At 52.8% G+C, this 55,446-nt stretch carries 50 protein-coding genes; 27 read left to right on the plus strand and 23 right to left on the minus strand.

All coding sequences use genetic code 11. From position 1 onward, the window contains the following. Positions 1-194: 194 nt before the first annotated feature. Complete coding sequence (locus TRICHSKD4_RS24330) at positions 195-821, plus strand: AAA family ATPase (protein WP_009759903.1); 627 nt, start codon at positions 195-197, stop codon at positions 819-821. Here TRICHSKD4_RS24330 and TRICHSKD4_RS24335 read toward each other — a convergent pair whose 3' ends face one another. Then, entirely contained in the window at positions 822-1,538 is a 717-nt protein-coding gene (locus tag TRICHSKD4_RS24335) for an LrgB family protein (RefSeq protein WP_009759904.1), read from the minus strand. Positions 1,539-1,540: 2 nt separating this feature from the next. Further along, positions 1,541-1,903: a CidA/LrgA family protein gene (locus TRICHSKD4_RS24340; protein ID WP_009759905.1), complete on the minus strand. Its 363-nt coding sequence runs from the start codon at positions 1,901-1,903 to the stop codon at positions 1,541-1,543. 260 nt (positions 1,904-2,163) lie between these two features. Between TRICHSKD4_RS24340 and aspS the strand changes: the two genes are divergently transcribed. Further along, the gene (gene aspS / locus TRICHSKD4_RS24345; RefSeq protein ID WP_040617544.1) at positions 2,164-3,948 is read left to right on the plus strand and encodes an aspartate--tRNA ligase; all 1,785 of its coding nucleotides are present in this window, start codon (positions 2,164-2,166) and stop codon (positions 3,946-3,948) included. An 84-nt stretch (positions 3,949-4,032) separates the two neighbouring features. Continuing rightward, positions 4,033-5,823, plus strand: coding sequence for an ABC transporter ATP-binding protein (locus tag TRICHSKD4_RS24350; protein ID WP_009759907.1), 1,791 nt, complete (start codon positions 4,033-4,035; stop codon positions 5,821-5,823). 20 nt (positions 5,824-5,843) lie between these two features. On the opposite strand, the gene TRICHSKD4_RS24355 is transcribed toward TRICHSKD4_RS24350, so the two are convergent. The 4 genes from TRICHSKD4_RS24355 to TRICHSKD4_RS24370 form a co-directional block, all read right to left on the minus strand. Further along, entirely contained in the window at positions 5,844-6,494 is a 651-nt protein-coding gene (locus TRICHSKD4_RS24355; protein ID WP_168157072.1) for a GGDEF domain-containing protein, read from the minus strand. A gap of 261 nt (positions 6,495-6,755) precedes the next feature. Then, on the minus strand, positions 6,756-7,196 hold the full coding sequence (locus tag TRICHSKD4_RS24360) for a hypothetical protein (RefSeq protein ID WP_040617392.1): 441 nt from the start codon (positions 7,194-7,196) through the stop codon (positions 6,756-6,758). Positions 7,197-7,535: 339 nt separating this feature from the next. Then, positions 7,536-8,696 carry a hypothetical protein gene (locus tag TRICHSKD4_RS24365; RefSeq protein ID WP_009759911.1) on the minus strand — a complete coding sequence of 387 codons (1,161 nt, stop codon included), beginning with the start codon at positions 8,694-8,696 and terminating at the stop codon, positions 7,536-7,538. Between the two features lie 96 nt (positions 8,697-8,792). Further along, a complete protein-coding gene (locus TRICHSKD4_RS24370; RefSeq protein WP_009759912.1) occupies positions 8,793-9,701 on the minus strand; it encodes a sugar kinase in 909 nt (302 codons plus the stop codon). A 226-nt stretch (positions 9,702-9,927) separates the two neighbouring features. Between TRICHSKD4_RS24370 and TRICHSKD4_RS24375 the strand changes: the two genes are divergently transcribed. Next, positions 9,928-11,493 carry an EAL domain-containing protein gene (locus tag TRICHSKD4_RS24375; RefSeq protein WP_009759913.1) on the plus strand — a complete coding sequence of 522 codons (1,566 nt, stop codon included), beginning with the start codon at positions 9,928-9,930 and terminating at the stop codon, positions 11,491-11,493. Positions 11,494-11,508: 15 nt separating this feature from the next. Here TRICHSKD4_RS24375 and TRICHSKD4_RS24380 read toward each other — a convergent pair whose 3' ends face one another. The 3 genes from TRICHSKD4_RS24380 to TRICHSKD4_RS24390 form a co-directional block, all read right to left on the minus strand. Continuing rightward, entirely contained in the window at positions 11,509-12,006 is a 498-nt protein-coding gene (locus TRICHSKD4_RS24380) for an ureidoglycolate lyase (RefSeq protein ID WP_009759914.1), read from the minus strand. A gap of 3 nt (positions 12,007-12,009) precedes the next feature. Further along, the gene (locus TRICHSKD4_RS24385) at positions 12,010-12,831 is read right to left on the minus strand and encodes a bifunctional allantoicase/(S)-ureidoglycine aminohydrolase (protein WP_009759915.1); all 822 of its coding nucleotides are present in this window, start codon (positions 12,829-12,831) and stop codon (positions 12,010-12,012) included. A 509-nt stretch (positions 12,832-13,340) separates the two neighbouring features. Beyond that, entirely contained in the window at positions 13,341-13,538 is a 198-nt protein-coding gene (locus TRICHSKD4_RS24390) for a YdcH family protein (RefSeq protein ID WP_009759917.1), read from the minus strand. Between the two features lie 103 nt (positions 13,539-13,641). On the opposite strand from TRICHSKD4_RS24390, the gene TRICHSKD4_RS24395 reads away from it, so the two are divergent. Next, positions 13,642-14,583, plus strand: coding sequence for a hydrogen peroxide-inducible genes activator (locus TRICHSKD4_RS24395; protein ID WP_009759918.1), 942 nt, complete (start codon positions 13,642-13,644; stop codon positions 14,581-14,583). Positions 14,584-14,640: 57 nt separating this feature from the next. Here TRICHSKD4_RS24395 and TRICHSKD4_RS24400 read toward each other — a convergent pair whose 3' ends face one another. The 6 genes from TRICHSKD4_RS24400 to msrB form a co-directional block, all read right to left on the minus strand. Further along, positions 14,641-15,105 (minus strand): carboxymuconolactone decarboxylase family protein, encoded by a 465-nt coding sequence (locus tag TRICHSKD4_RS24400; RefSeq protein ID WP_009759919.1) that lies wholly within the window; start codon positions 15,103-15,105, stop codon positions 14,641-14,643. A gap of 2 nt (positions 15,106-15,107) precedes the next feature. Continuing rightward, positions 15,108-15,659 carry an N-acetyltransferase gene (locus tag TRICHSKD4_RS28625; protein WP_009759920.1) on the minus strand — a complete coding sequence of 184 codons (552 nt, stop codon included), beginning with the start codon at positions 15,657-15,659 and terminating at the stop codon, positions 15,108-15,110. Further along, the gene (locus tag TRICHSKD4_RS24410) at positions 15,656-17,137 is read right to left on the minus strand and encodes a YdiU family protein (protein ID WP_009759921.1); all 1,482 of its coding nucleotides are present in this window, start codon (positions 17,135-17,137) and stop codon (positions 15,656-15,658) included. Before TRICHSKD4_RS24410 ends, TRICHSKD4_RS28625 begins: the two co-directional genes overlap by 4 nt. A gap of 87 nt (positions 17,138-17,224) precedes the next feature. Then, entirely contained in the window at positions 17,225-17,725 is a 501-nt protein-coding gene (locus tag TRICHSKD4_RS24415; RefSeq protein ID WP_009759922.1) for a peroxiredoxin, read from the minus strand. 236 nt (positions 17,726-17,961) lie between these two features. Then, positions 17,962-18,468, minus strand: a complete 507-nt coding sequence (msrA, locus tag TRICHSKD4_RS24420; RefSeq protein ID WP_009759924.1) for a peptide-methionine (S)-S-oxide reductase MsrA — start codon at positions 18,466-18,468, stop codon at positions 17,962-17,964. Next, entirely contained in the window at positions 18,468-18,911 is a 444-nt protein-coding gene (msrB, locus tag TRICHSKD4_RS24425; RefSeq protein WP_009759925.1) for a peptide-methionine (R)-S-oxide reductase MsrB, read from the minus strand. Before msrB ends, msrA begins: the two co-directional genes overlap by 1 nt. A gap of 478 nt (positions 18,912-19,389) precedes the next feature. Here msrB and TRICHSKD4_RS24430 point away from each other — a divergent pair, with 478 nt between their 5' ends. Beyond that, a complete protein-coding gene (locus TRICHSKD4_RS24430) occupies positions 19,390-21,003 on the plus strand; it encodes a GGDEF domain-containing protein (protein ID WP_009759928.1) in 1,614 nt (537 codons plus the stop codon). A gap of 34 nt (positions 21,004-21,037) precedes the next feature. Here the strand turns inward: TRICHSKD4_RS24430 and TRICHSKD4_RS24435 are convergent, their stop codons facing one another. Together TRICHSKD4_RS24435 and TRICHSKD4_RS24440 are read right to left on the minus strand one after the other, a co-directional pair. Next, positions 21,038-21,559, minus strand: coding sequence for a CoA-binding protein (locus TRICHSKD4_RS24435; RefSeq protein ID WP_009759929.1), 522 nt, complete (start codon positions 21,557-21,559; stop codon positions 21,038-21,040). Positions 21,560-21,581: 22 nt separating this feature from the next. Beyond that, entirely contained in the window at positions 21,582-22,415 is an 834-nt protein-coding gene (locus tag TRICHSKD4_RS24440; RefSeq protein ID WP_009759930.1) for an enoyl-CoA hydratase, read from the minus strand. Positions 22,416-22,560: 145 nt separating this feature from the next. On the opposite strand from TRICHSKD4_RS24440, the gene TRICHSKD4_RS24445 reads away from it, so the two are divergent. The 6 genes from TRICHSKD4_RS24445 (at position 22,561) to TRICHSKD4_RS29740 (ending at position 27,666) form a co-directional block, all read left to right on the plus strand. After that, positions 22,561-22,986 (plus strand): PaaI family thioesterase, encoded by a 426-nt coding sequence (locus tag TRICHSKD4_RS24445; RefSeq protein ID WP_009759931.1) that lies wholly within the window; start codon positions 22,561-22,563, stop codon positions 22,984-22,986. Positions 22,987-23,043: 57 nt separating this feature from the next. Next, on the plus strand, positions 23,044-23,829 hold the full coding sequence (locus TRICHSKD4_RS24450; RefSeq protein ID WP_208993172.1) for a hypothetical protein: 786 nt from the start codon (positions 23,044-23,046) through the stop codon (positions 23,827-23,829). A 142-nt stretch (positions 23,830-23,971) separates the two neighbouring features. Beyond that, positions 23,972-25,231, plus strand: a complete 1,260-nt coding sequence (locus TRICHSKD4_RS24455; RefSeq protein ID WP_009759934.1) for a helix-turn-helix domain-containing protein — start codon at positions 23,972-23,974, stop codon at positions 25,229-25,231. Between the two features lie 193 nt (positions 25,232-25,424). Beyond that, positions 25,425-25,895 (plus strand): 50S ribosomal protein L13, encoded by a 471-nt coding sequence (gene rplM / locus TRICHSKD4_RS24460; protein ID WP_009759935.1) that lies wholly within the window; start codon positions 25,425-25,427, stop codon positions 25,893-25,895. Next, positions 25,895-26,371, plus strand: a complete 477-nt coding sequence (gene rpsI, locus TRICHSKD4_RS24465) for a 30S ribosomal protein S9 (RefSeq protein WP_009759936.1) — start codon at positions 25,895-25,897, stop codon at positions 26,369-26,371. Before rplM ends, rpsI begins: the two co-directional genes overlap by 1 nt. 234 nt (positions 26,372-26,605) lie before the next feature. Then, positions 26,606-27,666, plus strand: a protein-coding gene (locus TRICHSKD4_RS29740) for an IS630 family transposase (protein ID WP_085979595.1) whose coding sequence is annotated in 2 segments (ribosomal slippage) — positions 26,606-27,098 and positions 27,098-27,666 — 1,062 coding nt in all. Because the reading frame shifts where the segments join, the coding sequence is not laid out codon by codon here. On the opposite strand, the gene TRICHSKD4_RS24480 is transcribed toward TRICHSKD4_RS29740, so the two are convergent. After that, positions 27,604-29,058 carry a hypothetical protein gene (locus TRICHSKD4_RS24480; protein WP_009759937.1) on the minus strand — a complete coding sequence of 485 codons (1,455 nt, stop codon included), beginning with the start codon at positions 29,056-29,058 and terminating at the stop codon, positions 27,604-27,606. The genes TRICHSKD4_RS29740 and TRICHSKD4_RS24480 overlap by 63 nt on opposite strands. Positions 29,059-29,425: 367 nt before the next feature. Here TRICHSKD4_RS24480 and TRICHSKD4_RS28630 point away from each other — a divergent pair, with 367 nt between their 5' ends. Both TRICHSKD4_RS28630 and TRICHSKD4_RS24490 read left to right on the plus strand, forming a co-directional pair. Next, on the plus strand, positions 29,426-31,552 hold the full coding sequence (locus TRICHSKD4_RS28630) for an acyltransferase family protein (RefSeq protein WP_009759939.1): 2,127 nt from the start codon (positions 29,426-29,428) through the stop codon (positions 31,550-31,552). Then, positions 31,549-33,594, plus strand: coding sequence for an acyltransferase family protein (locus tag TRICHSKD4_RS24490; RefSeq protein ID WP_009759940.1), 2,046 nt, complete (start codon positions 31,549-31,551; stop codon positions 33,592-33,594). Before TRICHSKD4_RS28630 ends, TRICHSKD4_RS24490 begins: the two co-directional genes overlap by 4 nt. 36 nt (positions 33,595-33,630) lie before the next feature. Here the strand turns inward: TRICHSKD4_RS24490 and TRICHSKD4_RS24495 are convergent, their stop codons facing one another. Continuing rightward, positions 33,631-34,056, minus strand: a complete 426-nt coding sequence (locus tag TRICHSKD4_RS24495) for a helix-turn-helix domain-containing protein (RefSeq protein ID WP_009759941.1) — start codon at positions 34,054-34,056, stop codon at positions 33,631-33,633. Between the two features lie 72 nt (positions 34,057-34,128). On the opposite strand from TRICHSKD4_RS24495, the gene TRICHSKD4_RS24500 reads away from it, so the two are divergent. Beyond that, positions 34,129-35,346, plus strand: coding sequence for an MFS transporter (locus tag TRICHSKD4_RS24500; RefSeq protein ID WP_009759942.1), 1,218 nt, complete (start codon positions 34,129-34,131; stop codon positions 35,344-35,346). A 27-nt stretch (positions 35,347-35,373) separates the two neighbouring features. Here the strand turns inward: TRICHSKD4_RS24500 and guaD are convergent, their stop codons facing one another. Then, positions 35,374-36,684, minus strand: a complete 1,311-nt coding sequence (gene guaD, locus TRICHSKD4_RS24505) for a guanine deaminase (protein ID WP_009759943.1) — start codon at positions 36,682-36,684, stop codon at positions 35,374-35,376. Positions 36,685-36,895: 211 nt separating this feature from the next. Between guaD and speB the strand changes: the two genes are divergently transcribed. Next, positions 36,896-37,861, plus strand: coding sequence for an agmatinase (speB, locus tag TRICHSKD4_RS24510; protein ID WP_009759945.1), 966 nt, complete (start codon positions 36,896-36,898; stop codon positions 37,859-37,861). A 15-nt stretch (positions 37,862-37,876) separates the two neighbouring features. On the opposite strand, the gene TRICHSKD4_RS24515 is transcribed toward speB, so the two are convergent. Further along, positions 37,877-38,479 (minus strand): DUF6653 family protein, encoded by a 603-nt coding sequence (locus tag TRICHSKD4_RS24515; RefSeq protein ID WP_009759946.1) that lies wholly within the window; start codon positions 38,477-38,479, stop codon positions 37,877-37,879. A gap of 242 nt (positions 38,480-38,721) precedes the next feature. Here TRICHSKD4_RS24515 and TRICHSKD4_RS24520 point away from each other — a divergent pair, with 242 nt between their 5' ends. After that, positions 38,722-41,055 carry an EAL domain-containing protein gene (locus TRICHSKD4_RS24520; protein ID WP_009759947.1) on the plus strand — a complete coding sequence of 778 codons (2,334 nt, stop codon included), beginning with the start codon at positions 38,722-38,724 and terminating at the stop codon, positions 41,053-41,055. 72 nt (positions 41,056-41,127) lie between these two features. On the opposite strand, the gene TRICHSKD4_RS24525 is transcribed toward TRICHSKD4_RS24520, so the two are convergent. Beyond that, entirely contained in the window at positions 41,128-42,930 is a 1,803-nt protein-coding gene (locus TRICHSKD4_RS24525; protein ID WP_009759948.1) for an alpha/beta hydrolase, read from the minus strand. 263 nt (positions 42,931-43,193) lie between these two features. Here TRICHSKD4_RS24525 and TRICHSKD4_RS24530 point away from each other — a divergent pair, with 263 nt between their 5' ends. The 10 genes from TRICHSKD4_RS24530 (at position 43,194) to TRICHSKD4_RS24575 (ending at position 54,625) form a co-directional block, all read left to right on the plus strand. After that, positions 43,194-43,544: a hypothetical protein gene (locus TRICHSKD4_RS24530; RefSeq protein ID WP_009759949.1), complete on the plus strand. Its 351-nt coding sequence runs from the start codon at positions 43,194-43,196 to the stop codon at positions 43,542-43,544. A gap of 166 nt (positions 43,545-43,710) precedes the next feature. After that, positions 43,711-44,928: an LL-diaminopimelate aminotransferase gene (locus TRICHSKD4_RS24535; RefSeq protein WP_009759950.1), complete on the plus strand. Its 1,218-nt coding sequence runs from the start codon at positions 43,711-43,713 to the stop codon at positions 44,926-44,928. Between the two features lie 69 nt (positions 44,929-44,997). Next, complete coding sequence (locus TRICHSKD4_RS24540; protein ID WP_009759951.1) at positions 44,998-46,311, plus strand: homoserine dehydrogenase; 1,314 nt, start codon at positions 44,998-45,000, stop codon at positions 46,309-46,311. A 57-nt stretch (positions 46,312-46,368) separates the two neighbouring features. Continuing rightward, positions 46,369-47,364 carry a class II fructose-bisphosphatase gene (gene glpX, locus TRICHSKD4_RS24545; protein ID WP_009759952.1) on the plus strand — a complete coding sequence of 332 codons (996 nt, stop codon included), beginning with the start codon at positions 46,369-46,371 and terminating at the stop codon, positions 47,362-47,364. A 47-nt stretch (positions 47,365-47,411) separates the two neighbouring features. Next, a complete protein-coding gene (gene recJ / locus TRICHSKD4_RS24550) occupies positions 47,412-49,232 on the plus strand; it encodes a single-stranded-DNA-specific exonuclease RecJ (protein ID WP_009759953.1) in 1,821 nt (606 codons plus the stop codon). 83 nt (positions 49,233-49,315) lie between these two features. Beyond that, positions 49,316-49,504, plus strand: coding sequence for a hypothetical protein (locus TRICHSKD4_RS24555; RefSeq protein ID WP_009759954.1), 189 nt, complete (start codon positions 49,316-49,318; stop codon positions 49,502-49,504). 264 nt (positions 49,505-49,768) lie between these two features. After that, on the plus strand, positions 49,769-50,659 hold the full coding sequence (locus TRICHSKD4_RS24560) for a nitrilase-related carbon-nitrogen hydrolase (RefSeq protein WP_009759956.1): 891 nt from the start codon (positions 49,769-49,771) through the stop codon (positions 50,657-50,659). 125 nt (positions 50,660-50,784) lie between these two features. Then, positions 50,785-51,288, plus strand: coding sequence for an NUDIX hydrolase (locus TRICHSKD4_RS24565; RefSeq protein ID WP_009759957.1), 504 nt, complete (start codon positions 50,785-50,787; stop codon positions 51,286-51,288). A gap of 73 nt (positions 51,289-51,361) precedes the next feature. Continuing rightward, positions 51,362-52,912, plus strand: a complete 1,551-nt coding sequence (locus TRICHSKD4_RS24570; RefSeq protein ID WP_247642844.1) for an inorganic phosphate transporter — start codon at positions 51,362-51,364, stop codon at positions 52,910-52,912. A gap of 219 nt (positions 52,913-53,131) precedes the next feature. Further along, positions 53,132-54,625 (plus strand): inorganic phosphate transporter, encoded by a 1,494-nt coding sequence (locus TRICHSKD4_RS24575; protein WP_009759960.1) that lies wholly within the window; start codon positions 53,132-53,134, stop codon positions 54,623-54,625. Positions 54,626-54,666: 41 nt separating this feature from the next. Here TRICHSKD4_RS24575 and TRICHSKD4_RS24580 read toward each other — a convergent pair whose 3' ends face one another. Continuing rightward, positions 54,667-55,443 (minus strand): extracellular solute-binding protein, encoded by a 777-nt coding sequence (locus TRICHSKD4_RS24580; protein ID WP_083782891.1) that lies wholly within the window; start codon positions 55,441-55,443, stop codon positions 54,667-54,669. Between the last annotated feature and the right edge of the window lie 3 nt (positions 55,444-55,446).

Consider the following 55,446-nt stretch of genomic DNA (forward strand, 5'->3'; position numbering starts at 1 on the left):
CAGGCCTCTGCGAGATCGGAGGTCTTGGTAATCACATTCATGGTGATCAGGAGCTATACCCTAATAAGAATCCAATGTCGCCACGAAATGGCGAAAATAGTCAGTGTGCGATCTTGAAGGGGCGCAATTTGTGCGCCTAAGGTGTAGGTAATTGGACTAAGGTCATTACTCTCGTCGATCAACGGAGCTACCAGATGCGTAAAATCCTTGTTGTCAATTCCAAGGGCGGATGCGGAAAAACAACGATTGCGACGAATCTGGCTGCGGCGCTTGCAGCTCGTGGAGATGCGGTTGCCCTTGCCGATGCAGACCGGCAGAAATCCAGTCTGGGATGGCTCAAGCGCCGTTCCAAGAAAATGAGCTCGATCGAAACGCTTGATTGGACGAAAGAAGGCAAGATTGGCGACAAGGAAAAAGGACTGGATGCCATCGTGATCGATGGCCCCAGCGGACTTCGATCTGAACTTGCAAAAACCCTGATTGCAGAAGCAGACGATATTATCGTGCCCGTTCTTCCGTCCGCATTTGACTGGGGTGCATCTCTCAAGTTTTTGGACGGCATTTCCGAGATCAAGAAGGTGCGCAAGGGCAAGGCTGATATACATCTGGTCGCCAACCGGGTGAACCGCAGTTCCACCCAGGTTGCTGAGTTGGAAAAACGCCTCGCCAAAAAGGGCTATCCAATTCTTTGCCGGATATCTGACCGCGTGATCTACGCCCGCCACGCAGCAGCCGGTACAGGCATCTTTGATTACAACGATGCGCGCTCCAGCGATGTGCGCGGCCAGTGGCACCCGCTTTTGCAGGCGGTGGACAGCTGATCAGAACATCAACTGCCAAAGGATCGGTAGCAGGATTGCAGTTGCCAGCGCATTGAGGCCCATGGCAAGGCCAGAAAAGGCTCCAGCCACTTCATTCACCTGGAGGGCGCGTGCGGTTCCAATGCCGTGACTTGCTGTACCCAGCGCCAGCCCGCGAGCTTGCCAGTTCTTAAGCCTGAAAATATTGAGAACAATCGGACCAAGCATGGCACCGGTAATACCGGTGAGGATAACCAGAACGGCTGTCAAAGAGGGCAGGCCGCCCAGTTGTTCCGTTATGCCCATGGCGACAGGTGCCGTCACTGATTTCGGAGCAAGCGCAATCAGCGTGTCTCTTGATGCCCCCAACGCGTAGCCGATACCAAGTGCCGCTGCCATCGCCGTGATGGAGCCAGTGATGATGCTGGCCAGAATTGCAAAGGCAGACCGGCGAACCTTGTCGAATTGCCTGTATAGCGGAATGGCGAGAGACACGGTGGCAGGCCCCAGAAGAAAATGGACAAACTGGGCCCCATCAAAATAGTCCTGATAGGGTGTTCCGGTGATCAGGAGAATTCCTACGATGGTAAGAACTGCAATCAATACAGGATTAAAGAGCGGGTTTCGGCCACTCCGATCATAGATACAGCTGCCTGCTTGAAAGGCGACAAGGGTCAGTGTGAGGTGCAGGAGCGGTGATGCGCTGAGATAAACCCAGACGTCGCGAAGATCATCCATACCTATTCCTCGGTCTGATTTGATGCGGAGGAGCCGCGCGTGAGATAGGTCATCAATGCGGCGGTGACGATGATGGTCAAAACCGTGCTGGCAACAAGCGCGATGGATATCGCTATCCAATCGCTACCCAAAAGCTTGAAGTGCAGCATGACACCGACGCCGGCTGGCACAAACAGAAGCGACAAATGGTTCAGAAGACCGCCGGTGACGGAGCTGAGCTGTTCGGGAATGCCGCCCTTGAAGACAAGAAAGAAAAACAGCAGCACCATGCCGAGAACCGGGCCGGGGATCGGTAGGTCAAGCGCAACGCGGGCAAGTTCACCTGCAAGCTGGCAGCTGAAAATCAGCGTGAGATAATTGAGCATGGTGTTCGCACTCCGGGAGGGGGAGCCCCAGAAAATCTGTAGAGTGGGTCAAGGTCAAGCTGGAGTGGACCGGAAGGAGTTCTCGCTGCTTCGAAACAGTGGATGGTTCCTGCTTTGGCCAAACATCCCCATATCAGACAGGCTCAACTGCCGCATTCCCTTGACTTTCTGCCCCCGGCATGGCTTGTGCCCACGGCGCGGCTTGTGATTGATGAGCGGCGACAGGATTCTATATGCATTCAAGGACCATCGAGGACATCATGCACCTTTACCGGAGCCATTCTTGCGGCGATCTGCGCGCAGATCACGTTGGCGAAACCATCCGTCTTTCTGGCTGGGTTCACCGGGTTCGCGATCATGGTGGCGTGCTGTTCATCGACCTGCGCGACCACTATGGCATGACCCAGTGTGTAGTTGATCCGGATTCCGATGCATTCGGCCTGGCGGAAACGGTGCGCTCCGAATGGTGTATCCGCATTGATGGAACCGTGAAGAAGCGGACTGAAGAGACCATCAACTCCGAATTGCCAACCGGTGAAATCGAAGTTTTCATTCGGGAAATGGAAGTTCTCGGCGCAGCTCAAGAGCTGCCGCTTCCGGTCTTTGGCGAGCTGGATTACCCGGAAGAGGTTCGCCTGAAATACCGCTATCTGGACCTGCGCCGCGAGAAGTTGCACAACAACATTGTTCTGCGCTCCGATGTAGTGAAGGATTTGCGTGAGCGGATGTGGAACCTTGGGTTCAACGAGTTCCAGACGCCGATCATCACTGCCTCGTCCCCAGAAGGTGCGCGCGACTTCCTCGTGCCGTCCCGCCTCCATCCGGGCAAGTTCTATGCGCTGCCGCAAGCCCCGCAGCAGTTCAAACAGCTGATCATGGTGTCGGGCTTCGACAAGTATTTCCAGATCGCGCCGTGTTTCCGGGATGAAGACCCACGCGCTGACCGTTCACCGACGGACTTCTATCAGCTCGACATGGAAATGTCCTTTGTTACGCAGCAGGAAATCTTTGACACGATAGAGCCGGTCATTGCGGGTTGCTTTGAGCGCTTTGGCAAGGGACGGCCTGTCAATCGCAACTGGCCGCAGATTTCTTATAAGGACGCTGCGCTGTGGTATGGCTCCGACAAGCCGGACCTCCGCAACCCGCTGAAGATGCAGATTGTCTCTGAGCATTTCAAAGGCTCTGGTTTTGCGATCTTTGCAAACCTTCTGGAACAGCCGGGCACTGAAATTCGCGCAATCCCTGCACCCAAGGGTGGCAGCCGCAAGTTCTGTGACCGCATGAACAAGTTTGCCCAAGGCGAAGGTCTTCCGGGCATGGGCTACATCTTCTGGCGGAAAGCCGAAGACGGGTCCATGGAAGCAGCGGGGCCGCTTGCGAAAAACATTGGTCCGGAACGCACTGAAGCCATTCGTCAGCAACTCGGCCTTGAGGTTGGTGATGCGGCGTTTTTCCTCGGCGGTAAGCCGAAACAGTTTGAAGCTGTTGCCGGGAAGGCGCGTAACATCATCGGCGAAGAGCTTGGCCACACCGATAAGGACCGGTTCGAGTTCGCCTGGATTGTCGACTTCCCAATTTATGAGCGCGACGAAGAAACCGGCGAGATCGACTTTGAGCATAACCCGTTCTCCATGCCTCAGGGCGGAATGGAGGCTCTGGAAAGCGATCCGCTTGAAGTCCTCGGCTATCAGTATGACCTGACCTGTAACGGCAACGAGTTGGTGTCTGGAGCGATCCGAAACCACAAGCCTGAAATCATGTACAAGGCCTTTGAAATTGCCGGCTATCCGAAGGAAGAAGTCGACAAGCGTTTCGGCGGCATGGTTACGGCCTTCCAGTATGGCGCACCTCCCCATGGTGGCTGCGCTGCCGGGATCGACCGCATGGTCATGCTCTTGGCAGATGAAAGCACGATCCGCGAAGTGGTGATGTTCCCGATGAACCAGAAAGCGGAAGACCTGATGATGGGTGCGCCGTCCGAGGCGACACCGGCGCAGCTGCGCGACCTGCATTTGCGGCTGAATTTGCCCGATGCTGGATAGGCCTTGCGATTGGGCGGCCAAATCACGATAGTCTGGAAGGGGGTCGGGTGTCCGGCCCCTCTCTTGTAATGAGGCGGGAATTTCGTGCTCAACACTGAAAAATGGCAGGTTTTTCAAGATCCTGACGGAACCTACCAGCTTATCAAACGGTTGCTGCGGGAAAACCTCCGCCAATATGCCTCCAAATATGCTCTGGCCTTCCTGTTCATGGGGCTTGTGGCTGCCTCCACGGCGGCCAGTGCATGGATCATGCGCGATGTGATCAATGAGATTTTCATCAGCCGCGATCCGAAGATGGTTTATCTGATTGCCGGCGTCGTGATGCTGATCTTTGCGATCAAGGGCGGTGCGACCTATGGCCAGTTGGTGATCCTGAGCCGCATCGGCAATGCCATTGTGGCCGGTCTTCAGCGACGGTTGTTTGCAAAGCTTGCCCGGCAGGACATGGCTTACTTTGACAAGACCGCCATGGGCGACGTTGTGGTGCGCATCAATCAGGGTGCCACGGATACGCGTACAGCGTTGGACATGGTGGTCGTAACGCTTGGCCGGGATGTGTTGACGCTTGTTGGTCTTGTCATCGTCATGTTGGCGCAGGACCCGACGTTGAGCCTGTTTGCGCTTTTTATCATGCCACCTGCAGTTATTGGCGTGACCTTTTTGGTCAAGCGTGTGCGCAAGCATGCCAAGCAGCAATTTGTTTCCACCGCCCAAATCATGTCGATCATTCAGGAAACCACCATCGGCATTCGCGTGGTCAAGGCATTTGGTGTTGAGACTGCGCTTGAGGACCGAATGGAAACAGCGGTCCGGGACGTTGAAAAGCAGGCTAACAAAATCGCAGCCTTGACCGCAAGAACATCTCCGCTGATGGAAACGCTCGGCGGCTTCGCCATCGCGCTGGTGATCCTTTACGGCGGTTATTCAGTTGTGAATCTGGGGCAGGACCCAGGCGCGTTTTTTGCCTTCATTACAGCGTTGCTGCTTGCCTATGACCCGGCAAAGCGACTTGCGCGCCTTCAGGTAAATTTGAACAAGAGCCTCGTTGGCGTGCGTTTGATGTACGAGCTGCTGGACGATAACACCGGGATGGACACGGCAGAAGGTGGCAGGGCACTTGCCGTGTCTGCGGGCAAGGTTGATCTGCGCGATATTGCCTTTTCCTACGGTGAAGGTGCAGCTCTCAAAAAACTGACACTGACCGCCGAGCCTGGAAAAATGACGGCCCTTGTCGGTTCCTCGGGTGCTGGAAAGTCGACTGCCTTTAGCCTGATCGAGCGGTTTTATGAACCGGGCAGCGGGCAGGTTTTGATTGATGATCAAGATGTCGCCAGGGTGCCGCTGGATAGCCTGCGTGAGCAGATCGCCTATGTGGGGCAGGATACGTTTCTTTTTGATATCTCAATTCGCGACAACATTACCATTGGGCGTCCGGACGCTTCACAGGCTGAAATCGAGGAAGCGGCGCGCAACGCCAACGCGCATGACTTCATTCTCGAGCTGGAAAATGGCTATGACACGTTTGCGGGCGAGGGGGGCGGTCGTCTTTCCGGCGGTCAAAGGCAGCGTATAGCTATCGCCCGCGCCATGTTGCGGGACGCGCCGATCCTGTTGCTGGATGAAGCGACATCAGCCCTTGATGCTGAATCAGAATCCAAAATTCAAGCCGCTCTCACCCGTTTGATGGAAGGCCGGACGACGCTCGTCATTGCACACCGGCTTTCCACCGTGCGCCATGCGGACTGTATCCATGTTCTGGACAAGGGTGAAGTGGTGGAAAGCGGCACCCATGCAGAGCTCTTTGCCAAAGACGGCATCTATCGGCGTTTGGCTGAACTTCAATTTCAAGATGGAAAGTCGGACAACGCCGCTTAAAAAGGGTTGTATTCCAACGCTCAGTTTGCCGTGGCGATTGTGTCCGGCAGATTGAGGTTTGATGGGCCATAAACGAACTGGTTCCTCCCGGCGTTTTTCGCAGAATAGAGGTTTTCGTCGGCTTCCTTGAATATCAAAGTGAGGGTTGAACCCTTCTTGATCTTTGCAATGCCAATGCTGACGGTCAGATTGATCTCATGGCCCGCGATCACTTTGCCATTTTCGGCGATTGCCGTTCTAATCTGTTCAGCGCGGGTGACAATCTCTTGATCCCCAACGCCTTTTAGGAAAATCGCAAATTCTTCGCCGCCAACGCGGCCAACCAAATCGGACTTTCGGACATTGAAGTTGAGCGTCTGGCCGATCAGGCGAAGAGCCATATCGCCAACATCGTGACCGTAGGTGTCATTGATTTGCTTGAAGTGATCTGCGTCGACCAGGAAGAGCGCACCGCCGTCTGAAAAGCGCTGTCGAACGGGTTCAAGAAAATAGCTTCGCGCCAGCACACCTGTCAGCTGATCAAACTTGACGAAATCCTCAAGTTTGGCGACCGCTTTATTGACCGTCTTGACGATGTTCAACGCGACGATCGATATCGGAACAGCAATGAGCGATGCGATAATGGCAGTGAACAGCAATGGGCCGACCATAGCCTGATACTGTCCTGTCATTGCGAACATTATGAAAACAGAAAAGGTGCTTCCGAGTACAGCAAGAAGCGTGAAAACAGCAGTATAAATCGCAACATCTTTGTTGCTGTGAATAGAAAACACTTTTCAATTCCTGATTAATTTGCCGTAGCGTTACATGTCGAGAATTAACAATGTCCTCACGCGCGGGTCTAACGCGCTAATTATCTGAAAAATATTGTGAAATATGCCAATGAACGGCCCCGGCTTCGGGCCGGGGCATCCTTTAGGTCTCAAATGATGCTATTTATCTGTTTGGTGGGTCTTTTCCCACTCGGATAGTTTTTTACGGATGTTCTCGACAACGCTTTCACTAAGACCTTTTTCGTCGACGATTGGCGGATGTTTTTTCTGAGGGCCAGGTTTTGAGTGCTGGTGAACAGCTGTCACAGTTGCTCTCAATTTTGTAATCGCATCAAAAAAGAGCGTGCTATCAACGGTGAATGTGACTTCGATATTCCAAACATCATAATGCTCGCCGTGTTTGCGGACCATGCGTTTGGCTTGAACAGTGTGCGTTCCATCGCTGTAGTCGTCGGCATTGATCCCGACAAACATACAGCTGAAGGCGTGTGCCAATCCGCTTGGGTCGGGTTCCCCATGCGGGGCGTCGTAGTGACCTCCGGTCAAAGCAACAAGCGCTGTGTCATTTATCGCATTGGAAGAGATCAGCGCTGTGATCACATACCGCCAGTGTCCGGCTCTTCACGCTGTTCGCATGTGCTCGCCGTGGCGGACTGTGGCTATGCCCTCGAACTGAGTGCTTGAGTTTGTTTTGATTTCAAAGTCTGACATAATTAAAATCTCCATTTAAGTATTTGTATTTATTTATAATATTCTTATGTGGGTACTTTTATCTTGAATTTACGGAGCAAGAAAATAGCTCCAACAGAAAGTGTAACTTCAAAAAGTGTTTCCGCAAAATTCTGAAGCGGAAAATTGTCGAGCATATAATCCGGGCAAGTTCTTGAAATGAAAAACCCCGGCCATTGACCGGGGTTAAGCTGCAAGGCGTATTTGGTGTTACTGGTTGGCTGCGACGCCAATATTCAGGATTTTTGGCAAAGCCTGCGGTGCCAACATCACGGTGCCCATGATCTGAGAGAAGGGGACCGGATTTTCTGGCCGTGCTGAAACTGTGAGAGACTTCGGGTCGTTCAGATAAGTTGTGAGCGCTCCTGTAACCGTTTCTTGAAACTCCTGGTTCTTGAGTGCTGCCAGCAACTGCGTTACCGCGCCAATTTGCTGTTCGATATAGGCTGACTTCTCAATACCTGCTTTTTGAGCTTCAAATTCCAGCACGCGGTTGGTGAAGGATTGATCGTTGAAATCGATGGACAGCCCCGTGAGTGAGACGTTTTGTGTGAGGCCCATCGCCTTTTGCGGGTCATTGCCGATTTCTTCCAGCTTTTGAACCACTTCCTTTGAAACGCCGCCGAAGCCAAGGTTCAAGGTCAGGGTTCCAAAGTCTTCGCCTTTTATGGTGAGGTCCGTCAGATTTGCCTCTTCGCTCTCAGGCGACCACTTCCCGCGCCCGGCAACATCAATATCGACGTCCTCGTATCCCATTTCTTTCAAGGTTTTGGTTTGGCTTTTGGAAACCGCGCTGGTCTTAAAGCGGATATCGTCAATCTGAAACTGCATGCTCGTTGGAAGCTCTTCGAACATATCGCCAATTTCTGACTGGATACGGGCAACGGTAATTGTCTCCTGATCTACGCCCGACACTTCGACCGAAGTGATGTCGAGACTGCTATAGGAGGGGTTGGAGACTGCTTCTGGACCTTTTGCCACCTCCTCAGGAGAGGGGAGAACAACATCCGTTGCCTTGAAGCTGGCAATTTTCATGCTGCCTTCGCTGGAGTCCATATCGACGGCCTCCAGAGACAGCGTTTCAAGTTGCAGCCGACCGGTTTCCAGGGTCTTGCCACCGGACAGAACCGTGGTCGCAATTGTCACCAGTGCCTTTTCGTCATTCTTGTTGATGATACGGATATCATCGATCAGGACGCCTGCATCGCTGGTGCCAACAGTGCCATAACTTTCAACTGTTCCCTGCTCTGACTCCAGAAGCGTGAGGAACGCGTCCGCAATGTCATTACCGGTCGGAGTGAACGCTTGAGCGCTCAAAGAGGTTGATAGCAGCAGGGCGGATGCGGTCAAACAAGGTGCGATGCGGGCCATGAAAACTCCATGAAAAAAGTGCGAGCCAAGTTTCGAATCTGCTGCACGATGCGGCAGCTAACACGGGGGATCAAGTCGAAAGCCGAAGGCTTGAGATCAATTAAGTGCGTGTACTGACTTTTCGGAGAACTCCGCTCTTGCTCTGCCAACGTCATCAAGGCTCGGCAAGCTGTTCTCATTGCCAAGGTGCTGGATAGCGTGGGTGGACGCGCCCCGGGCAAAGTGGAAATGGTCTTGCCAGTCACGATGCGGGTTTTTCAAATAGGATGCGATATAGGCCCCGTGAAAAACATCACCTGCGCCGTTTGAATCAATCACCTTTTCCATTGGCACATCAAGCGAGGGCATGTGCTGATCCGGGCCGCCATTGGCGTACCAAACAGTTCCATGTTCGCCCAATGTAACAGCACCAACACGGCAACCCTTTGACCTGAGGTAGGCGAGTGTTTCACCTTCTGACTTGCCCAGTTGCTGGCAAAAGCGCTCAGAGACGACGGGCACATCGATAGAGCCCAGCAGTTCGTCTGTGTCCGCACGTACTGCACCACCGTCGAGGGATGTCAGGATCCCAAGCTCACGGCAGGTCTTCGCATAATGAAGAGCCGCGTCTGGCATATGTCCATCCACGTGCAGCGCTTTCATGCCGGTGAGTGTCAGCGGCGGGAAGGGGTGCAGGAAGTCATTGTCACGGCAGCGTACAATGGCGCGTTTGCCATCTTTGGGCATAATGAAGGAGAGGGAGCTTTCTCGGACCTTTCGACCATGGATGCAAATGCCGTATTTGGCAGCCATATCGAGAAACATGCGGGCAAGCCAATCATCTGCCTGTGAGCATAATAATTCAGGTTCACCGCCGAGCTTGGCACAACAAAAAGCTGCCGTTACGGCATTTCCTCCGAAGCTCACCGCATAGTCTCGGGCAATGCTTTTCTCATCTCCCCTTGGGAGTTGGTCGGCCAAAAATGTAACGTCTATATAGGCTTGGCCGATGAAAAGGGCCTGCATCTTTGGGTCCTCACATTGTTTTTTCTTGTCCTGAAACAGTGCTGATCCGTGTGCGGTTCGTGAGCAATGATTTTGGTCAAAATACCAACCGTATTCAGTGCTTGTTTACTAAGATCCGGCATGATCTGCGTGCTCTTGTATTTGTGTAGGCCGCGTTTTGACCCGTCGATATGTAATTTTTTTCCGGGCAGTTGTTATTGCGCTCGTTCTGGCGACCGCGCCGTTGATGGCTACCAATGTCATTTTGAACGATTATGCCGTTTCCCATACGATGGAAGAAATGGAAGCAATCGGTCAGCGCTATGTTAAGCGCGCCGAGGAAGTAATCAACGAGACTGTTGTCACACTTCAACAACTTGATCGCGACAACGCGAAAACCTGTTCGATGGAAGATCGAACAGTCTTTATGGATGCAGTTTCGCAAAAGGGTATGATCAGCGCAGTTGGTCTGGTTGACGCCTTTGGCAAGCGCATGTGTGTTGTTCCTGATCTGGATACGGCGGAAACCAACATCCTGCCAGCTGCCCGTCCAGATGGGCCGTTGGTTGGTATTGGCATGTTGGACAAGGAGTATCGCGGGGCAAAGTCAGCCATCGTAAGTTGGGACCTTGGAAACACAAATCGCCTTTATGCAATCATCTCTCCGGCTGCGATTGCGGTTGATCCGGGGCCTGAATACATCCGCTCCCATCGCCGTGCAGAACTGACGCTTGGAAAGAACCTGAAATGGTTCTCCGTGGGCGGTTTTACATCTGGTGATGCCAATTCGGAAATCCTTGCAACAAACGTCAAGTCGACCCGATACCCGATGGAAGCAAAGGTCGCGGTGGCACGCAGTTCAGCCAATCAACTGGTCGCGCCCTTAAAGTTGATTGCCTTGTTGGCGTCTGCGGCCATGACAGTTCTTTTTGTTGCCATTGGTATCTGGGTGTCATGGCGGCCTGAAAATGAGGCGAATGACGAGTTTAATAAGGCTGTGCGCAACGGCGAGTTTGTGCCGTTCTATCAGCCAGTTATGGATATTGAGAATGGCACTTTGCGCGGCTGCGAGGTGCTGATGCGTTGGCAGCGGCCAACCGGAGAAATCATCTCTCCAGGTCAGTTTATGGCTTATGCCGAAGCCAATGGGCATATCTTTGAGATGACCCGCCAGCTGATGCTGAAAACGGCGGAGGAGATGGGTGAACTTTATTCCCAGAATCCTGACCTCAAGCTGTCCATCAATTTGTTTGCAGGCCACTTTCATGATCGCCAAGTCGTTGCAGATTTGAAAAAAGCTTATGAAAAATCAGATATTTCTTTCCAGCAGGTCGTTGTTGAGGTAACCGAACGCTACCCGCTAGAAGATATGGACTTGGCTCGAAAAATCATCTCTGAACTTCAAGCGCTTGGTATACGCGTCGCACTGGATGATGTGGGAACCGGTCATGGTGGCATGGCCTATTTGCAGAAGCTTGGCGTCGATATCATCAAGATTGACAAGATGTTCATTGATCCACTTGGGTCCGATGAAAACTCCACGACGATTGTCGATTCCATGGTCGAATTGGCTGATAACCTCGGCATGGGCATTATCGCTGAAGGTGTTGAGGAAGAAGACCAGATTGACCGCCTTCTGGAGTTGGGTGTAACTGCAGCTCAGGGCTACTATTTTGCCAAGCCGATGAACGCGGAAGACTATATCGCCTTTGCCAAGAAGACAGAGGAAAACGCAGCCGCAGATGTGGCGCAAGCCGACGAGTTTGCCTACGAAGAGGACATGGACTTCGAAAGCGAGGAAGTCGCAGCCTAAGCGCCCAATTTGGTGTTAGCTTTTATTTTCAATGATGTAGGGTTCTTCGAACCACACTTCTTCCAGATTGTCTCCGTCTCCAATCCGGTCAATAACGGCAAATAATCCCGGGTCTGACAGGGGCGTTAAAACTCCGTGCCAGGTGCCGCAATGGAAGTTGATCGCCTGTCCGGGTTTGGTGATAAACGCACGTGGTCTGCCCGGCTTTCCCTGTTCATCGGGGCAGACAATCACAAGAAACGGTTCTGCAGTCATCGGGATAAAAGCCTGACTGCCAAGCGGGTGCCGCTCAATCATTTCAAGGCGATAGGGAAACGTTCGTTTTTGGGAATTGAACAGGCTTATCCCGGCCTTGGCACCGGCTCCGGTAAAGTCGAGCGTCGCCAGATCGTGGTAGCGGTCGCATAAGCCCTGATTGATTATTTTTGTTGGTTCGCCAACAGCTTCGAGAACTTCGCCAAAGGGGGCAAACTCTTCGGCGTCCAGTTGCTCGGTGACAATGCGGTGTGTCATTGTCTATCTCAGCTTCATGTGACGGTTGACGTCCTTGTAGAGCAAGTATCGGAATTTGCCAGGACCACCTGCGTAACAGGCTTGTGGGCAGAAGGCACGCAGCCACATGTAATCGCCAGCCTCGACTTCGACCCAATCCTGATTGAGGCGATAAACGGCCTTGCCCTCCAAAACATAAAGTCCGTGTTCCATGACGTGGGTCTCCGCAAACGGGATCACCGCTCCTGGCTCGAAGGTCACGATGTTTACATGCATGTCGTGGCGAAGGTCTTCCGGGTCTGTGAAGCGTGTCGTTGCCCACTTGCCTTCGGTTCCCGGCATCGGCGTTGGAGCCACTTCCTGATCGCTTGTGACAAAGGGTGCAGGGGCTTCCAGTCCCACCACCTTCTCATAGCTTTTTCGAATCCAATGAAAACGCACCGGCCGGTCGCTTTCGTTTTTCAGGGTCCAATCGCAGGCTGGCGGCAGATAGGCATACCCACCGGTCTGCATAGGATGGGGTTGACCTTCAATTGTTAGCGTCATCGCGCCTTCAACAACAAACAACACGGCTTCCGTTTCCGCATCTGTTTCCGGTTTGTCGCTGCCTCCGCCCGGTTGTACTTCCATGATGTATTGGGAGAATGTTTCAGCAAAGCCGGACATCGGACGGGAAAGAACCCAAAGCCGTGTCTTTTCCCAAAAGGGCAAAAAACTCGTGACAATGTCACACATTGTCCCCTTGGGGATCACGGCATAAGCATCTGTAAAAACAGCTCGACCGGTCAGAAGTTGTGTCTGAGGGGGATGTCCGCCAGTCGGAGCATAATAGGGGCCGGATGTCATGCTTGGGGATCTCTGTGTGTGGCTGAATTGTCTTTGATACGCTGGAGAATAAAGAGCGGCTGGTGGTCGGTCTATGCCTTTTTCGAGTGCAGTGTGTTCGCACATCGAGAACAAGGGGAGTGGCCTCGCCCGCTAAGGGAGGAGCATGGACAGGGCAGTGACCATGTTGCGGGCGAGACCTTTGAACCGGAGACCAGGCATTGGTTTAGAATGCCCGTCCCATGCATCTCCGGCTGTCTGAGAAATTGTCTATTGCAGTTGGCGTTGAGAGGAACGCCACGCGGGTGTCAATCCTCTCAGATTTGATCGTGAACCTTTCGAACGTCCTCTCGGCTTGAACGAACCCGGTCGATTAGGGTGGGGAAAGTTCCGTTTTCACGGGTCGCCAAAAAATGCGACATGCGGGCGTCTAGATCTTGCAGTCGGCCTTTTGTCCTGCTTGTGCCAGTGCTGGTCGATGGGGACAGCGGGTTTAACCAGAATGGGGTCATTCTCTGCTCCTTTGATACCTAACTCGCTACGGCAGCGTGGGTTGGACGACGGTTGAGAGTTCTTTCCAGACGGGAGATTTCCTCGCGAAGGCGCAGCTTGAACTTCTTCAAGGTTCGGATGTGGAGGTGATCTGGTGCAGGTCGTTTTTCTTCCTGGCGAATTTCACTGTCCAGGTTTTTGTGTTGGCTGCGCAGGGCTTTCAGACGTGTGTACATCGTTGTTCCTCCAGATCAGTTCTTGTGACGATCTTGATATGGTTGGCGCAGGTTGATAGTTGAAATATATTGATTGTATGGTAGTGATAGAGGAAGGCTATCGATGGCATTTCGGCCGTCCCCTCGACAGATCGAGTATTTCATCGCCCTTGCTGAAACCCGGCATTTCGGGGCGGCGGCTCGAAAGTGCCATGTGTCACAGCCGACGCTTTCGGCTCAGTTCAAGCTGTTGGAAGATCAGCTAGGCGTGACCCTGTTTGAACGAGGCAGTGGACTTGTTGAGATAACGCCTGTGGGTCAGGAATTGTTGCCTCTAGCGCGCCAGGCGTTGGATAGCTTGGATGCACTTGTGAGCGGTGCCAGTTCCAGGCAGGGCGGGCTCGGCGGGCTTATTAAACTGGGAGCGGCATCAACTTTTGGTCCATATTTTCTGCCGCATCTCTTGCCGCGGATAAAAGCGGTCTATCCTGATCTTGAAATCTACATTCGAGAGGACCGTCCAACGGAACTTGGCAGAGCCCTGCAATCCGGAGCTCTGGATTGCGCGCTGGCACCTGCGCCCTCCATCGCCGAGCAATCGAGCGATGAGATGATCTGTCAGGAAGATGTGCTGCTTGGCATTCCAGCAGATCACCCCTTGGCATCAGTTGAGCAGGTGGAGCTGGCTGCCTTGAACGGGGTCGGGCTGTTGTGTCTGGGGCCGGGGTATCAGCTTTACCATGAAGGGCAGTTGCTTTGCCGGGCTTCAGGGGCTCATATGCTGGAAGATTATGAGGGTACAAGTCTTGATGCTTTGCGCCAGATGGTATCCATCGGCATGGGGCTAGCTCTTTTTCCCGGCAGTTATGTTGCCTCGGAATTTATCAAGGAACAGCGGGTGGTTCTGAGGCCCATTCGTGATTTTGCAATGACCCGATCTGTGCATTTGTTTTGGCGCAAGAGCAGTTCGCGTGGTCACCATTTTCAAAAACTTGCGGAGCTTGCACGGCAAACCGTCGATGAAATGGCCGTCACTGGGGTTCGCAGACCTTCCAGTCAGCTTTGAAAAGTGTGGCCGGCAGTTGCCTCTCGTGAGAGGCGTCTGCCGTATAAAGTGCTATTTCTAGCTTTTGAGAACCGGAGTTTGGCCTTGGGCCAGTTTCAGCCGCGTCCAGAGGTTCATATTGATGACGATGGCCGCAATTTCCGCGATCTGCTTTTCATCAAAATACTCTGAAACGGTTTCATGTATCGCAGGAAAGCTGATCAAGTCATAGGCTGTCAGAGCTTCGCAATAATCCAATGCGGCCTGTTCTGCTTCGCTGAACAGGGTGCTTTCCTGCCAAGAGCCAAGGTGAGCGATCTTGGCCTTGTGTATGCCCTGATCTTCAGCCGCCTGAGTGTGCAGGATGAGGCAATAGGAGCAAGGGTTCATTTGGGCAACGCGAAGGCGAAGCAGCTGGGCGAGTTGCCCGTCGACTGACAGGTCAGCCGTATATCCAACGGATTTAGCCATGTCCTTTGCGATGGAGTGAAACTCCACCAGGTCGGGGTCAAAGCGAGTGTTCTTGAAGTCGATGTCGTCCATGGTCAGTCTCCCAGAATGAATGTTGTTTGCCAGATTTCGTTTTCCCGAGCGATGTCTTGCAGGAACTTGCAAGGTAGCACCACGGTCCAGGACTGGCAGGCAAGGTATTGTAAAACCTCACGTGCAAAGGACTTCCCGAGTCCTTTTCCTCTCAGGTCTCCGGCAATTTCCATGTGGTCGAGAACAAGTTGATCATTCTTGAGCCTGTATCTGGCAAAGGCGTCTGTTGGCGCCATGTATTTCAAGAATTTCTGTTGCTTTACATCATGCTGAAGGCCGGGGTCATAAAGCCCTTCACGAGCTAGGCGCTTGTCCAGCTCAGCCAGCTTCGGGTTGCGCAATTTCCGCCCCTTGATCTGGAACGTCGGAAACTTTGTTGCATCGCCTGTTAAAGCGGTCAGCCGTTCGGCCGCCGCTTCATCCTTGTCGACTTCGGCCAATTCATAAGGCAGGCCGCGCTCTTCAAGCGCAGCCTGATAAAACCGTGTCTTGTGGCATCTGACTTCGCCGAAAAGCGTTATTTCAGATGCCGCTTCGGAGGCAGAGTTACTCATGTGCCACAAAAGGTTCGATAAGGACCGAAGTCCTTCGGAGCGGGCTTTGCATATGTTTCCAGTCCTTCGCGTTCCGTGAAGGGGTCTTTCAAGACCTGAACAAGCGATTGAGCTCGTTCGTAATTTCCGTTTTCCGCCTCCGCTAGCGCTTCTTCGACCTTGTGATTGCGCGGAATATAGATCGGATTGACAGCATTCATCCGGTTGGTGATTTCCTGAGTGGTTGCGGTTTCCAGCTGTAGCCGCGACTTCCAATGTTCGAACCAGTGGTCAAATGTCCCGCCATCTTTGAACAACGCGCGGGTTGAGGCCCCATCGTCACCCACTTCGGTCGCCAGTTGTCGGAAGAAGCCTGTGTAATCAACATCCTGACCTTTCATCGCCTCTGTCAGGGCATTGGCAAGGTCAATATCTTGTTCCAACTCGGTCGCAAGCCCCAGTTTGGCGCGCATTCCTTTCAACCATGCATCTTGGTAAAGGGCAGGGAAGGTGTTCAGAGCATTTGTCGCCTGCCGTACGGCGTCATCTGCATCGTCCGGATTGATCAAGGGGACGAGGCATTCGGCAAGTCGTGCGAGGTTCCACTGCGCCAAAACCGGCTGCTTGCCATAGGCGTAGCGCCCTCCTTCATCGATAGAGCTGAACACCGCATCCGGATCGTAGCTATCAAGAAATGCGCAAGGACCATAGTCGATCGTTTCGCCGGAAATGGTCATGTTGTCGGTGTTCATGACGCCGTGAACGAAACCGGCAAGCACCCAATTGGCAATCAGTTCTGCCTGCCGTGATATGACCCGAGAGAGCAGTTTGAGATACTTTTCCGGATCATCAGCAAGATCAGGGTCGTGGCGCGCGATGGTGTAATCTGCGAGCTGGCGAACCTTGTCGGTCTCGCCGCGGGCTGCAAAAAACTGGAAAGTGCCAACACGGATATGGCTGGAGGCAACCCGCGCCAGAACAGCACCGGGTTTATGACCCTCACGGAAAATGTCTTCACCGGTCGTAGTGGCGGCCAATGCGCGGGTGGTTGGTATGCCCAAGGCATGCATTGCCTCGCCCACGATATATTCGCGCAAAACTGGTCCGATGACGGCCTTTCCGTCGCCGCCTCGCGAAAACGGGGTGCGACCCGAACCCTTGAGGTGAAGGTCGCGCCGTTTGCCATGCGTGTCGATGATCTCCCCAAGCAGGATTGCACGACCATCGCCGAGCTGCGGAGAAAAATCGCCGAATTGGTGACCAGCATAGACTTGAGCCAGCGGGGCTGCACCATCCGGGCTGTGGGAGCCGGAAAGGTTTGCAGCGCCTTCGCTGGTGGCCAGCGCGGCTGGATCGAGCTTCAGTTCTCTGGCCAGTTCGTCATTGACGAGAACGGTTTGAGGAGATGGGACCTGCGCTCCTTCCCACGGCACATAAAATCCGCGCAGTTCACGGGCGTAAGTGTTGTCAAAGGTGAACTTGGGTGGGTGCGTCGTCATCTGCGGCCTATTGTGCTCTTGATGGGAAAAAGAAAGTGACGTGTTTGAAAACCGACAGGAGGACGAGACCTCCTGTCGGTTTATCTGTCAGGCTGTTTCCAGTTTTACGTCCTCAGCCCCGAGGGCTTCAATGAAACGCTTGGCATCCAGTCTGAAGTCCGCAAAAACAACCTTGCCGTCCGGGTCTATGACGGTGAACCAGGGCGTTCCCGCGGTTCGGTAGTCCTGCATAAAGGTTGGATAGTCTTCTCCTTCCAGCCGCACATCATGGCCGAACGGGATTTTCAATCCATACTCTTCCTGATTGACCCGGAGTTTATCGAATGTGTTGACGTCTTCGTCTTCAAACACGGTCTGGATTACAGCAAAGCCGAAACCCTTGTCCTTGAGCGCATTATGAAGAATGCGAAGGGTTGGAAACCCGCGAGAATGACAGCCCGGGCACCAATGCTGGAAGTTATAGATGATCTTGTAGCCCTCTCCGAGGTCGGAGAGCTTTAGTGGCGTGTCCAACGGCGTCCCGTTGGCGTCAATCCAGTTTTGAACGCGAAGGTTCGGGGCGGTTTGGTGGAGGGAACCGAATTGCATTGCAGTCTCCTTTTCATGCCCATTCTCAGTAAAGCCATTTAAGTCTTTGCTGGCGCGGGCCGCAGATCAAAGGCGTGACGTGCGCCGTTGATCAGAAGTCTTCAACAGTGCGTGCGATATGATCACTGCGCATTCAAACGGATACGCGCGGCAATTGCGCCGCCCGTATCTCAGAACCTGCCGGGTGCCGGACAGTCGCTGCTCCTGTCAGGCGCCCATCTGTAAATTGAGTTTGCTTACTCCGCTGCTTCGCGTTTTGGCAGAACCCAACCCGGACGAGGGAAGTGGCAGGTGTAGCCATTCGGGTAACGTTCCAGATAATCCTGATGCTCTGGTTCGGCTTCCCAGAAGTCGCCAACCGGCTCGACTTCTGTGACAACCTTGCCCGGCCAAAGACCAGAGGCATCTACATCGGTGATTGTATCGTGAGCGACTTGCTTTTGCTCGTCATTCACATAGTAAATCGCCGACCGGTAAGACAGGCCTGTGTCATTGCCCTGACGGTTTTTGGTTGTCGGATCGTGGATCTGGAAGAAGAACTCCAGGATTTGCCGGTAGCTCAGCTTATCCGGATCGAAAACAATTTCGATGCCCTCCGCGTGTGTTCCGTGGTTTCGATATGTGGCGTTTGGCACATCACCGCCGGTATATCCGACCCGAGTTTTTTCGACGCCGGGGATCTTGCGGATCAGGTCCTGCATACCCCAAAAGCAGCCACCTGCAAGTACAGCACGTTCAGTCATCAGATGTCCTCCACTTGGTCGATATAGGCTCCGTAGCCTTCTGCTTCCATATCATCACGATGGATGAAACGAAGCGACGCGGAATTGATGCAGTAGCGCAGTCCACCCTTATCCTGCGGGCCATCAGGGAATACATGTCCCAAATGACTGTCGCCATGCATGGACCTAACCTCGGTTCGGATCATGCCATGAGACATGTCTCGATGCTCGGTGACATGCTCATGAACAATCGGTTTGGTGAAGCTTGGCCACCCGCAGCCACTGTCAAATTTGTCGGACGAGGCGAAAAGCGGCTCGCCTGAGACGATGTCTGCATAGATGCCCGGTTCTTTGTTGTCCGTGTATTCACCAGTGAACGGGCGCTCCGTGCCGCTTTGCTGGGTGACACGATATTGCTCTTCGTTCAGCCGCTTGATGGCTTCTTCTGTCTTTTCGTATTTCATGTATGCCTTCTAAGCCCATTGGGCACATGAACTGGTGTTGAACCTTAGATGGGGCAGATCATGCCATGTTTCAAATTGGCGATACCTATGAAAGTTATTCAAATTATTGAGAGTTTGTGATGTTTCCACTTTGAGTGCATTCGCCACTGGAATGTTAATGGCAGATGTTTTTAGTCAAGATCACTTTAATCGCTTTCTGATCGTGAGAGAGAGACCATGTTGACCTAAGGGAAATCATGTATTTCATAATCTCTAAATGTGGTGATACTTTAGGTTGAAAGCAGATGTGTACGCACAGTTTGCTTTGGACGGTGTGAAATGGTGAGGGGACCAATTTGCGCGAAAAAAGGAACATTCCTGAAGAGGTATCCGGTGTCGTGCCGGGTGACCGGGAACTTTGGGCGCTTTTTGCTGCTTGGGGCGTTTTCGTGTTGTTCGCGTTTTTTGCTCTCTCTGGAAGTGCGATCGGAGGGATTTTATGCCTGAGCTGAATCCCTTCCGCTATGAGCGGCAGTTTGATGCCTACCTCACCGGGTATCGAAAAAGCGCCGACGCCACTATGGTTGGCACCAACATCTTTCTCTTCATCATTAGCTTTGCCTTCGCGATATGGTCTGGGGAGTGGTTGTCGGTATTTCTCATCGGTCTGCCGACCTTGCTGCTCTCCATGTTGCTGGCAAGGGCGGCGAATGGCTACTTGATCACCCGCTTGTTCATGGGCTGCGCTTTTATGGGGTTCACTGGTCTGTTTGTGCATTTGGCTCACGGGGATATCGAAGCGCACTTCACAGCGTTCGGTCTGATTGCGATTTTGCTGTATTATCGCGATTGGCGTGTCATCGCAGCGGCAACCATCTTTATCTATCTGCACCACCTGGTCCTCGGACTTGGTCAGACTTATGGTCTGGCTGTTTATGTGTTCGACAATCCGTCCTTTTGGGCGACCTTTGGCCTGCATGTAGCTTATTTTCTGCCCTTTGTGGGCATGATGGGATACCTTGCCATCGCTCTGCGGCGGGAGGGCTATCAGAACCAATTGGTCATTGAGCTTTCCAACAAGGTGGCGCAGGGCGATTTGCGGCCGTCAGTCGTTCAGCCAGATGTAGTGGGTCCGCGTCATGCGCTGCTTGATTCCGTCACATTGATGCATGACCGCATCCTGCAATTGCTGGCCATGATCCCGGCTCCAGTCATTGTGGTTCGCAAGTCGGATCACATGGTTGTCAATGTGAATGATGCCTGGGCAAGTGAGTTCAACATCGACCCCAATCCAAAGATGATCATTGGTCGAAGGTTTCCTGACCTGATTTCTCAGACGAACTTTGACCTCATCAAGTCCTTTCTGGAAACTGATGGGGCACCTGTTGAGACTTTTCCGATGGTTTTTGACTGGAAATCACCTGAAGACCGGAAGCGTCAGGTGGAGCTACGGAAGATCGATTACACGACTGATCTCTCTGATCTCATGATCATTGTTGGGAGTGACCTGACAGAGCAGCACCGAGCCGAAACCCAGTTGCGAGAAATCGCGTACACCGACATGCTGACTTCGGCTGCAAACCGAAATTCACTTCATATCAAGCTGGATGAGGCAGTTCGTAATCTGGAAACTGACTACAAGCCGTTTGCTGTGATCCTGTTCGATCTTGATGGTTTCAAGCAGGTCAATGATACGCATGGCCATGATGCGGGGGATCTGGTTCTCAAAACCGTTGTCCAGCGGATGATGCGGACCTTGGAGCACCGTGCGTTTGTTGCCCGTCTTGGAGGCGACGAGTTTGTTGTTGTTCTGGAAGATACGGATAACAGCGAGCACTGTCTGCGTTACGCCGAGTATCTCATTCGGCAGATTGAGTATCCGGTCCGTCTTCAATCGTTTGAGGAAGTGTCTATTTCGGCAAGCGCCGGCATTCGGATTTGTGCTGCGCTCGAAGAAGACCTTTCTGCCAGCACAATCTTGAAAGCAGCGGATATTGCTCTTTACAGGGCCAAGGCTGCAGGCAAAGCAGGGGCGGTCGTCTATTCAGAAGATGACGCCGATCTGGAACGCTGCCCGGAAACCGGTGTTGTGATCCCCTTGAAAAGCGGTTGAGCGCGTCAAACGCTGATCTGCTGCGTGGGCGTGGTTACTTTCCCCGTAGGCCCCGGTGTTGAAATCCGGCCTTAAGGGCAGGGCGTTTCGAGGACACCGTTCGTGAGTTGACACCAGCCCAGCCGATTTCGCCCGACAATCGCCCGTATTCAATCTTGGGGCAGCGATCCATCACCACCTTGATCCCGGCATCTTCGGCCCGTTTGGCGGCTTCATCATGGCGAACGGTCAACTGCATCCAGATGACCATGGGAAGATTGCCGGATGCAAGGACATCATCAACAACTTGTCCGGCGGCTTCTGAATTTCGAAAGATGTCGATCATGTCCGGAGTTTCCGGCAGATCGGCCAATGACGCATAAACGGTCTGACCAAGAATTTCCTTGCTCGCCTGACCGGGATTGATCGGCCAGACGTCGTAGTCTTTTGCAAGCATGTATTTCAGGACGAAATAGGATGGGCGCACATTGTTGGAGCTAGCCCCAACCATGGCAACCGTTTTGGTCTCGTCGAGGATCTCGCGAATATAGGCGTCAGAATAGCTGTCGTGGTTCATGATGTGCTCCGCCGTATTCGTTTCAGCTATCCGTCCATTCCGGCGGGCGCTTTTGCAGAAAGGCGTTGATGCCTTCTTCGGCGTCGCGGGCCATCATGTTTTCCACCATCACATTGGCCGCAAAGTCATAAGCTTCGTTCAGCGGCATCTCGAGCTGACGGTAGAATGCTTCCTTGCCGACCTTCAGAGTGTGAGAGGATTTGGAGGCGATGGCTTCGGCGTATTTCTGGACGACCTGATCCAGATAATCGCGTGGAATAATCCGGTTGATCAGGCCGAAATCCTTTGCCGTCGACGCGTCGATGCTTTCGCCGGTCAGCAGCATTTCCATCGCCTGCTTGCGCGTCGCATTACGGGATAGCGCGACCATCGGTGTGGAGCAGAAAAGACCGATATTGACGCCCGGTGTGCAAAAGGTGGCTGTATCGGTTGCCAAAGCCAGGTCACAAGAAGCGACCAGCTGGCAGCCTGCGGCTGTCGCCACACCGGTCACAACAGCGATGACCGGCTTGGGGTGGCGCACGATCTGCTGCATCAGGTCCGAGCACTGACGCATGATCCGCTCATAGGTGGCTCGGCCACCATCAGCCTCTCCGCGGGCCGCCGTCAGTTCCTTCAAGTCATGCCCGGCGCAAAAGACCTTGCCTTCAGCCCCCAGCAAGATCACGCGTACTTCCGGATTTCTCTCCGCCTCGGTCAGCGTCTCGCTCAATGCGCTCATCATCTCCGAAGACAGTGAGTTCATTTTCTCCGGACGCTGCATCACGATCCGAAAGACACCTTCATGAAGAAGGGTCGCGAGCATCGGCTTGTCGTCGGTGTTGGCTGGTTGTGCTGTGGTGGCTACGTCTGACATGGAGGCGTCCTGCTAAATCTGCTTTTGGCCGTTCTAACAGATCAGGGCACGGAACGGGAGAGGGCTTGCCCACACTGTATAGGCCTTGCTCTTTCGGTCTTTTGACGCTTACGTAAAAGAAAGCAGGGTTTCGGGAGAGAATTGAATGCAGCCAGTGATGACAGGCGACGAGGTGATGTCGCTTTTGGACAATGTGTTTCCGCAAATACACGAGGATGGCCGGGTCTATCAGATCGCTTCAATTTCTTCGGGCGAAGCGGTTGTCCGCTTTACCGCAAACCAGCGCCATCTAAGGCCGGGGGGAACGGTGTCTGGTCCTTCCATGATGGCACTGGCGGATTTGGCGGCTTATGTGGTGATCTTAGGCCATATCGGCCCACAGGCACTGGCTGTGACGACCAATTTGAACATCAATTTCCTGAACAAGCCCGGTCCGGGGGCTATGCTGGCAACATGCCGGATTCTAAAAATGGGCAAACGGCTCATTGTGGTGGACTGTGCGATTGAAAGCAAAGGACAGGACGGGCTCGTGGCCCATGCCACGGCGACTTATTCGGTTCCTCCGAAATGAAGCCGGTCTCACACATGTGACTGGCGGGTGAAGTGGATCGCGCGCACATTTGCTGCCATGAAACGATACATATTCTCTCTTATCTCAAGTCTTCTTGTTGCCTCGTCAGCGAACGCGATCGGCACCAAGGCTGATGGCTCCTGCGGCGACAAGGACACGCCGTGTGTTCTGGAGAGCGGGCGATCTTATCATGTTCTTTTCCCCGATGATTGGGACGGAAAAGCCGACCTGCCGGTGATGCTTCATTTTCATGGTTGGGCGCGAACGGGCAGCCACCCTTCATGGAGCCCTAGAACGGGCGGTGAAGCGCGCAAGCGCGGGGTTTTGCTAATCGCGCCAAACGGTGAGGGGCGAACATGGAATTTTTGGCGGGCTGGAACGTCGGATGTGACCTTCACCAATGAGGTGCTGGCCGATGCCAAAAAGCGGTTTCCCATAGATGAGGATCGTCTCATCGTCTCCGGTTATTCCTACGGGTCGGCGATGGCATGGCGTTATGTTTGTGAAAGCGGGAAGGGCGTTTTTGCACTCTTGGCAATTGCCGGAAGCTTGGATCAAACAGAAAACTGCTCTACAGCGCCCAAGCAAGTGCGGCATGTCCAGACACCGTTATGGACTTTCCTATTGGGCCGGGCGGTGACACGACCTATCCAGTTGCCTTGTGGCGGGAGCGCCTGGGGTGTGGGCCCGAAACCGGGCGCGAAAACTGGTCAGTCTCTGCAAAGCAGACTTTCGAACGGGTCACCTGGAAGGATTGTAAGGAAGGGGCTGTTTATCTTGATCTTCACACTGGTGGTCATCTCATTCCACCCGGTTGGGTCGGGCATCAGTTGGATGAATTAGTACCTGAATTACGAAAGTGAGTGGCTTCTGAATTCAAGTAGAAAAATGCAACACAACCCAATCACACAAATAGGTTGGTGGATCGAGGTTCGGTCAATTTATATTTTCAATTATGAGTTGATTTTTGAGCCTGTGAATAGATATGAAACGCAATACACTTTCGGGTTTTGAAGTTTCAATAATCAAGAGCTTGCTTGAAACACGTCGATTTCAGAACCAAGAAATCGCTGGCATGATAAACCGGTCTAGGGGTAAAGCATCCAGCGATATCAACTCTGGCAGAATCTCCAATATTAAGAATGATCAAATAAAAAAATATGAAGATATTCCGCCTGCGTCTAAAGCGGATGTTGATGATTTTATCAAGGCCTATCAGCTCGGGCAATTTAGCAGTTCTTCAAACGATCCTTTGAATGACAACGTGATTGACCGTATTTTGCCTGTATCGGCATGCGGCACGAAGCTTCAAATAACAGAGACATCGCAAATTGAATGCAAGCAAGGTTTGAATATACCTCTCAAAACGATTGCCGCATTCGGTAATAACAGTGGTGGATACATAGTATCGGGCGTAAAAAACTCAACATGGGAAATTGTTGGTGTTAAAAAGGAAAAGGTCGATAAATTTGATCTCAATAACCTAAATCAGCAAATACGTAGTAATCTTGGTGTATACATTGACGTCAATTATAAAGTTAGGTCGATAAACAAAAAGCTGGTGATGATATTCTATATTCCACCAGCCCATACAAAGCCAGTAATTATGACAAAGTCTTCGGGTGAATATTCCGAAGGCGCAATTTACTTTCGCTACCCAGGGGAAGATCGTCTCATTGGCCCGAGTGAACTCAGTTACATAATAGAGGAACGTGTCCGTTCACTTTCCGAAACCGTGCTCCAAAAACATCTCTCAAATATACTGAGAGTTGGGATTGAAAATGCTGCGATTTTGGATCTTGCTTCAGGAGAAGTTGAAGGCAAGTCAGGGAAGTTTGTAATTTCCAAAGAATTGATGCCAGAATTACGATTTATCAAAGAGGGGCAATTTGAAGAGAAGGGGGGAGCACCAACGCTAAAGCTTATTGGTAATCTTGAAAGTGCAGACTCTTCCAAAATCCACCTTGTTCCAGAAGATGTGCTGAAATTGTATACCCTTGACAATAAAGATGTTGTGCGGCGAGTTAAGAGTTCTGAGCCAAGTGTGCGGCAGCGAGAAATTGATAACATAATTCGATCCGATAATATCAAATGTAACGACAAATTCGCCCATCCCATATTTACCAGTGATGAGAAAGCTAAAAAGTACCGAGAGACGGGAACACTACCGAAAGCTGTCAAGTGCAGGTACAATGAGGCTGCTGTTGACCAAATAGTGAAGCGATTAGCTGAGGAATTGGATTGAATATACGGTAATATAATACCGTTTTTTTAAGTTATTGTTTTTATTCAATTATTTTATGTGGTTGGTGATTTTTCGTTCTTGACGCATATTTTGCGCCAGCGTATAAGCTGCGTCGAACGAATTTGCGGCCCGTTCTCTTGGTGTTTTGCCAAGCGGGCCCTTTTCTTTAACCGATCAATGATGGATCAATCCCATGAAGACCTTCTCTGCCAAGCCGGCCGAGGTCGAGAAAAAATGGATCGTCATCGACGCAGAAGGCATGGTTGTTGGCCGTTTGGCTGCATTCATCGCCAACCATCTGCGCGGTAAGCATCTGCCGACCTACACGCCGCATGTCGACTGTGGTGACAACGTAATCGTCATCAACGCCGAAAAGGTTGTCCTGACTGGCCGTAAGTACGAAAACAAGAAGTACTACTGGCACACAGGCCATCCGGGCGGCATCAAGGAGCGCAATGCGCGCCAGATCATCGAGGGCCGTTTCCCGGAGCGCGTTCTTGAGAAAGCCGTTCAGCGCATGATGCCAGGCGGTCCGCTGTCCAACAAGCAGCTGTCCAACCTGCGTGTTTACGCTGGCCCGACCCACCCGCATGAAGCTCAGTCTCCAGAACTGGTTGACGTCAAGAGCCTCAATCCCAAGAACGATGGCATGAGGGCACAATAATGGCTGAGCTGCAATCTTTGGAAGACTTGGGCGGCGCTGTTGATGGTGCTGCTCCGGAAGCTCCGGTTCATGTTCAAAAGCTCGACGCTCAAGGTCGTGCTTACGCAACCGGTAAGCGGAAAGACGCTATCGCACGTGTTTGGGTCAAGCCGGGCACAGGCAAGATAATCGTCAACAAGAAGGACTTCACCGAGTATTTCGCTCGTCCGGTCCTGCAGATGATCCTGCAACAGCCGATCGCAATCACTGAGCGTTCTGGCCAGTATGACATCATCGCAACTGTTGTTGGTGGTGGTCTTTCCGGTCAAGCAGGTGCTGTGCGTCACGGTATCTCCAAGGCTCTGACACATTACGAGCCTGAGCTGCGCGCTGTCCTGAAGAAGAACGGCTTCCTCACACGCGACAGCCGTGTTGTTGAGCGTAAGAAGTTCGGCCGCGCGAAAGCCCGCAAGAGCTTCCAGTTCTCCAAGCGTTAATCGCTGGACCAACTGGTTTCAAATTCGAAAAACCCGCTGGAGCGATCCGGCGGGTTTTTTTGTTTGCTTATTGGTCTGTTAGAAGCGGATGTCAGCGGTTAGATAAAATCGACATCAAAGTTATAGCCCGGGTTATAGCTGGCATTATACCAAACGTCAGATGAAGTGACTCATATTTGGGCTTCCGGTTTTGTTGCGAATATGATTCCAGATGGCAAACGATGGGAGTTTGCCATGGGAGCCGCGATACCGCTTCGAGATGACTTTGACGGTTGTACCCTTCGCCGGTTGGCGAGGGTGTGCCGGGACGCCAAACAGACCCGTCGCCTTTTGTCATTGGCGGTGATCTATGATGGGGGGAGCCGTTCGGACGCAGCTCATATTGGCGGAGTGACGCTCCAAATCATTCGCGATTGGGTGCTGCGTTTCAATGCTTCTGGTCCCAATGGTCTGAAGGATACGCCCAAGTCAGGTCGCCCCTCAAAACTTGACGAGCAGCAGCGTCGTGCGTTGATCGAGATTGTCGAACGAGGCCCGTATCCATCGGTGGATGCAGTGGTACGTTGGCGCTTGAAGGATCTCGCTGCGTGGATCCTGTCTGAATTTGGCATTGTCGTTGACGAGCGTACCGTATCGCGGGAGCTGAAGAATGCGGGTTATCGGCGTCTGACGGCCCGGCCGCAGCATCCGGCGCAAAACGAGTTTGCCGTCGAGGATTTTAAAAAAGCTTCCCAGCCGAACTGGCGGAAATCGGCAATCAGCTTGAAAGCGGCACCCCGATAGAGGTTTGGTTTCAGGACGAGGCGCGTGTGGGTCAAAAGACCAAGATCACAAGGCGATGGGCAAAACGCGGGACAAGGCCGCGGGCCCCCAAGGATCAGCGGACAAAGTCAGCATGGATATTTGGGGCCATCTGCCCGGAACGGGGTGTCGGTGCTGCGCTCGTCCTTCCCAAGTGCAACATCATGGCCATGCAAATGCATCTTCAGGAAATCTCGTCGCAAGTCGCTCCGGGAGCCCACGCCGTTGTCATCCTTGACCAGGCTGGCTGGCACACATCTGGCAAACTCGACATTCCCAACAACATTACCCTTCTCCCATTGCCACCGAGGTCTCCCGAATTGAACCCGGTCGAGAACCTATGGCAGTTCATCAGGGATAACTGGCTGTCAAACCGGGTCTTCAAATCCTACGAACAAATCATCGATATCTGTTGCCGCGCATGGAACAGGTTAATTGAACAACCATGGACCATCATGTCCATCGGAATGCGAGATTGGGCCCATCGGTTCTGAATTTTGACGGTTGGTATTATACCTGAAGTAGATCGAATCTACTCCGTCAATTTCGACGGAGCCGTCGGTAATCCGAACCCAAGAGTAACTGTCACCGATAGGTCCACCTGGGCCTATGTCTGCGCGATGATAACCGCTGTCGACGTTGAAGCCCAAATCCTCGATTTTGTCCCGATAGGCAACACGATTGACACCGCCTTCAAGCATGTCTGCTACGAGGTTCGCCATTTGAGAGTTGGCCATAAAGTCAAACATATCCTGGGCAGCGGCATCCGCGGCTGTTTTCAGGGTCGCGGCATCAGAATTGAAACCTCGCGATTTCAATTCGCCATAGAGACTTTCCAGCGCCTCATCCATCGTGAATGTTGGAAGTTGTATAGGTGTAGAAGGGTAATTCTCTCCACTTTCATCTAGATACGCCGCCAATGTTCCAGCTGTCGCCGACCCAAGGCCCAAGGCTCCGCTTATGGTGCCGCCGCCGGTTGCAAAGCCGGCAAAAGCAGCGACATAACTTAGTCCTCTCAGGAAGTCTGCTCCCGTGGCACCATTCATGAGGCCGTACTGGTCATCCATTTCTTGCCAAAGCAACTTGCCCCATTCGTCAAAGCCGTTGTTGGTTGTGGACCATGTACTTAGTGCCGCCGTAGCGTCTGTTTCAAGTTGACGGATTTGGCTGTTGCTCAGGTTTTTGAGGTCCAGTCCCATCTCCTGACCGAGTGCGAATGCGCCATCTTTCATCAACTCCAGTCTGGTGGCGTATGTGTCGTACAGGCTGCCGAGCTGTTGGTTTCCAATAGAAAACATGTCGATTTGTTGAATGGCGTTGCGAGCATCAGCATAATCATTTGAGTCTGCTTCAAGAATTGTTGCAGAGACATAGAAGCTGTCTATTCCGAATGCTTCATCATTCGCCCCTTGGTTTAGGGATGAATGCCAGCGCATGGTGAAGGTACCGTCATTAATTAGGTTACCAGGTATTTCGATTTCAAAAGTGTGGCGTTGGTCAGCCCAGTTTTGTGACGTAAAGTCTGTGCTGGAACTGGCCGCAGTTTTTCTAAAAGTAATGTCACCGTCAGCGGCGGTCCAACCATGTGTTCCTTCGGTGTTGTAAACATGGAATTGGCCGAGATCGACCGTTACGCCGTTGATGTCGATGTAGAAGTGTTCGTTATCCCAAGAGTCGACTTCGAGAAAGTCGAACGTCAGCTTGAGTTCACTTGCTCCATCAGGCACTGAAATCGTCTTGGTCAGGGCTTCTCCAGCGCCATAGTTTCCAAGATAGCCGTCACCATTGTCGGTCTGCCTCCACTTTGCGTTGCCAAATCCGTAAACGGCTGGATTTGAATTGCCAAAACTCCGCGCTCCAATAGTCTTGGTTGTAGATGTCGTCATGAATTGCGCTCCTTTTGAATTCAGGATGCCGCACCAAACAATGAATTGGGTTGATCAAGGTGCATTGAGAGAGTTTACTCTCAATGCTAGAATGTAAGCGCTTACATTTATCTACAAGCGTGAAAATTCTGTGTTTGCGTGAAAAATGAAGCTCTCAGGAAGTGGAAGACGCGAAATCGGTCCAACAATTGAACACGAACTGGCTCGTGACAAGTTTTGTAGTTTTGTGACTTTGAAACAGCACATAAATTCTCGTTTGATTGTCAATTTTGACAGGTCTTAACCATCCCGCTTAAGTGAGCGGCAACACCTTCTGGTTACAACAAGAAGCAAATGTGTTTTTGCGTTGTTTCTGCGACGGGGGTGTATGGAGTATCGGCGCGAAATAGACGGCCTTCGGGCTGTAGCTGTTGTGCCTGTGGTTCTGTTTCACAGCGGCATCTCGCTGTTTTCCGGCGGGTTCGTTGGTGTGGACGTTTTCCTCGTCATTTCCGGCTACCTAATCACCGTCATGATTTTGCAAGAGCGGGCAAGGGGCACCTTTTCGCTCACGAGGTTTTATGGACGCCGCGCCCGGCGTCTTGTCCCGGCCTTACTTGTAATGCTGTCCGTCAGCTTCCTGCTCGCTTGCGCGTGGATGCCGCCGAGCCAAATGAAGGGTTTTTCCCGGGCACTGGCCGCGTCGGCGCTGTTCGTCTCCAATATTCTTTTCTGGCGTGAGAGCGGGTATTTTGATCTGGAATCCCAGACCAATCCGTTGCTGCATACTTGGAGCTTGTCGCTGGAGGTGCAGTTTTACGTTCTGTTTCCTGTGGTTCTGCTGCTGGGATTGCGCTTTGGCAGATCAAGAGTGTTCTGGCTGATTTTGGTCACATCACTGCTGAGCCTGGCGCTGACGGAATATGGTTGGCGATACAAGGCTTGGGCAAATTTCTATCTCCTGCCAACGCGGTTATGGGAGTTTTGCGCAGGGGGGTTGTGTGCCCTGTGGCTGAGCAACAGAGCGCAAAAGGGCAATAACATTCTGGCCTTCGCTGGATTGATCGGGCTAGTGGTGTCGTTTTTCCTTTTCGACAAAGACACTCCTTTCCCATCCCTTTGGGCTTTGCTACCAGTGATGGGGACTGTGCTGCTGATCCTGTTTGGATCCAAAGATACGGTTGCAGGCCGGGTACTAGCCATGAAGCCGCTGGTGGGCATCGGGCTGATTAGCTACAGCATTTACCTCTGGCACCAGCCGCTGCTTGCTTTCCTTCGCATACGCTCGATTGATGAGCCGTCCACGCTCGCCCTGTTGCTGGCTGCGCTTGCAAGTTTCCCGATCGCTTATTGCAGCTGGCGATTTGTTGAACAGCCGTTCCGCAAGGCAAAATCTGAAAAGGGTGCGGTCAAACTTGTTTCGCGAGGTTTGGTCACCGGCGTTTCTGCGTGTGCGGGCGTTGTATTTGTTGCAGCTGCTGGGGTGGTGACGGATGGCTATCGGTTCAGGTTTGCCCGAGAGCTGGTGGCCATTGATGACGCGCGTTCGGACGTCGCTTCTTTGATTTCTGACTGCTATATGGAGCCGCCGGCTGGCGGCGGAATGCCGCTCGGTCCCATGCCGCGCCCGGCGTGCACGTTTCCAGCGTCAGACGGATCTGTTGATGTTGCAATTGTCGGTGACAGCCATGCGCTCACCTTTTCAAACAAGGTGATCGACGCGCTGAAGCAACAGGATGTTGGAGTGACGACCATGTCGTTTGCTGCTTGCGTTCCCTTTGAAGGCTATTGGCATTCGCGGGCAAAATGTAACGAACCCGTTGCCGAGTTGGTCGAGTACATTCTTGCAAGCGATATCAATACCGTGGTTCTGGCCGGTCGATATGCGCTCTACACGTGGGATGATCCATTTGACAACGGCGTTGGCGGGGTCGAGCCGGAGCATATGGGCCCGAAATATTTCACTGATCCGCTCTATGAAGGTGACTATGACGACACGCTTGTGCCGAACATGCTTCATGTGATGGAGAAGGGAATCCAGAAGTATCTAGATGGCGGTAAAAACCTCGTGCTCCTTTACCCGGTGCCTGAATCTGGTTGGTCAGTGCCTGATCGCTATTTTAAAGAGCGGCTTTACAAGACTGGTGTCGAAGACTTGTCGTTTCCCTATGCGGCCTTCAAAGAGCGCAACGGAGACGTGATTTCTTTTTTTGACAGTCTCGAGCACCCCGGTTTGAAGAAAGTTCGGCCCGCTGATGTTCTCTGCTCAAAAGAGGAGGGGCGGTGTCTCAATGCTGTTGGCTCAACAGTCTACTACTATGATGATGACCACTTGAGTAATGCCGGGGCCAGTTTGCTTGTGGAGCCAATTGTGCAACCCGTATTGGCGACACTGGCACCGCAAAAACAAATCGAAGATGGACCGCTATTGGCTGCCGGCCCGCAAAATAACTCAGTTTTTTCCTGGTCTATCCGTTTAACCCGTATTTACGATGATGAGATTGGTGTTCAATGAATTATCGGCGAGAAATAGATGGCCTTCGGGCCGTCGCCGTATTGCCTGTTGTTTTGTTTCATGGTGGTTTTGAAATCATGTCTGGCGGCTTCGCCGGGGTGGACGTGTTTTTTGTGATTTCAGGCTATTTGATCACTGCGCTCATCTTGGAGGACCTCGAAAAGGGCAGGTTCTCGCTGCTGTCCTTCTATGAGCGGCGTGCAAGGCGCATATTGCCTGCCTTGTTCGTCATGTTGGCGGTGTGTGCTGTGTTCGCTTTGCTCTGGATGCCGCCGAGCCAGATGATGTTCTTCTCCAAGGCCATGGCGGCAGTGGCTCTGTTTGCCTCAAACATGTTCTTCTGGCGCAACAGCGGCTACTTCGATATTGGGTCTGAGAGCAACCCGCTGCTCCATACATGGAGCTTGGCAGTTGAAGAGCAGTTTTACATCCTTTTTCCGCTGTTCATGATGCTGGTTTGGCGCTTTGGACGCCGCCCGCTTTTCTGGCTTTTGGTGATCTTTGCAATTGGAAGTTTGGGTCTTTCGGAGCTTGGGTGGCGGTACAAAGCGTGGGCCAATTTTTATCTGCTGCCGACACGGGCATGGGAACTGCTTGCCGGTTCGCTTTGCGCGGTCTGGCTGGCGTCAAACAAGAAACAGGACAATGACCTGTTTGCGACAGTTGGTCTCGTTGCAATCCTGTTGTCTTTCGTTTTGTTTGATGCAGAGACGCCGTTCCCATCTCTTTGGGCGGCTGTGCCCGTCGGCGGAACCGTGCTTTTGATCCTATTTGCGGGGGCTGGCACGTGGACCGGGCGTCTCTTGTCACTCAAGCCCTTGGTCGGCATTGGTCTGATCAGCTACAGTGTTTATCTGTGGCATCAGCCGCTGCTTGCCTTCCTGCGCATTCGGTCGGTTGATACTCCGTCATCGGACATGTTGTTGCTGGCGGCTCTGGCGTCCATCCCAATTGGGTATTTTAGCTGGCGGTTTGTCGAGCGTCCGTGGCGAAATGGTTCCGGCAGTGCGTTTCGCTCCGTGCCAAGGCGGCGGATATTGGGGCTTTCGGCTGCAGGCTTGTGCGTTGTGCTTGGTTTTGGTGTAGCGGGTGCTACTCTCGAAGGCTTCCGAGGGCGATTTGAGCCGGGTCTATTGGCGATTGACGATGCACGCTATGATAAATCACCCTTATCTGCGGGTTGTTATGTCGAAACCCCGGCTGGCGGTGGACTGAGCATAGGGGCCTTGCCGCGTTCTGAGTGCACATTTCCAGCCGCGGACGGGTCTGTTGATGTTGCCATCCTCGGTGACAGTCATGCGGATTCAGTTGCCTATCCGGTCATGAAGGCGCTTCAAGAGGCAGGCGTGGGGGTAACTACTTTATCTCTGGCTGCCTGTGTTCCGTTTGAGGGATATTGGCACACGCGAGCCCGGTGCGATGAAACTGCAGCGCAAGTGCTGGACTGGGTGCTGAACAGCGATATCAAAACCATTGTGCTTGCTGGTCGGTATTCGCTTTATGTCCGTGATGACAGTTTCGATAATGGTATCGGCGGTGTCGAAACGGATCAGATGGGCCCGAAGACCTTTTACCAGCCATTGGTGCGAGGGCAGACCGCCGATGCAACTCTCGCCAACGGTTTGCACGTTTTCCGAAACGGTATCAGGCGTTATCTGGACGCCGACAAAGAGGTGGTTCTTGTCTATCCAATCCCGGAGGCCGGGTGGTCTGTTCCAGATCGCTTTTTCAAGGAGCGATTGGTCGACCCATACAAAGATCAACTGGCAATCCCTTATGCGGCCTTTGTTGATCGCAATGACGCCATTATCAAACTCTTCGATACGATTGAGGCTGACGGGCTGACCAAAGTGAAGCCCCATGAGACGTTCTGTGATCAAGAGGCTGGGCGTTGCTTCAATGCGGTTGGTGACACCGTTTACTACTATGATGACGACCATCTCAGTACCGCAGGTGCGTCGCTTCTGGCTGATCAGATCGTTTCGCCTATTTTGAAAAGCCTCGCCAAAAACAAGGTTCAGACAATCTCCTTTGCGAGATAGCTTTTTGGCAGCTTTTTAGTCTTTGCGATAATATCGCTAGCGATTTTGTTTTGCGCTTTCTGTTCTTGCGCGTTTGTGGCTGCCTATTCTGAGCAATTTTTGGAACGTTGGGCATTCCATGTGATTTGGGGCCGGGCATTCGGCCACATGCCGGATCGCCTCTTTGAGCGACTGCAATTTCCGGATTTGGAGATCAATTTCGTCCGCTTTGGCGTGAAGCAACTGGCGTGAAAGACTTGGCTTGCCGTCGGCGCCGAACATGCTTCGGATTTCTTCCAAACTCAGACCTGCGAGTTTACCAAGCGAGATAATCGCCAGTTGGTCGATGGTCTCCGGTCCGAACAACCTCTTTAAACCTCGCCTTCCAACGGACGTGATCAGACCGTTCTCATCATAATATCGAAGGGCTGATGCGGGGATGCCTGTTTCTTTGGAAATTTCGGAAGTATCGAGCAATTTCATCTCTTGACCTCAAGTCGACTTGAGGTTGTAGCTTAGGCAGCGTTTCAAAAAACAACAAGAGGATTTGAAGCGTTGTCCCTTTCTAACCATGCGCCCGAGCGTCCGATCATATTTGATCCCTCAGCTCTCGTACTGCTCGCGGCAGCCACGCTCATTATTATGGCTAATGCAGCCATAAGCCCGGCTCTTCCTGCTTTGGAGGCAAAGTTCTATGGCAATCCGCATGCTGGTTTTCTCGCACGTATGCTCGTCTCTGCGCCTTCTGTGACTGTGGTGCTATTTGCTCCCATTGCAGGATGGGCTTGCGATAGATTTGGGAAGAAGCGGCAGCTTCTAGTCGGCGTTACTCTGTTTGTCCTCTCAGGAACCGTTGGTTCTTTTCTGCCAAGTTTGGAAGCCATACTGGCTTCGCGCCTCGTCCTTGGCCTTTCCCTTGCGCTTGTTATGACAGCACAAATGGCGTTGATCGGGGATTACTTTGAAGGGGGCAGACGGGCGTCATTCATGGGCCTACAAAGTGCTGCAGTAAATCTAAGCGGGTTTGTCTTTATTGCAGTTGCAGGGGGGATAAGTGCAGGCAACGCGCAGCTGGCGTTTCTGGTATACGCACTTCCGCTGTTTCTTATTCCCTTTGCTCTGACATTCCTTTCACGTGACATCCCGGGCGAGCGACTGAACGTTCAGCCGCTTTTGAATGCTGGAGAAGGTTCTCGGGGGTCTTGGGTCCTGAGTGGCTTCGCAGCAGGAACTGTCAGCGCGATAACAGTCATGTTGTTCTTCGTGATGCCGACCCAGTTGCCCTTTTACTATCAGTCTCTTGGTCTGGATGCCGCTTCTACAACGATCTACGGCCTCGGTGCACTGATGATAACAGGCGGTTGTGTTGGTCTGAGCTACAAAGCAGTCCAGTTCCGAATTGGTTTGGCCGGCGTTTTCGCCGCAGGGTTTCTTTTCATGACTGTTGGGTATGTAGTGCTCGGAGGCGCTGACACAGTCTTCTCCGCACTATTGGGACCAACTCTTATCGGGGCAGGTTATGGGCTTTTGAAGCCGAATTTGGTGGCTTTTGCACTCTCAATAGCCCCGGCAAGCCGGAGAGGAGCCATTTCCGGGTTTGTGACAACCGGCATTTTTCTGGGACAGATCGTATCTCCGCTTTTGAGCACACCGCTTATCTGGAATTTTGGCTTCTCAAACGGCTTCTACGTCGCGGCACTGTTGCTGGCCATACTCTCGGCAATCTCAATCGTCTTTAAGCTGGAGCTCGTTCGGAGATTGGCTGTTTCTTGATCTAAAGGGAAGTGAAATTACGCTGCGTCAGTTGCGGGTTTTCATCGGGCGGCCCGCAACATAGGTTTCGCGAATTGAGCGGTCATCTCCAAGTGTTTGCAGCAGGAAGAGTTCTTCTGCCAGTGTTGTGACCGTTTCCATCCGCAGGGCCGTCGCAGGGGTCGCGGCCGCATCCAGAACTGTGACATCAGCTTCTGTACCGACTTCCAGGTTGCCGATTTTGCCGGATAGAGACAGGGCTTTGGCGTTTCCAAGCGTTGCCCAATAGTGGGTTTCAAAAGGGTGCAGGCGTTGGCGTTGCAGTTGCAGCACCTTGTAGCCTTCGTCCAATGTTCGCAGCAGGGAATAGTTCGTCCCGCCGCCGATATCGGTGGCTATCCCGGTCCGGATGCCGGTCCCTTCCAGCTGCGCCTTGTTAAAGAGGCCAGACCCAAGAAAGAGATTTGAGGTTGGGCAGAAGACGGCAACGGAGTCTGTCTCCTTCATGACGCCAAGCTCTCGGTCGTTCATGTGAATGCAGTGGCCCAACAGTGTATTGGAGCCCAGCAATCCATAGTCCTCGTAGATGCCGAGGTAGTCCTTTGCATCGGGATAAAGCTCGCGGGTGAACGAGATTTCGTTGTGGTTTTCATTGATGTGGGTTTGCAGATGGCAATCAGGATGCTCTTTCAAAAGTGCACCGGCGGCTTCCAGCTGTTCCGGGGTTGAGGTGATTGCAAAGCGAGGCGTGATTGCGTAGAGCGCGCGTCCTCGTCCGTGCCATTTTTCAAGCAATGCCTTGCTGTCGTCATAAGAGGTTTGAGCGGTGTCACACAGCTCCTCGGGCGCATTGCGGTCCATCATGGTTTTGCCGCCAAGCATCCGCATGCCACGGGTTTCTGCTTCTTCGAAATAGGCGTTCACTGAGTTGGGGTGACTGGAGCAGTAGGCGACCGCTGTGGTCGTTCCGTTGTCGATCAGAGCGTCATAAAAGCCGGAAGCAATCCGTTGTCCGTGTGACTTGTCTGCAAATTTTTGTTCGGCGGGAAATGTGTAATCGTTCAGCCAATCGAGCAATTGTTCTGCCCAGGATGCAATGACTTGAACCTGCGGAAAATGAAGATGCGGATCGATAAAACCTGCACAAATCAGATGCGGTCTGTGATCAACGATTTCCGTGTCTGGGGGGAGTGACGAATTTAGGTTGGCGAATTCTCCCATGGCGGTGATGACGCCGCCTTCCATGAGGAGACATCCGTCTTCCAGATAGTGAAAGGCTTCCGTGTCGGTAGCGTTCATTGGTTGACGCTTGAAAGACAGGATGCGTCCGCGCAGCAATCTTGGTTGGTTTTCCGCCAAGTGTTCAGTCCTCACAACGGGAAGGGCATGGATAGTAGGGTATTTTGAAGTCATTTACGCCGTGTCTACGGATCAGGACAAGAGCGAAGGTCTTTCTTCTCACATCAGAAAATTGGCTTTTCAGCAGCCGCGGCTTTTCGCCTTGCGGAGCCTCGGCAAAACAGGGCAAGAAGGTTTGAAGTTTTTCGTTTGAAACGAATTGGGAATTAGAATGTCGACACCTCCACCACGTCCAACGGACAATGCCTTTCTCGGAACGTCACTCAAGGGCGGATCGCATGAGCCGACCTATGGTGGAGCCCTCAGCTTTATGCGGCGGCGATATTCCCGTGATTTGACGGACGTGGATCTGGCAATTTGGGGTATTCCGTTTGATGCGGCGGTTTCCAATCGTCCTGGTGCCCGGTTTGGACCGCAAGGGGTACGACGCGCCTCTGCCATCTTTGATGGAGATCCGCAGTATCCGTTTCAGTGTGACCCGTTTGAAGTGTTGAGTGCTGTCGATTACGGCGACTGTGTTTTTGACTATGGCGTCCACGCAGAGATACCGGGTCATATTGAGGCTCAGGCAAAGGCGATCCTTGATACAGACACGCACCTTTTTTCTATCGGAGGGGATCATTTTGTGACATGGCCCTTGCTCAAGGCCCATGCTGCCAAGCACGGCCCGCTCGCCTTGGTGCAATTTGATGCTCATCAAGACACGTGGGATGACGATGGCGGACGTATTGACCACGGCAGTTTTGTCGGCCGTGCGGTGCGAGACGGGATCATTGATCCGGACAAATCAATTCAGATTGGTATTCGAACCCATGCCCCGGAAACCTGTGGGATTGAGATTCTCTATGGGGAAGAAATCGAGCTGCTCGGCGTCAACGGCGTTGTCGAATTGATCAATGATCGGGTAGGGGACGCCAAGGCCTATATGACATTTGATATTGATTGTCTGGATCCAGCGTTTGCGCCAGGTACAGGAACACCAGTCGCGGGTGGGCTAACGAGCCGGGAAGCTCTGATGATCCTTCGTCGGCTGGGCGATATCGACTTTGTAGGGGGCGATGTCGTCGAAGTCGCGCCCGCATATGATCATGCCGATATCACATCTATCGCAGGGGCATCTGTTGCCTTGACCTATATTGGCCTGCTCGCAGAAAAGCGCCGGGAAGACGGGGAGTAATTTTTGAAAAGACCCTCAGGCGGAGCGCCGCTGCGTCCGTCTTGGGGCGTTGTCGTTTTGGGCTTCAACGGACCAGAACCGGTAAAGAGGGTGGGCGTTTTGCATGCGCTGAAACAGATTTGCCATCCGCATCCAGAAGGCGCATCGCGATGCCCAGTAAACCAAAATCGACGAGCCGAGCAGAATGGGTTGGTTGAAATAGGCAGCCATGAGTGCGCAAAGACCGCTGACCGCGGCGACAAGCCAAAACACTCGAGTTGTTTTTAGGTCTGTGCTTGGCACCTGAACTTGTTGGTGGTTCAACAAGATCATCTCGCCATAAGATGCCTGTTTTATTCCGTTTTGCGATGAAAGCTTCACTGGGAGCGCATGGCCGATGGCATCCATCCAGAACCAGGTCGCCAGCATAATTCCAACTGAAACCACCAAGCCGAATTGACCATGAAACCACAGGGCGATACAAGCAAGAGGCAGTGTGAGCATACGGGTGCAAATCAACGCAACCGGTGTTGCCCTTCGCACCTTGAGCGCCTGACTTGTATTTGGAACGAGAGCGTTTGCAGGCAGGCCTGTTGTGGCCTTGGTTGCCGGGTTCAGCTTATGCAGGGGCGTTATCATTAACGAACTCTAAAGGCCTCAGTTCGTGGCAAACTAATGCAGGTGCAGCCACGCCGCAATTCGTATCTTTGCTTGAATGTAAAAAGTGCTACGCACAACGACTATACAACCCGCTGAAATGTATAAATATGTGGATTTCATGCGACTTTGGATATTAAAATCCCATTCTGCAACTTTTCACAGGTGACGTAGTGACGTTTCTGATGAAGAGTTACGGCTGAATTGTTCTTGGTTGAGTTGTTATGTCCGAAGAAAATGGCCCGCCGCCCCATGTGGGCGAGCTGGCCGGGGCCACCGGTTCGAACACTTCTGAGCAGCGACCCAAAGCCTCTTCATTTGATTATGAACAGGCTAACGGTGTCCCTAACATCGACAAATCCGGCGCATGGCTTCAATCCATAGCTGATGACATTGCCGATTACATCTACCTGAAAGACAGTAATAGCCGGTTTGTTTTTGCAAACGCTATAATCGCGCGCGATTTTGGCTACTCCTCGCCAGCGGAGCTTTTCGGCAAAACGGATCATGATGTCTTTTCCAACGAAGTTGCCGATGGCTTCTTGAATGACGAACGCGAAATCCTGTCAACCGGGGAAGCCAAGGTCGATTACGAGGAATTCGTCAAATACGAAAACGGCATATATCGTTGGCTTTCGACGTCGAAGTTCCCGCTAAAAACACCTGAAGGGAAGATTGTCGGTATTCTGGGATTGGCGCGGGATATTACTGAACGCAAGAAACTTGAGACGCTCCGCGTGGGTCAGACGCGGGTCTTGGAGATGATCGCGAAAGGTGCCAAAGAAACCGAGGTTCTTGAGGGCATTGCCCAACTTATCGAGGAACACTTTGACGGCGTACTTGGTTCAATTTTGTTGCTCGATAGCTCTGGAAAACATCTTCTGATGGGAGCAGCGCCATCGCTGCCTGGTTTTTACAACGAAGCCGTTCACGGCATAGAAATCGGTCCTGAAGTTGGCTCATGTGGGACTGCGGCGTTTTTAGGGAAGAGTGTCGTCGTTAGTGACATACAGACCAACAAGCTTTGGGCGAAATACACGGAACTGGCTGCTGCTGCCGATCTTCGTTCTTGTTGGTCAACACCGTTTTTCTCCAAAACCGGGCATGTGTTGGGCACGTTTGCTCTCTACAATCGGCAGGTTAGAGAGCCAAGCCCCAAAGAACGCAGGCTTGTTGAAGAGGCCACCCGGTTGGCATCGATCGCCATAGAAAAGATGCGTGCTGACCGGGAGGTGTTGCATCTGGCGCATCACGACATGCTGACGGCTCTTCCCAATAGATTGAAATTCAAGGAAAAACTGGACAGTCTCCTTGTTCGTTGTCGAAACAAGAATGAGCAGCTGGCCTTGGTGTTCGTTGACTTGGATCAGTTCAAGGTTGTCAACGACAGTTTTGGGCACTCGATTGGTGACGAGGTTCTCAAGATCATTGCCAAGCGGCTGAAAACCTTGTCATCAAAAACTGATAGTGTTTTCCGTTTTGGCGGCGATGAATTTGTCATTTTGGTTGAAAATGAATCCGTCAACAAAGATGCACTGGTTCCGTTCCTCGTTGATCTTAGAAAGAGCCTGTCAGAAGCTATTCTGGTCCACGGGCGGACGTTCCATGTTACGGCCAGCTTAGGAGTTGCGTGTTTTCCGGATGATGGCACGGATGCAGAAACCCTGGTTGGGCGCGCTGATAGCGCAATGTACAAGGCAAAGGATGCCGGGCGCGACGTTTTCAAGTTCTATATTCCTTCCATGAGCCAAGGGTTGGCCCAGCGATTGACGTTGCTGGAAGAAATGCGTGTTGGACTCGAAACCGGTGAATTCCGGCTGGTGTATCAGCCACAGCTGGACATTGTGGATGGCCAGATGATTGGTGCCGAAGCGTTGGTTCGTTGGGAGCATCCTTATCTTGGCACGCTTTTGCCGGGTCGTTTTATTCCTTTGATGGAAGATACGGATCTCATATGCCAGCTTGGGGATTGGGTTTTGTCTCAAGCATGCCGGGACGCAAAAAACTGGAACGAACTGAGCGATGACGACCGACCTGTTGGCGTTAACGTGTCCGCCAGACAGTTCAGTGACGATGACTTTGTTTGCCGGGTGAACAAGGCGCTGTCAGAAAGCGGCCTACGGCCAGACTTACTGGAGCTGGAGATCACAGAAAGTCTCTTGTTCCGCAACAAAGATCAGGCTGCGGAAGTGATGTCGGAACTTCGTGACCTTGGCGTGCAGTTGGCGATTGACGATTTTGGTACGGGATACTCAAGCCTAAGCCGGTTGAGGTCATTCCCGCTTACACGATTGAAAATCGATAAGTCGTTCATCAGTGATTTGGACCGTGAAAGCGGCGACCAATGTATCGCACAGGCGATCATTTCTCTTGGAAATGATCTGGGGCTTCGTGTCATCGCGGAAGGCGTTGAAACTGTTGCCCAGCAAAAGATACTTATGGAAATGGGGTGTCGAGAAGCACAGGGCTTTCATTTTGGAAGGCCAATGAAGCTCTCGGACCTCAAGGCAAATTATCTGCCCAAATCGATGCCGCCACTGGCTACCAGCGGCGTTTAATGGTTGAGGCTTGAATAAAAAAGCGGGCAATTCCGATGCCCGCCGTATTGTTGTCGGGAGGTCTGATAGGCCTCACACGCGGGTCATGACGTAGCTACCCGGGGCTTCTTCCAGAACTTTCATGCGATTTGCGCCGGGTTTGCGGGCCTTTACAACGGCGTCGTCCTGCTTGCGGATCCACTCATCCCAGTGCGGCCACCATGATCCCGGTGTTTCCTTAGCTCCCGATAACCAGGCATCGAGATCGCCTACGGGCTTTCCGTTGGTCCAGTATTGATATTTGTTTTTGTGAGGTGGATTGACCACGCCTGCAATATGCCCGGACCCAGACAGGACGTAGTCGACTGGACCGCCAAAACAAGAACACCCCTTAAAGACCGAAATCGGCGGTGCGATATGGTCTTCGCGTGTTGCCAGATTGTAGATCGGAATGGTGACCTTCTTTAGGTCCAGCGTCACGTTATCAATCACCATGGTGCCCTGAGACAGACGGTTTTCCAGATAACAGTTTCGCAGATAGAAAGAATGGTTCGCCGCTGGCATTCGGGTGGGGTCCGAATTCCAGTACAAAAGGTCAAACGGGAAGGGGTCTTTGCCCTTCATGTAATTGTTGACCACGTATGACCAGATAAGATCATTGGAGCGTAGCATGTTGAAGGCGGACGACATCTTGCTGCCATCCAGATAGCCCTGTTCGGCCATGCGTTCTTCAAGGATCTGGATCTGTTCTTCATCCACGAACACCTTCAGGTCTCCCGCATGAGTGAAATCAACCTGCGTCGTGAAGAAGGTGGTGGTCTTGATCCGTTCGTCGCTTTTCGCAGCCATATAGGCGAGGGTTACGGCTAACAGTGTCCCGCCGACACAATAGCCGATCGCGTTGACTTCTTCTTGGCGGGTTGCGCGTTTGATGACATCCAACGTGTTGAGGATGCCTTCTTTCATGTAGTGCTCGAAGCTCTTTTCCGCCTGCCGTTCGTCTGGATTTACCCAAGAGATGACAAAAACAGTGTGTCCCTGATCGACAGCCCATTTGATGAAAGACTTCTCAGGGTTGAGATCAAGGATATAGAACTTGTTGATCCAGGGCGGCACGATCATCAAAGGACGCTTCAGCGCGTTCTCTGTCGTGGGCGTGTACTGGATCACCTGACAGACATCGTTCTGGGCGACCACCTTGCCTGGTGTCATGGCAAGGTTTTTACCAACAGCGAACTTGGTGGGGTCGGTTTGTCGTATCCTGAGATCGCCGTGTCCATCTGCAATATCTTCCGCGAGCGCTTGCGTACCCTTGACCAGGTTTTCGCCATTGCTTTCGAGCGTGAGCCGCAGAAGTTCCGGGTTGGTCAAAAGGAAATTTGAAGGCGCAATCGCGTTCGAGATCTGCTGGACGTAAAACCCGGCCTTATGTTTCGTGTGATCGTCAAGACCATCGGCGTTTTCCACCATTGTCTCTGCCCAATCGCTGGTGATCAGATAGAGCTGCTTGAGGAAATCAAAGAATTGGTTTTCTGACCATTCCGGATCGGCAAACCGCTTGTCTCTTGCGGGTGTTTCAACCGCTGGATCAGCGGTCTCGCCCATCATACGTTTCAGGGAGGAATTCCAGAGTTGTATATAGCCGTTCCAAAGGCGAGATTGAGCTTCGACCGCGCGTTGAGGGTCCGACATCCAGTACTCGCCAACTTGGGCAAGGGTCTTGATGACGCCGGTCAACTCATCCTGATTGGAGTTGACCTCACCTTTCTCCCGTGGCTCCAGATAGGCTGCGACTGCTTTGCCCGTGTTCTCCAGAGTGCGAGCCAGATTCTGTGCGAAGGCTTCCGGATTGTTGACAATGTACTGCATCATCGGGTTCTGGCGTTCGTCAGCCATCTAAACAATTTCCCCTCTAAACGTCTTTTTTGGGCAACATATTTTTCTTTGATTGATTTGTTTTCGTGTGCCGGTATTCGTCCAAGTGAGCGCTGCGCTAATTTTGCCCAGCTTTCCTGATTTCCGTATTTATGACATAGGTTGCGCCCCTACGTCGAATGTGAATCGTGCAGGGCAGGGTCAACTTTCGCATAGTCAGGAAACTGCGTATGACATTGGCCAAACAGTGAAACGTACAGGCAGGACAGGAAAAGCAGGGAACTGTGACATTGAGAAGACAAACAGCAGTTAGCTTTGGTCTGGCCGTGCTTCTTGCGGGGTGTGCTGCCAGCCCCGAGCAAAGCCTGATGGGTGCGCTAACCTCCAGCGAACAGAGCGAATTCGCTCCTCAACCTGGCGTGGTCACTGAAGCCCCGCCGCCCTCAGGTTTGATTGACGAGACCGAGCGCGTCGAGACGATGGACCGTCTCCGGGCTCTTGCCGATGCAAATGCCGCGGCAGCCGGTGCGCCCAGACCTACCGCGGACCAATTGGCCAACCTGCGGGACACACATGCGCAATTGGCGGAAGAGGAAATTGAGGGCGGATTACCGACTTCGTCCGGCGGCAATTGATCAAAACGATCACATATCCAGAATTTAATCGATAAAAATCGGGATGCGCACCTCCTAAGGTGGGTGCACTGCCGCAAAGAGACTGCTAAAAGGCGGCGGTGTTTGGCCCGAGACAAGCTTGTGGCCGCCTTTAAGTTCAGAAACTATCTAGTCAAGGATCCGCGCCATGGAGGAGTTCCACAAAACGAAACGGCTACCGCCGTATGTCTTCGAACAGGTCAATCGACTCAAGGCCAAGGCGCGAGCGGCGGGTGCGGACATTATTGATCTAGGAATGGGCAATCCGGACCTTCCAACCCCCAAGCATATTGTCGATAAACTGACTGAGGTGGTTCAAGATCCCAGAAGCCACCGGTATTCTGCCTCCAAAGGTATTCAGGGCCTGCGGAAGGCTCAAGCAGCCTATTATCAGCGTCGGTTTGATGTAAATTTGAACCCGGATACTCAGGTGGTCGCAACACTTGGGTCGAAGGAAGGTTTTGCCAATATGGCTCAGGCCATCACAGCGCCCGGTGATGTGATCTTAAGCCCGAACCCCAGCTACCCGATCCATACTTTCGGCTTTCTGATGGCGGGCGCTTCCATTCGGGCCATCCCAGCCGAGCCGGGACCGGAACTGTTTCACGCTCTTGAGCGTGCTGTCGTTCATTCCGTGCCAAAGCCGATTGCTGTTATCTTGTGCTATCCAGCCAACCCGACAGCCTATTGCGCTGATATTGAGTTTTATCGTGATGTGGTTGCCTTTGCCCGCAAGCACGACATCTTCATTCTCTCGGATCTGGCGTATTCGGAAATCTACTTCGGGGACACCCCACCACCGTCGGTTCTGCAGGTGACGGGCGCTATCGATGTAACGGCTGAATTCACATCGTTGTCGAAGACCTTTTCCATGCCGGGTTGGCGCATGGGGTTTGCAGTCGGCAATGAGCGGCTGATTGGAGCGCTTGCTCGCGTCAAATCTTATCTCGATTATGGTGCGTTTACGCCCATTCAGGTTGCGGCAACAGCTGCGTTGAACGGACCCGACACCTGCATTCAAGAAACCCGCGCAATCTACAAGCGCCGCCGTGATGTTGTTGTGGAGTCTTTTGGGCGCGCCGGGTGGGATATTCCTGCTCCGGAAGCAAGCATGTTCTGCTGGGCTCCGATCCCTGAAAAATTCCGCCATCTTGGAAGTCTGGAATTTTCCAAGCTCTTGTTGGAAAAAGCGGAGGTTGCAGTTGCTCCCGGTCTTGGGTTCGGCGAGTACGGTGACGATTATGTGCGTATCGGCCTTGTCGAAAATGAACAACGTTTGCGACAAGCTGCTCGCAACGTGCGTCGTTTCCTTGAAAGCGCGGACAAAACATTGCACAACGTGGTCCAGCTTGAGGCCTCAAGCTAAGGGGCGGGCTGGCTCAAAGCGCGACCCAGCGCAAGCCCGACGACAATTCGAATTGGAATTCTTTGACATATGGCAGATGCACTGAAAATCGGCGTAGCAGGTCTTGGAAATGTAGGGGCTTCCCTGGGCCACCTGCTGGCTGAACATGGCGCACAATTGGCTAAAAAAACTGGCCGCACCCCGACAGTGACCGCTGTGAGCGCTCGAGACAAGACGAGAGATCGCGGTTTCGATGTATCTGCCATGACGTGGTACACGGACGCTGTTGACATGGCAGCCAATGCGGATATCGATGTCTTCGTCGAGTTGATTGGTGGCGACTGCGGCCCTGCGGAAGACAGTGTTCGTGCCGCGCTGGGCCGAGGAGTTCCGGTTGTCTCAGCCAATAAGGCTCTTCTCGCCAAACATGGTGTTGAACTCGCGGATCTTGCCGAGAAAAATGGTGTCGCTCTGAATTACGAAGCGGCGGTTGCCGGCGGGATTCCTATCGTCAAGACAATGCGGGAAAATCTGTCCGGCAATGCTGTGTCACGCGTCTACGGTATTTTGAACGGTACTTGCAATTACATCCTGACCCGTATGGAGGCCGACGAGATCAGTTTTGAAGAGTGTTTGGCTGATGCCCAACGTCTTGGATACGCAGAAGCTGATCCGACCTTTGATATTGAAGGCAATGATACTGCGCATAAGCTCGCGATCCTGACCAGCCTCGCGTTCGGTACCAAGATTTCTGATGACACCATTTATATGGAAGGTATCACGTCGATTACGACGGCCGATATACAGGCGGCTGATGAACTTGGTTTCCGCATCAAGCTTCTTGGTGTTGCACAGAAAACCGATACCGGGATTGAGCAGCGGGTTCACCCGACCATGGTGCCGAAATCATCCGCCATTGCGCGCATCGACGGAGTGTTGAACGCTGTAGCCGTGGATGGCGACTTCGTCGGCGAAGTTGTTCTAGTTGGCCCGGGGGCTGGTGGCAATGCGACCGCTTCGGCTGTCGTGGCGGATATCGCTGACATTGCCCGTGGTGACAAAACACCAGTCTTGGGTGTGCCTGCAAGCGATCTTGTAGACTACACCCGTGCCCGGATGCGCAAACACGAAGGTGGGTATTACATTCGCCTGTCTGTCTATGACCGGCCGGGACACTTTGCCCAAATCGCCTCAAGCATGGGCGAAAAGGGCATCTCGCTGGAATCCATCGTCCAGCGCCGCGAAAGCCCGCGCACAGAAGCGAATGGCGATGAGCCGCAACCGGTTATTCTGATTACCCACGAGACAACCGAGCAAGCCGTCAAAGAGGCGCTCGAAGACATCTTGTCCAAGGGTGTTGTGGCGGACAAGCCGCAGATGATCCGTATCGAAAAACTTCAATAATAAGGGACCGGCCGCCTTGCCAAAAAGGTCACGGGCTGGAGAGAACTGGAGAGTTTAATGTCGAACACCGATGAAGCTGCAGGCAGCGGTCTGGACCGGATCCTGACCCTGGAATTGGCACGTGTGAGTGAACGTGCCGCTGTTGCTGCAGCGCGTCTGCGTGGCCGAGGTGATGAAATGGCAGCCGATCAGGCCGCTGTTGATGCCATGCGCCGTGAACTGAACCGCCTGCCGATTGACGGAACTGTCGTCATTGGTGAGGGCGAACGCGACGAAGCTCCTATGCTCTATATTGGTGAAAGTGTTGGCACAAAGCAGGGATCGAAGGTTGATATCGCGCTCGATCCGCTGGAAGGCACGACAATTTGCGCCAAGAACCTTCCGAACTCCCTGGCTGTCATTGCGCTGGCGCCGGAAGGCGATCTTTTGAACGCGCCGGACAGCTACATGGACAAGATCGCTATCGGGCCCGGCTATCCGGATAACCTGATTGATCTCGACGCGCCAATTGCTGACAATCTTGCAGCCGTTGCCAAGGAAAAAGGCGTTTCCATTAACGAAGTTACGGCTTGTGTCTTGGATCGTCCGCGTCATGCCCGTTTGATTGAAGACATTCGGGCAACTGGTGCAGCTATTCGCCTGATCGGTGACGGTGACGTCGCCGGTGTCATTCACACAACGGACCCGGATGAGACTGGTATCGATCTTTATGCCGGTATCGGAGGTGCGCCTGAAGGTGTTCTGGCGGCCGCAGCACTGCGCTGTATTGGTGGTCAGATGCAGACCCGTCTTGTGATCACGCGTGACGAACAGGTCGAGCGCGCGCACCGGATGGGCATTGAAGACATCAAGAAGAAGTACACTTTGGAAGAGATGGCGGGTCCGGACGTTCTGTTCGCTGCAACTGGCGTAACCGATGGCAACTTCCTTCAAGGTGTGAAGTTCGGGCGGAACCAGATCATTACGCACACTGTCGTGATGCGGTCTTCCACCGGAACGGTGCGCTATATCAAGGCGCAACATCAACACACGGACCGGTTTGAACTGGCCTAAAGCGTTGAATTGATGGGACTGACACATTTGAACCTGAGGACAGGCCAATGACTGGGGGCACTGATTTGCAGATACCCGGTCGGTTGGTTCTCGGGGTTCAAAAGTCGTTCAACCAAAATGCGTGGCGCGATCGGCTGTCGGAAGACGAGCAGCGCCATGCTATGGCCATCAGTCAGAGATTGGGCGTGCCGGATGTGTTGGCGCGGGTGATGGCGGCGCGCGGTGTGTTGCCGGAGTCTGCCGAGGCATTTCTTGCGCCATCCATCAAAACCTTGATGCCTGATCCATCCAACCTTGTTGACATGGATTCTGCTGTCAGCCGGGTGGCTGATGCGATCCAATCCGGCAAGAATATCGCTATTTTTGGCGATTATGATGTGGATGGGGCAACCTCTTCAGCGGTTCTGGCTCGATATCTCAGATGGACCGGAATTGATCCGGTTATCCATATTCCAGACCGGATTATTGAAGGGTATGGCCCGAACGGTCCTGCGCTGGAGCATTTGAAAGCCGGTGGCGCAGACCTGCTTGTGACCGTCGATTGCGGGAGCACCTCTTTTGACGCCTTTGAGGTAGCGCGCAGTGTTGGTTTGAATGTGGTCGTGATCGATCACCACCAGGTTGGAGAAACGCTTCCCAAAGTTGCTGCGCTCGTGAATCCAAACCGGCAGGATGATTTGTCAGGGCAAGAACACCTTGCTGCGGTTGGCGTCACCTTCTTGTTTGTAGTCGGGCTGAACAGGGAACTACGCCAGCGCGGCTTTTTCAATGGCAAAGCTGCACCAGACCTGCTCGCGCTTCTTGATCTGGTGGCGCTTGGAACTGTTTGTGACGTTGTGCCTTTAAAGGGTCTTAACCGAGCCTATGTGATGCGGGGGTTGGAGGTCATGCATCAGCGTCGCAACCCCGGTCTTGCGTTTCTGGTGGATGTGGCCCGTGTGGTGGGCAAGGTTGCGCCTTATCATCTCGGGTTTTTGCTCGGGCCGAGGATCAATGCAGGAGGGCGCATTGGAGACGCTGCTCTTGGCGCGCGTTTGCTCACCTCAGAGGATCATGTCACCGCTCGTGAAATTGCAGCGCGGCTTGATGAACTGAACACGGAACGTCAGGCCATGGAAGCTGTGATGCTGGAGCAGGCGGACGCGCAAGCCACACTTGCCATTGAAGCCAAGGACCCTGCTGTTCTTCTAACCGGTTCAGACGACTGGCATCCGGGCATTGTCGGACTGATTGCCTCGCGTTTAAAAGATGCTCATCGCAGGCCTTCGTTTGCAATCGCTTATGATGAAACGGGTAAGGGGACCGGATCGGGGAGGTCTATTCCCGGTGTTGATCTTGGCAAGGTCGTCCGGAAAGCGGTTGATGAAGGGCTGTTGGAAAAAGGTGGTGGTCACGCCATGGCAGCGGGCCTGACCGTTTTGAAGGATAAGGTTGAAGCTCTGACCGAGTACTTTGATACTCATTTGAGAGCGGATGTCGAACAAACCAATGCATCTCGTGACTTGAAAATCGATGGGGCTCTGACAGCGACCGGTGCCAATCTCGACCTCATGAACATGCTGGAAAAGGCCGGCCCATATGGGGCAGGGCATTCAGAACCTGTGTTTGTGTTTCCGACGCACCGGGTGTCCTTTGCCGATGTCGTGGGCAAGGGACATGTCCGGGCGTCGCTTGCAAGTTCCGATGGTGCGAAAATCAAGGCAATTTCCTTCAAGGCGGAAGACAAGCCGCATGGCAAGGCCTTGCTGGAAAAGCGCGGTCAATCTGTCCATGTGGCGGGCAGTTTGTCGGTCGATACGTGGCAAGGGACACCAAGGGTTCAGCTGCGAATTCTGGATGTTGCAGATCCGCAGACATCCCGCCGATAAACGTTCGATTAACCATGTTTAACCGTTTGGCAAGTCTTTGAGAGCTATTGTCATGTCTGCTGAAGGAATCGGCGGAGATGACCATGGCTCAGAACGAGCTGACAGATATGTTCAGGCAGATTGATCTGCATACAAATCGTGCGCTTGACGGCGTAGCCTCAATGCGCGCCCGGCCAGAAGCCCGCATTCTTCCTGAAGGCAAAGCTATCCAGCGCATGGGCACGATGCTCGTTTTCGCGCTTGTCGCCGTGTCAGCCCTGATTGTTTTCTGACGAACTGAACCGCTTTCAAGTTTCGCGATCTTGCATTTTCAGGTGCGGTTGAGACACACTCCCGCGAAACCTGCCTGTTCCACGTGTTCGTATTTTCGGCATCATTGTTCTGACCAATAGAAAATCAGCCAGTTCGACGACAGCAGCTGTGCCGTGTTTTTCTTTTGACGGTCTTGATCCCTTGGTCTGATCAGTTTGCTGAATAGGACGAGCCGTTGGTGGGAAGAGGTATGCTTCAAAACTTGCGGCTTGAAAAGCGACACCATGGACACCTACAAGATCGGCCTTCTTTCGCTCAATCTCGGCTTTGCCCCAAACAGCGTTGAAGAGTTTACAGGTCATATCGATACCGTAATGCGCCGTGCCGCTGCGAACGGTGCCCAGCTTTTAATGATCCCGGAATACGCCGTGGAGGCGTGTTTGGCCTTTAAGCCTGAAGGCATGAAGCCGACGGAAGAAATTCCGTTTTTGGCCAAATGTGGTGCTGAGTTTCGCGATCAGATCTCGGCGTTGCCGAAGCGCTATGGCCTTCACGTGTGCCTTGGGTCTTTTCCGATTGATCGTGGAGAGGGAAAATACACCAATACGTCCGTTCTCCTGACCCGGGATGGGCGGCAGATTGAGCAGGATAAACTTTGCCTGACACCAGGCGAGCAGGACGCCGATAGCTGGACACTGGAGCCGGGGGCGGAGCTGACGGTTTTTGATCTCGATGGTCTTAAGGTTGCCATACTGATTTGTCTTGATGTGGAAATGCCAGCGCATTCCTCCTTACTCGCCAAAACCAATATTGACCTTCTGCTTGTACCCTCAATGACTGAGCGACTTGCGGGGTTTCACCGGGTTTATGACTGCGCAAAGGCACGGGCGGTTGAACTCATGACCAGCGTTGCCGTTTGTGGTGTCATCGGTGCTGCGCGTGGCACAACGCAGAATGAGACGAATGTGTCAGGAGCGGCGCTGTTTGTTCCTTGTGAAGAAGAGCTTGGTCACAGAGGTGTTGCTGCATTCGCGAACCCTACGGATGGTGAAGATGGTCAGGACATATATATCGAAGCAGAAGTTCCAGTTGGGATCGTTCGCCAATTGAGGTCAGGTGAGGCAGAAGTCTGGCCCGGTGCTTGGACTGCGGATCATGTGACATTGCGGACATAACCCATAGGGAGAGTGTAGATAACGCTGAGTAATATGCACTGTGTGCACAATTTTTGATGAATATTTTGGAAGATGGCACTATATTCGCCCCCTAAAGTTACAATCAAAACGGGAATTGGATTCGTATGGCTGCAGCTGAGGACATGAAAGCGCCCAGCACGACTTGGTTGGAGAGTGTTGTTGGTCTGTTTATCAAGCCGACACGTCTTCAGATCGCAGCCTTGTGTTATCGGATGACGGTTTCTGGTGTTGAGGTGTTGTTGCTTACATCTCGCGAAAAAGGGCGTTGGATTCTGCCAAAAGGGTGGCCTGAGCTTGAACTTGAGGCCCATGAAACAGCGCTTTTGGAAGCTTATGAAGAAGCTGGTGTGCGTGGAAACGCCGACCGTCAACCTTATGCAAAATTTGCGTCGTATAAGGGGTTGGAAAAGGGGCTTCAGATTCGAACAACGGTCTTGGCTTTTCGCATTGAGGTCACCGAAATACTTGAGGACTACCCGGAAAAGGGTCAGCGTCAAGTTGAATGGATGTCTATTGATGAAGCCATTCAACGCGCCGATGAGCAGGGGGTAAAGCGCTTGCTCAAGAAGTTCAAAAAGGATATGGCCCGCTCACGCATCGCTGCCTGAGGTTCTCGTGTCAGGCAAGCAAAGGTGTTTGCCAGGAAAGATGAATGTTTAAACTGATATCGGGCGTGTTCGTTTGGGGCGGGCAGGCACGTTGAAGCCGTTCAAGAACACAAAGAGATATCGCGGACCGGCTCTCGATAAGGATCTGGACAAGATTGCCTATGTCGAAGGGGCAGCGGACAGTCTCGGGCGACGTCTTGTTGCGCCGGGTTTGGCGCTTGTATTTATGGCATTTTGCGGCTTTGCCGCGTCTTATCAGCTTGATTTCCTGACGAATTCTAATGCCATCATCCTCTTCTTTGCGGCCGTGATCGGTGCCTATATGGCGTTGAATATCGGGGCAAATGATGTTGCCAACAACGTCGGTCCTGCAGTTGGGGCCAAAGCGGTCAGCCTAAAGACAGCTCTTGTTTTGGCAGTTGTTTTTGAATGTGCAGGCGCTCTGCTCGCGGGCGACAAGGTGCTGGATACGGTGGCAACCGATATCCTTCCGCTTGCGTCGGGCTTGGAGCCTGAGCTCTTCATGACAGCGATGATGTCGGCATTGATCGCTTCCGCTGTCTGGATCCACATTGCCACGTATATTGGCGCACCGGTTTCAACCACCCATTCAGTGATTGGCGGGATCGTTGGCGCAGGGATTGCAGCTGCAGGCTGGTCAGCGCTTAGTTGGCCGGTAATCGGTGCGATCATCGCAAGTTGGGTGTTTTCGCCATTGCTCGGAGCTTTGGTTGCTGCAGCGTTTCTCTGGTTTATCAATGCCATGATTGTTGATCGTGAAAATAAGCTTGCTGCAGCGCGGTTCTGGCTGCCTATCTTGATTGGCGGTATGATTTTTGCCTTCAGTGCTTTCTTCTTCATCAAGGCTCTGGACCGAATTCTTGTCGTTCATTGGGCGCTGGCTTTCCTGATTTCTGCACTTTTGGGAGGAATTGCGTGGATGGTCAGCGGTCCGCTGATTGTCCGGCAGACTTTTGGACTGGAAAACCGGACGCAATCTTTGAAGAAACTGTTCGTCTGGCCGCTGATGGGAGCTGCATCAGTCCTGTCGTTTGCACATGGGGCCAATGATGTAGCAAACGCTGTTGGACCGGTTGCTGCCATTGTGGAAGTTCAGCGCGCGCAGGCGGCTGTATTTGACCCGTGGGTGTTGGCTGAGTCTGGCGCGAAAATGCCGATTTGGGTGAGCGCGATTGGCGCGTTTGGTATCTCGCTCGGGTTGCTGTTGTTTGGTCCGCGTCTCATTCGTGTGGTTGGGCAGCGGATTACCAAGCTCAATCCCATCCGCGCGTTCTGCGTTTCCCTTTCAGCGGCTGTCACGGTCTTGCTGGCGACCAGTTTCGGCTTGCCCGTCAGCTCCACCTATATTGCGGTAGGGGCAATCTTCGGCGTTGGTTTCTATCGTGAATGGCGGCGGGACAGAAAGCGGTCTGCCGGCTCGCATTTTCGCGGGTTGGTAAGCGGTGGACGCGGGGTTCGGAACAGGGAAGCGCACCAAAGACGGCTACTTGTTCGCCGGTCTTATCTTCTGACAATTGTCGGTGCCTGGATCGTAACCGTCCCGATTGCAGCTGCGCTTGCGGCCCTGACTTACAGGGTCATTCTGATTTTTGTCGAAATTTGATTCGGGCAAAATAGAAAACGGTTTTGAAGCTCTGAGATAAAAAGTGGCACTCAGTTCGCTTAATCTTTGACTGTAAGTATAGTTGGCTAATATTTATCTATGATTGCGTATTTTTCCAATTGAACTTTTCATGGAATCCGGTATCGCCGGGAGGGAAAAACTATCGTTGTGCTGGCGCATCGAGCAACAGCGCATCTTCCAGCCGGATGAATATTCGTAATGACCAGCCCTCAAAAGCCGACGCTCGATAAAGACCTCAAGAAACTTAGCCAGCTAGAAGATGCGACTGCGGGCCTCGGGCGCCGACTTGCCGCTCCTGGCATCGCGTTTCTTTTCGTTGTTGTGTGTGCGGTGGTTGCTGGGTCTTTGATGTACGACGCTGCGGGTGGAGTTGTCATCATCGCAGCTGCTGCCATCGGCGCTTATATGGCGCTCAACATTGGCGCGAATGATGTAGCCAACAATGTCGGCCCTGCGGTTGGATCCCGCGCAATGACCCTTGTAACAGCGCTGATCATCGCGGCGGTGTTTGAAAGTGCAGGGGCGTTGATTGCAGGTGGTGATGTTGTTGGGACGATTTCAAAGGGGATCATTGACCCTGCATCCGTCTCCAGCCCGTCTGTGTTTATGTCTGCCATGATGGCAGCGCTTGTGGCCTCTGCGCTCTGGATCAATCTGGCGACTTGGATTGGGGCTCCTGTATCCACCACGCATTCGATTGTTGGTGGGGTGATGGGAGCGGGCATTGCGGCTGCTGGCTTTTCTGCGGTGAATTGGGTCACCATGAGCAGCATTGCAGCCAGCTGGGTTATTTCGCCGGTTCTGGGCGGTGTAATTGCTGCGCTGTTTCTCGCCTTCATCAAGACGTTCATTATTTATCAGGATGACAAGATTGCAGCCGCGCGCCGGTGGGTCCCGGTCCTGATTGCCATTATGGCAGGCGCATTTGCAGCCTATCTGGCCATGAAAGGCCTGAAAAAGCTCATCAAGGTTGATCTTCTGCTGGCTGTTTCCATCGGTTTTGGCGTGGCTATTTCTGCTTGGGTGATCACCCGTCCGCTGATTGCCAAACAGTCAGAAGGGCTGGAAAACAGAAACCAATCCTTGCGGAAATTGTTCGGTATTCCGCTGATTTGTTCTGCTGCGCTTTTGTCGTTCGCACACGGTGCCAATGATGTGGCCAATGCGGTGGGTCCGTTGGCGGCGATTGTGCACACCGCGGGGATTGGTGAGGTTGCTGCCAAGGTTACCATTCCGCTTTGGGTGATGGCCGTCGGCGCACTTGGCATTTCCTTCGGTTTGTTGTTGTTTGGGCCGAAGCTGATCAACATGGTCGGCCAGCAAATCACCAAGCTGAACCCAATGCGCGCTTACTGCGTTGCGTTGTCAGCCGCCATAACCGTGATCATTGCATCCGCACTCGGGCTTCCGGTGTCGTCAACCCACATTGCGGTGGGGGCTGTGTTCGGGGTGGGGTTCTTCCGCGAGTGGTATACGGAAAACTCCAAACGGCGTTTGGCCTATATCGAAAAGCACACAGGCGCTCAGGAGTACAAAAGACGTCCTCGTGAAGACCGGGTCGATCAAGCGCGCCGCAAACTCGTCCGGCGCTCGCATTTCATGACGATTGTTGCAGCCTGGGTGATCACTGTTCCCGCGGCAGCCATCCTGTCCGCCGGGATTTATCACATCTTGGTGCGGTTTATTGCTTGATGAAAACGGGCGCTTTTGCGCCCGTTCTCCTAGTCCTGGTTTCAGTTCGAAACTGAGTTTTGAGCGTTCGGAAAGAACAGTTGCTTGTCCGCAACTTTGAACTCGGCGATGGCTTTTTGACCCTCTGGACCGGTCAACCAGTCAATGAACTGCTGTCCGGAGATAGCTTTCACAGAGAGGTGTTTTTCCGGGTTCACCAGAATGACGCCATACTGGTTGAACAAGCGATCATCGCCTTCGGTCAAAACCTCAAGATCGCCCTTGTTTTCAAACGCGAGCCATGTTGCGCGATCGGACATGGTGTAGGCATTCATGCCGGACGCAGCATTGAGCGTTGCGCCCATGCCTGAGCCCGTTTCCCGGTACCAGCTGCCTGAAGCTTGTGCAGCATCGACACCGGCTTGCGTCCAGAGTGCCTTCTCCTTCTTGTGGGTACCGCTGTCATCACCGCGTGAGGCGAAGACAGAACTGCTCTCTGCAATTTTCTTCAAGGCTTCTGGAGCATCTTTGAGACCACGGATGCCTGCCGGATCGTCTTTGGGGCCTAGAATAACAAAGTCATTGTACATGACGTCAAAGCGCTCTACGCCATAGCCGTCTGCCACGAATTTTTCCTCAGCAGGTTTGGCGTGAACCAAAAGGACATCGCCGTCGCCATTTGCTGCATTTTTCAGGGCCTGACCTGTGCCAACAGCAACCACGCGGACATCAATTCCGGTTTTTTCTTCAAAGGCCGGCAGGATCGCGTCGAGCAGTCCTGAGTTCTGGGTGGATGTGGTGGACTGGATAATAATGAAGTCTTGCGCAAAAGCGGGCAGGGC

Source organism: Roseibium sp. TrichSKD4, from assembly GCF_000148725.1.
In the GTDB taxonomy this organism is placed as follows: Bacteria; Pseudomonadota; Alphaproteobacteria; order Rhizobiales; family Stappiaceae; genus Roseibium.

What these genes read in the sequence shown, in the direction of transcription:
- msrA (WP_009759924.1), bottom strand. Translation starts at nt 18,468, where the DNA reads ATGACTGAACGTGCTGTACTTGCAGGTGGCTGCTTTTGGGGTATGCAG.
- recJ (WP_009759953.1), top strand. Translation starts at nt 47,412, where the DNA reads ATGACTGGGGGCACTGATTTGCAGATACCCGGTCGGTTGGTTCTCGGG.
- TRICHSKD4_RS24365 (WP_009759911.1), bottom strand. Translation starts at nt 8,696, where the DNA reads ATGGCCCGCATCGCACCTTGTTTGACCGCATCCGCCCTGCTGCTATCA.
- TRICHSKD4_RS24480 (WP_009759937.1), bottom strand. Translation starts at nt 29,058, where the DNA reads ATGACGACATCTACAACCAAGACTATTGGAGCGCGGAGTTTTGGCAAT.
- speB (WP_009759945.1), top strand. Translation starts at nt 36,896, where the DNA reads ATGTCGACACCTCCACCACGTCCAACGGACAATGCCTTTCTCGGAACG.
- TRICHSKD4_RS24415 (WP_009759922.1), bottom strand. Translation starts at nt 17,725, where the DNA reads ATGCAATTCGGTTCCCTCCACCAAACCGCCCCGAACCTTCGCGTTCAA.
- TRICHSKD4_RS24340 (WP_009759905.1), bottom strand. Translation starts at nt 1,903, where the DNA reads ATGCTCAATTATCTCACGCTGATTTTCAGCTGCCAGCTTGCAGGTGAA.
- TRICHSKD4_RS24540 (WP_009759951.1), top strand. Translation starts at nt 44,998, where the DNA reads ATGGCAGATGCACTGAAAATCGGCGTAGCAGGTCTTGGAAATGTAGGG.
- TRICHSKD4_RS24330 (WP_009759903.1), top strand. Translation starts at nt 195, where the DNA reads ATGCGTAAAATCCTTGTTGTCAATTCCAAGGGCGGATGCGGAAAAACA.
- aspS (WP_040617544.1), top strand. Translation starts at nt 2,164, where the DNA reads ATGCACCTTTACCGGAGCCATTCTTGCGGCGATCTGCGCGCAGATCAC.
- TRICHSKD4_RS24385 (WP_009759915.1), bottom strand. Translation starts at nt 12,831, where the DNA reads ATGACATCCGGCCCCTATTATGCTCCGACTGGCGGACATCCCCCTCAG.
- rpsI (WP_009759936.1), top strand. Translation starts at nt 25,895, where the DNA reads ATGGCTGAGCTGCAATCTTTGGAAGACTTGGGCGGCGCTGTTGATGGT.
- TRICHSKD4_RS24375 (WP_009759913.1), top strand. Translation starts at nt 9,928, where the DNA reads ATGGCTACCAATGTCATTTTGAACGATTATGCCGTTTCCCATACGATG.
- TRICHSKD4_RS24435 (WP_009759929.1), bottom strand. Translation starts at nt 21,559, where the DNA reads ATGAACCACGACAGCTATTCTGACGCCTATATTCGCGAGATCCTCGAC.
- TRICHSKD4_RS24395 (WP_009759918.1), top strand. Translation starts at nt 13,642, where the DNA reads ATGGCATTTCGGCCGTCCCCTCGACAGATCGAGTATTTCATCGCCCTT.
- TRICHSKD4_RS24495 (WP_009759941.1), bottom strand. Translation starts at nt 34,056, where the DNA reads ATGAAATTGCTCGATACTTCCGAAATTTCCAAAGAAACAGGCATCCCC.
- TRICHSKD4_RS24555 (WP_009759954.1), top strand. Translation starts at nt 49,316, where the DNA reads ATGGCTCAGAACGAGCTGACAGATATGTTCAGGCAGATTGATCTGCAT.
- TRICHSKD4_RS24520 (WP_009759947.1), top strand. Translation starts at nt 38,722, where the DNA reads ATGTCCGAAGAAAATGGCCCGCCGCCCCATGTGGGCGAGCTGGCCGGG.
- rplM (WP_009759935.1), top strand. Translation starts at nt 25,425, where the DNA reads ATGAAGACCTTCTCTGCCAAGCCGGCCGAGGTCGAGAAAAAATGGATC.
- TRICHSKD4_RS24535 (WP_009759950.1), top strand. Translation starts at nt 43,711, where the DNA reads ATGGAGGAGTTCCACAAAACGAAACGGCTACCGCCGTATGTCTTCGAA.
- msrB (WP_009759925.1), bottom strand. Translation starts at nt 18,911, where the DNA reads ATGAAATACGAAAAGACAGAAGAAGCCATCAAGCGGCTGAACGAAGAG.
- TRICHSKD4_RS24490 (WP_009759940.1), top strand. Translation starts at nt 31,549, where the DNA reads ATGAATTATCGGCGAGAAATAGATGGCCTTCGGGCCGTCGCCGTATTG.
- TRICHSKD4_RS24575 (WP_009759960.1), top strand. Translation starts at nt 53,132, where the DNA reads ATGACCAGCCCTCAAAAGCCGACGCTCGATAAAGACCTCAAGAAACTT.
- TRICHSKD4_RS24370 (WP_009759912.1), bottom strand. Translation starts at nt 9,701, where the DNA reads ATGCAGGCCCTTTTCATCGGCCAAGCCTATATAGACGTTACATTTTTG.
- TRICHSKD4_RS24440 (WP_009759930.1), bottom strand. Translation starts at nt 22,415, where the DNA reads ATGTCAGACGTAGCCACCACAGCACAACCAGCCAACACCGACGACAAG.
- TRICHSKD4_RS24515 (WP_009759946.1), bottom strand. Translation starts at nt 38,479, where the DNA reads ATGATAACGCCCCTGCATAAGCTGAACCCGGCAACCAAGGCCACAACA.
- TRICHSKD4_RS24390 (WP_009759917.1), bottom strand. Translation starts at nt 13,538, where the DNA reads ATGTACACACGTCTGAAAGCCCTGCGCAGCCAACACAAAAACCTGGAC.
- TRICHSKD4_RS24380 (WP_009759914.1), bottom strand. Translation starts at nt 12,006, where the DNA reads ATGACACACCGCATTGTCACCGAGCAACTGGACGCCGAAGAGTTTGCC.
- TRICHSKD4_RS24400 (WP_009759919.1), bottom strand. Translation starts at nt 15,105, where the DNA reads ATGGACGACATCGACTTCAAGAACACTCGCTTTGACCCCGACCTGGTG.
- TRICHSKD4_RS24445 (WP_009759931.1), top strand. Translation starts at nt 22,561, where the DNA reads ATGCAGCCAGTGATGACAGGCGACGAGGTGATGTCGCTTTTGGACAAT.
- TRICHSKD4_RS24565 (WP_009759957.1), top strand. Translation starts at nt 50,785, where the DNA reads ATGGCTGCAGCTGAGGACATGAAAGCGCCCAGCACGACTTGGTTGGAG.
- TRICHSKD4_RS24455 (WP_009759934.1), top strand. Translation starts at nt 23,972, where the DNA reads ATGAAACGCAATACACTTTCGGGTTTTGAAGTTTCAATAATCAAGAGC.
- TRICHSKD4_RS28630 (WP_009759939.1), top strand. Translation starts at nt 29,426, where the DNA reads ATGGAGTATCGGCGCGAAATAGACGGCCTTCGGGCTGTAGCTGTTGTG.
- TRICHSKD4_RS24450 (WP_208993172.1), top strand. Translation starts at nt 23,044, where the DNA reads ATGAAACGATACATATTCTCTCTTATCTCAAGTCTTCTTGTTGCCTCG.
- TRICHSKD4_RS24355 (WP_168157072.1), bottom strand. Translation starts at nt 6,494, where the DNA reads ATGACAGGACAGTATCAGGCTATGGTCGGCCCATTGCTGTTCACTGCC.
- TRICHSKD4_RS28625 (WP_009759920.1), bottom strand. Translation starts at nt 15,659, where the DNA reads ATGAGTAACTCTGCCTCCGAAGCGGCATCTGAAATAACGCTTTTCGGC.
- TRICHSKD4_RS24560 (WP_009759956.1), top strand. Translation starts at nt 49,769, where the DNA reads ATGGACACCTACAAGATCGGCCTTCTTTCGCTCAATCTCGGCTTTGCC.
- TRICHSKD4_RS24430 (WP_009759928.1), top strand. Translation starts at nt 19,390, where the DNA reads ATGCCTGAGCTGAATCCCTTCCGCTATGAGCGGCAGTTTGATGCCTAC.
- glpX (WP_009759952.1), top strand. Translation starts at nt 46,369, where the DNA reads ATGTCGAACACCGATGAAGCTGCAGGCAGCGGTCTGGACCGGATCCTG.
- TRICHSKD4_RS24335 (WP_009759904.1), bottom strand. Translation starts at nt 1,538, where the DNA reads ATGGATGATCTTCGCGACGTCTGGGTTTATCTCAGCGCATCACCGCTC.
- TRICHSKD4_RS24410 (WP_009759921.1), bottom strand. Translation starts at nt 17,137, where the DNA reads ATGACGACGCACCCACCCAAGTTCACCTTTGACAACACTTACGCCCGT.
- TRICHSKD4_RS24525 (WP_009759948.1), bottom strand. Translation starts at nt 42,930, where the DNA reads ATGGCTGACGAACGCCAGAACCCGATGATGCAGTACATTGTCAACAAT.